General features: G+C 67.2%; 41 protein-coding genes and 2 riboswitches (2 of these 43 running past the window's edge). Of the genes, 33 read left to right on the forward strand and 8 right to left on the reverse strand.

What is annotated here, in order from left to right; all coding sequences use genetic code 11:
• The 16 genes from IEX43_RS04550 to IEX43_RS04625 all read left to right on the forward strand — a co-directional run.
• Positions 1–406, forward strand: the 3' portion of a protein-coding gene (locus tag IEX43_RS04550) for a PH domain-containing protein (protein ID WP_188809272.1). It extends 194 nt beyond the left edge of the window; the window shows 406 of its 600 coding nt (coding positions 195–600); the start codon falls outside the window, past its left edge; its stop codon occupies positions 404–406.
• Positions 396–1,520, forward strand: coding sequence for an adenylate/guanylate cyclase domain-containing protein (locus IEX43_RS04555; RefSeq protein WP_188809273.1), 1,125 nt, complete (start codon positions 396–398; stop codon positions 1,518–1,520). Before IEX43_RS04550 ends, IEX43_RS04555 begins: the two co-directional genes overlap by 11 nt.
• 318 nt (positions 1,521–1,838) lie before the next feature.
• A complete protein-coding gene (locus IEX43_RS04560; protein ID WP_188809274.1) occupies positions 1,839–7,952 on the forward strand; it encodes an Ig-like domain-containing protein in 6,114 nt (2,037 codons plus the stop codon).
• A gap of 87 nt (positions 7,953–8,039) precedes the next feature.
• Positions 8,040–9,011: an AAA family ATPase gene (locus IEX43_RS04565; RefSeq protein WP_188809275.1), complete on the forward strand. Its 972-nt coding sequence runs from the start codon at positions 8,040–8,042 to the stop codon at positions 9,009–9,011.
• Between the two features lie 45 nt (positions 9,012–9,056).
• On the forward strand, positions 9,057–10,388 hold the full coding sequence (locus IEX43_RS04570; RefSeq protein ID WP_188809276.1) for a DUF58 domain-containing protein: 1,332 nt from the start codon (positions 9,057–9,059) through the stop codon (positions 10,386–10,388).
• Entirely contained in the window at positions 10,385–13,033 is a 2,649-nt protein-coding gene (locus IEX43_RS04575; protein WP_229666312.1) for a transglutaminase family protein, read from the forward strand. The genes IEX43_RS04570 and IEX43_RS04575 overlap by 4 nt, the downstream gene beginning before the upstream one ends.
• Before the next feature lie 314 nt (positions 13,034–13,347).
• Entirely contained in the window at positions 13,348–14,631 is a 1,284-nt protein-coding gene (locus tag IEX43_RS04580) for an RDD family protein (protein ID WP_188809277.1), read from the forward strand.
• Complete coding sequence (locus tag IEX43_RS04585; protein WP_229666313.1) at positions 14,628–15,548, forward strand: PP2C family protein-serine/threonine phosphatase; 921 nt, start codon at positions 14,628–14,630, stop codon at positions 15,546–15,548. The genes IEX43_RS04580 and IEX43_RS04585 overlap by 4 nt, the downstream gene beginning before the upstream one ends.
• Positions 15,535–17,457, forward strand: a complete 1,923-nt coding sequence (locus IEX43_RS04590) for an FHA domain-containing protein (RefSeq protein ID WP_188809278.1) — start codon at positions 15,535–15,537, stop codon at positions 17,455–17,457. Before IEX43_RS04585 ends, IEX43_RS04590 begins: the two co-directional genes overlap by 14 nt.
• The gene (locus IEX43_RS04595) at positions 17,454–19,202 is read left to right on the forward strand and encodes a serine/threonine-protein kinase (RefSeq protein ID WP_188809279.1); all 1,749 of its coding nucleotides are present in this window, start codon (positions 17,454–17,456) and stop codon (positions 19,200–19,202) included. The genes IEX43_RS04590 and IEX43_RS04595 overlap by 4 nt, the downstream gene beginning before the upstream one ends.
• Before the next feature lie 140 nt (positions 19,203–19,342).
• Positions 19,343–20,047, forward strand: coding sequence for a hypothetical protein (locus IEX43_RS04600; protein ID WP_188730188.1), 705 nt, complete (start codon positions 19,343–19,345; stop codon positions 20,045–20,047).
• Positions 20,044–24,489 carry an FtsK/SpoIIIE domain-containing protein gene (locus IEX43_RS04605; RefSeq protein WP_188809280.1) on the forward strand — a complete coding sequence of 1,482 codons (4,446 nt, stop codon included), beginning with the start codon at positions 20,044–20,046 and terminating at the stop codon, positions 24,487–24,489. Before IEX43_RS04600 ends, IEX43_RS04605 begins: the two co-directional genes overlap by 4 nt.
• Positions 24,490–24,668: 179 nt before the next feature.
• A complete protein-coding gene (gene ligA, locus IEX43_RS04610; protein ID WP_188809439.1) occupies positions 24,669–26,978 on the forward strand; it encodes an NAD-dependent DNA ligase LigA in 2,310 nt (769 codons plus the stop codon).
• Positions 26,975–27,784, forward strand: a complete 810-nt coding sequence (locus tag IEX43_RS04615) for an inositol monophosphatase family protein (protein WP_188809281.1) — start codon at positions 26,975–26,977, stop codon at positions 27,782–27,784. Before ligA ends, IEX43_RS04615 begins: the two co-directional genes overlap by 4 nt.
• 64 nt (positions 27,785–27,848) lie before the next feature.
• Entirely contained in the window at positions 27,849–28,352 is a 504-nt protein-coding gene (locus IEX43_RS04620; protein WP_188809282.1) for a GNAT family N-acetyltransferase, read from the forward strand.
• A 47-nt stretch (positions 28,353–28,399) separates the two neighbouring features.
• Complete coding sequence (locus IEX43_RS04625) at positions 28,400–28,783, forward strand: RidA family protein (RefSeq protein WP_188809283.1); 384 nt, start codon at positions 28,400–28,402, stop codon at positions 28,781–28,783.
• 19 nt (positions 28,784–28,802) lie between these two features.
• Here the strand turns inward: IEX43_RS04625 and IEX43_RS04630 are convergent, their stop codons facing one another.
• Positions 28,803–29,468, reverse strand: coding sequence for a response regulator (locus tag IEX43_RS04630; protein ID WP_188809284.1), 666 nt, complete (start codon positions 29,466–29,468; stop codon positions 28,803–28,805).
• Entirely contained in the window at positions 29,461–31,188 is a 1,728-nt protein-coding gene (locus tag IEX43_RS04635; RefSeq protein ID WP_188809285.1) for a sensor histidine kinase, read from the reverse strand. The genes IEX43_RS04630 and IEX43_RS04635 overlap by 8 nt, the downstream gene beginning before the upstream one ends.
• 169 nt (positions 31,189–31,357) lie before the next feature.
• Here IEX43_RS04635 and IEX43_RS04640 point away from each other — a divergent pair, with 169 nt between their 5' ends.
• The 5 genes from IEX43_RS04640 (at position 31,358) to IEX43_RS04660 (ending at position 37,230) form a co-directional block, all read left to right on the forward strand.
• Complete coding sequence (locus IEX43_RS04640) at positions 31,358–32,878, forward strand: CitMHS family transporter (protein WP_344672591.1); 1,521 nt, start codon at positions 31,358–31,360, stop codon at positions 32,876–32,878.
• Positions 32,879–33,024: 146 nt separating this feature from the next.
• Positions 33,025–33,321 carry an Asp-tRNA(Asn)/Glu-tRNA(Gln) amidotransferase subunit GatC gene (gene gatC, locus IEX43_RS04645; protein ID WP_059319419.1) on the forward strand — a complete coding sequence of 99 codons (297 nt, stop codon included), beginning with the start codon at positions 33,025–33,027 and terminating at the stop codon, positions 33,319–33,321.
• A gap of 3 nt (positions 33,322–33,324) precedes the next feature.
• On the forward strand, positions 33,325–34,899 hold the full coding sequence (gene gatA / locus IEX43_RS04650; RefSeq protein ID WP_188809287.1) for an Asp-tRNA(Asn)/Glu-tRNA(Gln) amidotransferase subunit GatA: 1,575 nt from the start codon (positions 33,325–33,327) through the stop codon (positions 34,897–34,899).
• Complete coding sequence (gatB, locus tag IEX43_RS04655; protein WP_188730168.1) at positions 34,899–36,407, forward strand: Asp-tRNA(Asn)/Glu-tRNA(Gln) amidotransferase subunit GatB; 1,509 nt, start codon at positions 34,899–34,901, stop codon at positions 36,405–36,407. Before gatA ends, gatB begins: the two co-directional genes overlap by 1 nt.
• A 199-nt stretch (positions 36,408–36,606) precedes the next feature.
• Complete coding sequence (locus tag IEX43_RS04660; RefSeq protein WP_188809288.1) at positions 36,607–37,230, forward strand: DUF5666 domain-containing protein; 624 nt, start codon at positions 36,607–36,609, stop codon at positions 37,228–37,230.
• 57 nt (positions 37,231–37,287) lie between these two features.
• Here the strand turns inward: IEX43_RS04660 and IEX43_RS04665 are convergent, their stop codons facing one another.
• Positions 37,288–38,199, reverse strand: coding sequence for a LysR family transcriptional regulator (locus IEX43_RS04665; RefSeq protein ID WP_188809289.1), 912 nt, complete (start codon positions 38,197–38,199; stop codon positions 37,288–37,290).
• A 127-nt stretch (positions 38,200–38,326) separates the two neighbouring features.
• Here IEX43_RS04665 and tdh point away from each other — a divergent pair, with 127 nt between their 5' ends.
• The 6 genes from tdh to IEX43_RS04695 all read left to right on the forward strand — a co-directional run bounded on the left by tdh (position 38,327) and on the right by IEX43_RS04695 (position 44,797).
• A complete protein-coding gene (gene tdh / locus IEX43_RS04670; protein ID WP_188809290.1) occupies positions 38,327–39,373 on the forward strand; it encodes an L-threonine 3-dehydrogenase in 1,047 nt (348 codons plus the stop codon).
• Between the two features lie 8 nt (positions 39,374–39,381).
• The gene (locus IEX43_RS04675) at positions 39,382–40,587 is read left to right on the forward strand and encodes a glycine C-acetyltransferase (RefSeq protein ID WP_188809291.1); all 1,206 of its coding nucleotides are present in this window, start codon (positions 39,382–39,384) and stop codon (positions 40,585–40,587) included.
• A gap of 31 nt (positions 40,588–40,618) precedes the next feature.
• Complete coding sequence (locus IEX43_RS04680; RefSeq protein ID WP_188809292.1) at positions 40,619–41,737, forward strand: NAD(P)/FAD-dependent oxidoreductase; 1,119 nt, start codon at positions 40,619–40,621, stop codon at positions 41,735–41,737.
• An 11-nt stretch (positions 41,738–41,748) separates the two neighbouring features.
• Positions 41,749–42,960: an imidazolonepropionase gene (gene hutI, locus IEX43_RS04685; RefSeq protein ID WP_188809293.1), complete on the forward strand. Its 1,212-nt coding sequence runs from the start codon at positions 41,749–41,751 to the stop codon at positions 42,958–42,960.
• 95 nt (positions 42,961–43,055) lie between these two features.
• A complete protein-coding gene (locus tag IEX43_RS04690) occupies positions 43,056–43,844 on the forward strand; it encodes a DeoR/GlpR family DNA-binding transcription regulator (RefSeq protein WP_188809294.1) in 789 nt (262 codons plus the stop codon).
• Between the two features lie 173 nt (positions 43,845–44,017).
• Positions 44,018–44,797 (forward strand): CPBP family intramembrane glutamic endopeptidase, encoded by a 780-nt coding sequence (locus IEX43_RS04695; RefSeq protein WP_188809295.1) that lies wholly within the window; start codon positions 44,018–44,020, stop codon positions 44,795–44,797.
• A 57-nt stretch (positions 44,798–44,854) separates the two neighbouring features.
• Here IEX43_RS04695 and IEX43_RS04700 read toward each other — a convergent pair whose 3' ends face one another.
• Entirely contained in the window at positions 44,855–46,543 is a 1,689-nt protein-coding gene (locus tag IEX43_RS04700) for an HNH endonuclease signature motif containing protein (protein ID WP_188809296.1), read from the reverse strand.
• 215 nt (positions 46,544–46,758) lie between these two features.
• A complete protein-coding gene (locus IEX43_RS04705; protein WP_188809297.1) occupies positions 46,759–47,397 on the reverse strand; it encodes a VOC family protein in 639 nt (212 codons plus the stop codon).
• Positions 47,398–47,560: 163 nt separating this feature from the next.
• Positions 47,561–47,677, forward strand: a riboswitch (SAM riboswitch).
• A 42-nt stretch (positions 47,678–47,719) separates the two neighbouring features.
• Between IEX43_RS04705 and IEX43_RS04710 the strand changes: the two genes are divergently transcribed.
• From IEX43_RS04710 to IEX43_RS04725, 4 genes are all read left to right on the forward strand, one after another.
• A complete protein-coding gene (locus IEX43_RS04710) occupies positions 47,720–49,045 on the forward strand; it encodes a bifunctional o-acetylhomoserine/o-acetylserine sulfhydrylase (protein ID WP_188809298.1) in 1,326 nt (441 codons plus the stop codon).
• Between the two features lie 98 nt (positions 49,046–49,143).
• A riboswitch (SAM riboswitch) is annotated at positions 49,144–49,259 on the forward strand.
• 12 nt (positions 49,260–49,271) lie between these two features.
• Complete coding sequence (gene metX / locus IEX43_RS04715) at positions 49,272–50,387, forward strand: homoserine O-acetyltransferase MetX (RefSeq protein WP_188809299.1); 1,116 nt, start codon at positions 49,272–49,274, stop codon at positions 50,385–50,387.
• Between the two features lie 181 nt (positions 50,388–50,568).
• On the forward strand, positions 50,569–51,951 hold the full coding sequence (locus IEX43_RS04720; RefSeq protein WP_174179573.1) for an MFS transporter: 1,383 nt from the start codon (positions 50,569–50,571) through the stop codon (positions 51,949–51,951).
• 114 nt (positions 51,952–52,065) lie between these two features.
• Positions 52,066–53,184, forward strand: coding sequence for an alcohol dehydrogenase catalytic domain-containing protein (locus tag IEX43_RS04725; RefSeq protein WP_188809300.1), 1,119 nt, complete (start codon positions 52,066–52,068; stop codon positions 53,182–53,184).
• 56 nt (positions 53,185–53,240) lie between these two features.
• On the opposite strand, the gene IEX43_RS04730 is transcribed toward IEX43_RS04725, so the two are convergent.
• Positions 53,241–54,140, reverse strand: coding sequence for a LysR family transcriptional regulator (locus IEX43_RS04730; protein ID WP_188809301.1), 900 nt, complete (start codon positions 54,138–54,140; stop codon positions 53,241–53,243).
• 134 nt (positions 54,141–54,274) lie between these two features.
• Between IEX43_RS04730 and mmsB the strand changes: the two genes are divergently transcribed.
• Positions 54,275–55,177 carry a 3-hydroxyisobutyrate dehydrogenase gene (gene mmsB / locus IEX43_RS04735; protein ID WP_188809302.1) on the forward strand — a complete coding sequence of 301 codons (903 nt, stop codon included), beginning with the start codon at positions 54,275–54,277 and terminating at the stop codon, positions 55,175–55,177.
• Positions 55,178–55,238: 61 nt separating this feature from the next.
• Entirely contained in the window at positions 55,239–56,723 is a 1,485-nt protein-coding gene (locus IEX43_RS04740; protein ID WP_188809303.1) for a CoA-acylating methylmalonate-semialdehyde dehydrogenase, read from the forward strand.
• 39 nt (positions 56,724–56,762) lie between these two features.
• Here IEX43_RS04740 and IEX43_RS04745 read toward each other — a convergent pair whose 3' ends face one another.
• Positions 56,763–57,296 carry an SHOCT domain-containing protein gene (locus IEX43_RS04745; RefSeq protein WP_188809304.1) on the reverse strand — a complete coding sequence of 178 codons (534 nt, stop codon included), beginning with the start codon at positions 57,294–57,296 and terminating at the stop codon, positions 56,763–56,765.
• Positions 57,297–57,354: 58 nt separating this feature from the next.
• Positions 57,355–57,671, reverse strand: partial view of an SGNH/GDSL hydrolase family protein gene (locus IEX43_RS04750; protein ID WP_377102432.1) — the 3' portion only. It continues 553 nt past the right edge of the window; only the last 317 of its 870 coding nucleotides appear in the window; its start codon lies beyond the right edge, outside the window — the gene reads right to left on this strand; the stop codon is at positions 57,355–57,357.

Consider the following 57,671-nt stretch of genomic DNA (forward strand, 5'->3'; position numbering starts at 1 on the left):
CGGATGCATCCTGGCCGCGGCCGGCGTCTGGCTGGGTTACTGCCTGCCCCGGCTGCTGCGGTGGCAGGGCACCCGGTATACGCTCACCAGCCGGAGGCTCATTTCCAGGTCCGGCCTGGTGCGGCGGCAGGACCAGCAAGTAAACCTTGCATCGGTGCGCCACCTGACTGTCCACGAGTCGGTACTTCAGCGCCTGTTGCGCTCGGGGAATATATCCTTGGAAACCGGGTACCAGGGCGTAGTGACTTTCCGGGATGTGCCGGAGGTTGCCAGGTTCCGGGATTTCATCCTTGACGCCCTCGAGGAAATGCCCGACGAACGCGACGGCCAGTCCGGCGGGGCGTTGGATTACCCTGCCGGAGCATTGCCATGGGAACTGAGAGAAGGTGGACGGGATGAACGATGAGGACCAGCAGGAACGCGTGGACTCCATCAAGCCACCGCCCGCGACGGACGCCCACCCCGCCACGGGCACCATGTCAGCTGAACGGCTTGCCATGAAAGCGCTGGAAGCCCGGCTGCTCGGCGGAGAACGCAAGCTCCGCCGTCGTGAAGTCGCCGCCGGCGCAGGGCTGTCCCTGCTGTCCGCCCGCAAGCTGTGGCGCGCCCTGGGCTTTCCCAACTTCGGCGACGAGGACGTCGCCTTCACCGAGCGTGACCAGGCCGCCCTGTCCACCGTGGTGGACCTGGTGCGCTCCGGCAAGCTGACGGAGGAGGCCGCGATCTCCGTCACCCGCTCCATCGGGCAGATGACGGACCGGATGGTGGTGTGGCAGATCGAAGCCCTGGTGGAGGACATGGTCCACGAGCAAGGGGTCACGGACGCCGTGGCGCGCAAGCGGCTCGTCAACGAACTGCCCGCGCTGGTGGACGCCCTCGAAGAAGTACTGGTGTACTCCTGGCGGCGCCAGCTCAACGCCGGAGTGCAGCGGCTCGCCGTCCGGGCCGAGGCCGGGCTCCAGGCCAGCGAGGAAGGCCGGGAAGGCGACGAGGACGACGCGCCGCTGCCGCTGGCACGCGCCGTCGGCTTCGCGGACCTGGTCTCCTACACCAGCCTGTCCCGGCGCATGAACGAAAAAACCCTCGCCCGGCTGGTCCAGCGCTTCGAGAACAAGTGCGCCGAAATCATCTCCGTAGGCGGCGGCCGGCTGGTGAAAACAGTGGGGGACGAAGTCCTGTACATCGCAGAAACCCCCGCTGCCGGCGCTGAGATCTCCCTCGCCCTGGCCCAGGCCTTCACGGAGGACGAAATCCTTCCCGAAGCGCGGGTGGCCATGGTGTGGGGAAGGATCCTGTCCAGGCTTGGGGACATCTACGGTCCCACGGTGAACCTGGCGGCCCGGCTTACCACCCTGGCCGACCCCGGGACTGTGCTGGTGGACTCGATGACGGCCTCGGCCCTGGAGCATGACGAACGCTTCGTGCTGGAGCCACAGCCGCCCGAAAACGTCCGCGGCTTCGGCGAGATCCGCCCGGTGCGTTTGGGGCGCGGGCTTGGCAAGGGGCTTGTGCTGGACTAGGACGCCTGATTCCTCAGGTGGAATGACCAGCCCAAAATAGTTTCTCCAGTTGTTGGTCAATCACGATATAGTCGGTGCGGCGGCAAAGGACGGAGCCCTGCCGTGGGCAGGGCTCCCCATCGCGGCCACATGCGGCCGTGGGTATGCTTGCCACCGGGCAAGTTACCTTGCCGGCACTCGGCGCCAAGCGTGGCCGGGTGTCCTTATTTTTGTCAGGTCTCAGCTGCTTCCTGCCAGGAGCAGCACAACATCAAGGTCCGGGCGAGTCCCGGCCGGGCAGCTGCCTGCGGCAGCGGTAATTTCAGGGGATATCAAGCTGTGACAAGTCTGCTGGGGAAACTTGGACTGAATCGGCGCCACAAAAAAATGGTGACGGGCACTGCTTTCAGTGCCGCTGTTGCTGTTGTGGTGACGGGGGCAATTCTGTATCCGGGGTTCAAAACCACCGAGGTGGAATTGAACGACGGCGGCGTGTGGGTGGTGTCCAAGTCCAAGAACGCAGTGGGCCGGTTGAATTATCCCTCCCGGGTCCTTGACGGGGCGGTGACGCCGGCGTCCACGACGTTTGACATCCTGCAGGACGCGGGGGATGTGTTCGTTGATGATGAGACCGGGTCAACGTTGAACCAGGTGTCGCCGGCGAACATGCGGCTGGGCGGGGACAAGCAGCTGCCTGGGTCCGCGGATGTGAGTTTCGGGTCCGAGGTGATCTCGGTGACGGACGCGGCGTCGGGCAAGGTGTGGGCGGTGTCTCCGTCCACGGTTAACGGTTTTGACGAGGAAGCATCCGAGCCCGTCATGGTGGGCTCGGAGGGCATTGTCTCGGCGGTGGGGGAGGATGACCGGATCTATTCGGCGGATCCCAAATCCGGCGGGGTGACGGTCACCGGTGTTGACGCAAACGGGGAAGTAACGTCCTCGGAGTCGGAGACCTGGGCTGATCTTAAAGGTGCAGGGGACCTCCAGATCACGGTGGTGGGGGACAAACCGGTGCTTCTCGATGCGGCGGCGGGGAGGTTGTTCCTGCCCGGGGGAAAGCGGCTGCAGGTGGAGAACGCGCGGGATGCGAAGTTGCAGCAGGGCGGGCCGGACAGTGATTTCGTGGCGGTTTCAACGCCCAAGGCGCTGCTGAAGCAGCCGCTGGACGGGTCCACGGCGAAGACCGTGACGTTCGACGGCGAGGGTGTGCCGGCTGCCCCCGTCCAGTTGGGCGGGTGTGTGCATGCGGCGTGGTCGGGGGCGAACAAGTATGTTCGGGACTGCGTAAACGATGGTGACGATAAGAACGTGGACGTGCCCAAGGCGAGCGCATCGCCGTCGTACGTGTTCCGGGTGAACCGTGACCTGGTGGTCCTGAACGACGTGAACTCCGGCAACGTGTGGCTGGTCAACCAGAACATGCAACTGGTCAACAACTGGGACGACGTCGTCCCGCCCAAGAACGAGTCCGACGAGCAGGACCAGGAGTCCGCAGACAACAACACCATCAACGTCCTCCCGGACCGCACCAAACCCAACCGTCCGCCGGAAACCAAGCCCGACGCCGTCGGCGTGCGCCCCGGCCGCACCACCATCCTCAGCGTCCTGGACAACGATTCGGACCCCGATGGCGACGTGCTCACCGCAGCCGTAGGGGACTCCGGACCCCAGGCCGGAAGCCTCCAAAATATCTACGGCGGCACCGCCTTCCAGATCTCCGTTCCCGCCGACGCGAAACCCGGCACCGAAACGTTCAGCTACAGCGCCTCCGACGGCCGAGGCCTCTCCGCCGGCGGGCAGGTCACGCTCAGCGTGGTTGGGCCCGACGAGAACAAACCTCCGCAGTTCAAGCGCGGCGACAACACCACCACCATGCTGGTGGAACAGGGCAAGACAGTCAGCCAGAACATCCTCACGGACTGGATCGATCCCGACGGCGACGATCTGGTGCTCCTCGACGCCAAGGCGGACAACGACCAGGACCAGGTGAAGGTCCGCCGTGACGGCCTGCTCACCTTCCAGGACTCCGGCGCGACTGCCGGCAAGAAGACCGTGGAAGTCACCATCTGGGACGGCCGGGACACCGTCACCGGGAAAGTCGTGGTCAACGTCCAGCCGCCGGGAGCCCTTGCACCGGTGGTCAACGCCGACCACGTCACTGCCGTGGTGGGCCAGGACCTTGTCATCTCTCCGCTGAAGAACGACGTGGACCCCAACGGCGGAGCCCTCCGTTTGGCACAGGTGGAGGCCAACGGCCCCGCCGAGCTGGGTCCCGTGACCGACGGCGGCACCTTCACGTTCCGCAGCACCACCCCCGGCCCGGTCTACCTGACGTACATCGCCAGCAACGGCCCGCAAAGCAGCCAGGGGCTCATCCGCGTTGACGTGGAATCCGGGGACGAGGCCGGTGACCCCGTCGCCGTCCACGACGTGGCGCTCATGCCAACCGGCGGCAGCGTGCTGCTGGACCCGCTGGCCAATGACTCCGACCCCTCCGGCGGTGTCCTGGTGCTGCAGTCCGTTAAATTGCCCGAAAACTCGACCGCGTCCGTCAGCGTGATCAACCATGGTGTCCTGCGCATCACCGACATCCTGGGCACCAAGGACCCGATCCTCTTCGAATACACCATGTCCAACGGGAAGAAATCGGCCACGGGCAGCGTCTCCGTGGTCCCCGTGCCGGCGCCCGCCGTCGTGGAAGCACCCCAGCCCAAACCGGACGAGGTCAACGTCCGTGTCAACGACGTCGTCACCATCCCTGTCCTCGAGAACGACACCCACCCGCAGGGCCAGGAACTCACGGTGGATCCTGTCCTGCCGCAGGGCGTGGATCCCGTGGACGGAAAGAGCTTCGTCTCAGAGAACACCCTGAGGTTCATAGCCGGCCCGCAGCCCAAGACGGTCCGCGCCATCTATAACGCCGTGGACCCTCAGGGCCAGAAGAGCGCCGCCGCGGTGACCATTCACATCCTTCCGCTGGAAGGTGCCGAAAACTCGCGCCCGCAGCCGCGCAACCTGACCGCCCGTGTGGTGGCCGCCGGCACGGTGCGCATTCCCGTCCCGCTGGACGGCATCGATCCGGACGGCGATTCGGTCCAGCTGACCGGCATCGACAGTACGCCGTCGATGGGAACGGCTTCCGTGGGCAGCAACTTCATCGACTTCACGGCTGCCGGTGACGGCGCCGGAACCGATACGTTCCGCTATAAGGTGGTGGACCGGCAGGGCGCCGTGAACACTGGCACCGTCACCGTGGGCATTGCGCCGCGCGGGGAGGTCAACCAGAAACCCACTCCCGTGGATGATGAGGTGAGGGTCCGCCCGGGCCGCCAGATCGCCGTCGACGCCACCGGCAACGACACCGACCCCGACGGCGACCTCATCCGCATCCTCAGCGATGGCATCGAAGCCGACGCAGCGCTGCAGGCCACGGTGAGCAAAACCAGCGGCCGGATTATCCTGCTGGCGCCGGAAGAGGCCGGGACCGTCAACGTCCGCTACACCATCGCCGACGACCGGGACGCCACCGCACAGGCCACCATCCGCGTGGTGGTGGACAACGAGGTGCCCCTCAAGGCGCCCGTCGCCCGTGATGACCGGGTCACCTCCGCCCAGACCATGGGGAAGACCGCCGTGGATGTCCCCGTCCTGAAGAACGACGAGGACCCCGACGGAGTCGGGGAAAACCTCAAGGTCAGCACCGAGGCCACCACCGCCCGGCCGGGCGCAGACGGCACCATGATTGTCGACCTGACGGAACAGCCGCAGCTCATCCCGTACAACGTGGAGGATGTTGACGGCCAGCAGTCGACGGCGGTGATTTGGGTGCCCGGCCTTGGCCAGCAGGTGCCCACCCTGGCCAAGGACGAAGTCATCGAGGTCGTCGCCGGCCAGTCCGTGGACGTTGACCTCGACGAGTGGGTCAAGGTGCGTGAAGGCCGCTCGCCGCGGCTCACCCAGACCGACCGCATCAAGCTCATCGGCGCCGACGGCGGCAACCCCGTCATCGGCGACGGCACGGGCCTGAAGTACACGGCAGGAACCGACTACGTGGGTCCCGGCTCGCTCACCTTTGAGGTCACGGACGGGACCGGCCCGGACGACCCCGAAGGCCTCAAGTCCACCCTCAGCATCCGCACCAAGGTCCTGCCCGACCCCAACAAGAACAATCCGCCGGAGCTGCTGGGCGCAAACGTTGACGTGCCCAAGGGCGACTCCGCCAGCACCGACCTGGGCAAGCTGACCTCGGACCCGGACGCGGACGACGTCGAAAAGATGAAGTACGAACTGGTGGGCGGGGCGCCTGCCGGGTTCAACGCCAGCATCGACGGCAGGACCCTCAAGGTCTCTGCGGCCGACTCAAGCGGCTCAGGAACCACCTCGGCCGTCCAGGTCAAGGCGAAGGATCCCCGCGGGCTCGAAGCCACCGCCACGTACCAGCTGAAGGTGACCGCCTCCAACCGGCCGAAGCCGGTGGCCAACGACGACGTGCAGGACAACGTTGCCGCGGGCAAGCCCGTGACGGTCAATGTGCTGGCCAACGACGCCAACCCATTCCCGGAAACCGCGCTGAAGATCATTGCGGCCGCTGCGGAAACCGGCAGCGGCAACGTGGACGTCAATGGCGATTCCATCACCGTCACGCCTGCGCCGGGCTTCACCGGCACCATGGTGGTGTCCTACACCGTGGCGGACAAAACGGAGGATCCCTCCCGCCAGGCAACAGCCCGCGTCCGCCTCACCGTCAAGGACAAGCCCCAGGCGCCCACCACCCCGCAGGCGCAGAGCGTAGGGGACCAGACGGCGCTCCTGAACTGGACGGCGCCCGCGGACCGCGGCTCGCCCATCACCAAGTACACCGTGTACGGCGAAGGCGGATTCCAGCAGGACTGCCCGGCCAACACCTGCACGCTCAACGGGCTGGTCAACAACACCAAGTACCACTTCCAGGTCTCGGCCACCAACGAGTTTGGCGAGTCGGACCGGTCACCGGCCTCCGCCGAGGTGCGTCCTGACGTGAAGCCCGACACCCCGCTGGCGCCGGCGATGAAGTTCGGCGACAAGGAACTGTCCATCAACTGGTCCGCCCCTGCAAGCAAGGGCTCGCCGGTGAAGTCCTATGACCTGGAGATTTCACCCCCTCCCGCCGGGCAGAACGCCCAGATCCAGAACCTGACAGCGGTCAGTTATGTCTGGAAGGGACTGCAGAACGGCGTCTCCTACAAGGTCCGGGTCCTGGCGCGCAATGATGCAAAGGAACCGTCCGAATGGAGCCCGTACTCGGCGGCCGAAGTGCCTGCCGGCGTCCCTGCCACCCCTGCTGCACCATCTGCGGCGCAGGCGGGTTCCGTGGGTTCGCAAAGCCAGCTGAAGGTGAGCTGGACGGCGCCGAACAACAACGGCGACGCCATCTCGGCCTACACCCTGACCACCCTCCAGGGCGGTGCCGTGGTGGCCAGCCAGCAGGTCACCGGTACATCGCAGAACGTGACCGTGGACAACTCCGAAACGAACTACACCTTTACCGTGTCCGCCACGAACAAGGCGGGCACCAGCGGTACGAGTGCCCAGTCGGCCGCCATTCGGGCTTCCGGGAAGCCCGGGCAGGTCAGCGGCGGTACCGTCGCCGACACCGGGAACAGCGGTCAGCTCCAGGTCACGTTCACGCCGCTCACCGAGGCCCAGCGCAACGGCTCCACCGCCAGTGAGATTGCCTACTCCTACCGCGCATCAACCGGGCAGTCCGGGCCGATCAACGCGCCTGGCGGCAACATCAACGGCCTGCCCAACGGACAGAACATCACCATCAACATCATTGCCACGTCCACCAGGAACAACATCTCGGGTGATGCACAGGCGATTGGCGCCGGCAACCCCTACGGACCTGCGAACGCGCCCAATATCGACGGCGGCACGTCCGCCAAGGGCGACGGCGACGTCCACTGGACCTGGAACAACCCCAACACTAACGGCCGGCCCCTGAGCCATTACGAGGTCAGCTACGAGGGAGGCGGCTGGATCAACGTAGGCAAGGCCACGAAGTACGACCGGTCCGCGGGCGGCTGGGACCAACCCCGCCAGCTTCGCGTGCGTGCCGTGACAGCCGTCAACGGTGCAATTGGCGGACCTGTGACGTCCAGGTCCGGTGCCGACCCGACTCCGCCGCCGCCCAGTTCCTGGAGTGTCACCGCTCCCGTCCGGACATGCACGGAGCCGCGGTACGGTACGGACAGCTACAGGAACACGAACCCCGACCAATGCATCAGCCCCGGCATCTGGTTCAATTCGGGACGGGTTGCCCAGGCAGATTTCTACGTGGTCTGGTACAAGACTTCGAACAACCCCAGCGGAATCTGGTACCACCTCTCCACGGGGGAAGCGGCCGGCAACTATGCCCGGTGCGACACCGTCTCGCTCGGCTGTAACCCGCCGGACAGAATGCCCCGCAAGTAGATAGACCTCGTCGGGGTCCACCGCCAGGAGCGGTGGATCCGGCAGCCCGTCCAAGAGACACAGAACTGAGAAGGAAGAAGCCACACCATGACCATGACCCCCGAGCAGGCCGCCTGGTTTGCAGACACCTTCGAGAAGCTCGTTGCCAACGTGGGACAGGCCGTGCTGGGCAAAGAACACGTCATCCGGCTCACCTTCACGGCCATGCTGGCCGAAGGGCACGTGCTGTTCGAGGACGCCCCCGGCACCGGCAAGACCTCCCTGGCCAGGGCCCTGGCCGCCACCGTGCAGGGCTCCAACAACCGCATCCAGTTCACCCCCGATCTGCTCCCTTCGGACGTCACCGGCGTGACCATCTACGACCAGAAGACGCAGAAGTTCGAGTTCCACAAGGGCCCGATCTTCAACAACATCGTCCTCGCGGACGAAATCAACCGTGCCTCGCCGAAGACCCAGTCGGCCCTGCTGGAAGTCATGGAGGAATCCCGGGTCACGGTGGACGGCGTCACCTACGAAGCCGGACGGCCGTTCATGGTCATGGCCACGCAGAACCCCATCGAGCAGGCCGGTACCTACCGCCTGCCCGAGGCGCAGCTGGACCGCTTCCTGATCAAAACCTCCATCGGCTATCCGGACCACGCCTCCACGGTCCGGCTGCTGGGTGGCTCCAACCTCAAGGACCGGTCGCAGGAACTCTCCGCCGTCATCACCACCCAGGCCGTGGCAGACATGGCAGACCTGGCAGCCACGGTGCACGTGGACACCGCCGTGCTGGAATACATCTCCAGGCTCTGCGAGGAGACCCGCAACGCCCCTGAAACCCGGCTGGGCGTCTCGGTGCGCGGCGCCCTGGCTATGGTCCGGGCGGCCAAGGTCTGGGCAGCCGGGCAGGGCCGCAACTTCGTCCTCCCGGACGACATCAAGGAACTGGCTCCCGTGGTGTGGACCCACCGCTTTGTCATGGATCCCGAAGCGGAGTTCTCCGGAGCAACCGCCGAGGCAGTGCTGACGCGGATCCTGGCAGACATTGCAGCTCCCCAGCAGCGCACCAACGCCTGACGCCCCGACCCCCACCACTTTCCACGCAACAACGAAGGCACACATATGTCCAGCGGCACCCCGTTGACCCGGCTCACGGAGCGTCTGAAGCAACCCTTCGCCAGGAACGGCAGTCCCGGCGCCCTGCACCCCTCAGCCGTCTGGGCCGAGGCCAGGAACACCGCAGCCATGGCATCGGCCCCCGCCTGGCGTGCCGTCCGGACCGTGTGGCTGACGTATGCCTGGCCCGTGCTGTCAGTGGTCAGCGTCCTGGGCTGGTCCGTCCTCGCGGCCGCCATCCTGCTCTGGGCAACAGGGCAGGCGTTCGGCTGGCAGGAGGCCAAGGCAGCTGCCATCGCGGCGTTCGTGATGTTCGTGATTGCGGTGGCGTTCGTCCTGGGCCGGTCGTCCTACGGCGTGGTCCTTGACCTGGCCCGGACCCGGGTGGCGGTGGGGGACAGCGCCGTTGGCAGCATCGCGGTGTCCAACACTTCTGCCCGGCCGCTGTTGCCCGCAGCCCTGGAATTGCCGGTGGGCAGCGCCACCGCCGTGTTCCACCTGCCGCGGATGAAGCCGCAGCAGGTCCACGAGGACCTCTTCACTATTCCCACCGCGCGCCGTGCCGTGATCGTCGTCGGCCCCGTCAGGTCGGTCCGGGCAGACCCCCTGCACCTTTTGCGCCGCCAGGTCCTCTGGACCGAACCGGAGGACCTGTTCGTCCACCCGCGCACAGTGGCACTTGCCGGGTCGGCGGCCGGATTCATCCGGGACCTCGAAGGCATGCCCACCACGGACCTCTCCAGCGCGGACGTATCCTTCCACGCGCTGCGCGACTACGTGCCGGGGGATGACCGGCGCCACATCCACTGGAAAACAACGGCACGGACCAACAAGCTCATGGTGCGCCAGTTCGAGGAAACCCGCCGCGCCCACCTGGCCATCTCGCTGTCCATCAACACTGACGAATACGCGTCGGAAACCGAGTTCGAGATGGCCATCTCTGCCGCCGCCTCCATCGGCAGGCAGGCCATCCGCGAGCAGCGCGAGCTGGACGTCCTCACCCAAAAAGGCCCGCTGCGCTGTGAAACAGGGCGGAACCTGCTGGACGACATGACCCGGATCGTCGGCGCTCCCATGCGCCGGACCGCCGTCGACCTCGCCAGGACCCTGGCGGACACCGTCCCCAACGCCTCCGTGGTGTTTTTTGTGGTGGGCAGCAACGTGACCGCCACGCAGCTGCGTTCCGCCGCAGCCTCCGTGCCGCCGGGTGTCCGCAGCCTCGCCGTCCGGGTCGAGGCCGGCGCCTCGCCCACGCGGGCAAACATCGCAGACCTCACCGTGCTGACACTCGGAGACCTGACTGACCTGGCCATTGTGCTGAGAAAGGCCGCAGCATGACCTCCACAGATGGCCTGCGCCCGCGCAACACGCGCCCCCGCGCCAAACAAACCCGCACCAAACAAACCCGCGCGGCGCAGCCGCGCACCATCCGCACCGCACCCCGGGACCAGGCGGACTCCGCCTTTGACAACGGCCAGCCGTTCTGGCACTTTGTGCTCGACGCCGGCGCACTGACGGTGCTGCTGGGGCTGGGCCTGCTCGGGTTCGGGCTCAGCTTCGGCGGCGACCCCTACTACCTGCTGTCCGGCTTCGGCGGAATTTTCCTGGGGCTGGCCCTGGGTGCCCTGAACGCGCACCTGCGCCTGGGGCTGCTCATCACCACGGCACTGGCCCTGGGCGCCTACCTGGTCTTCGGTACCCTGCTGGCAGTTCCAGACTCCGCGATCGCCGGCTTCGTCCCCACCCTGGACTCGCTCCGCACCCTCCTGCTGGGGATCGTGTTCGCCTGGAAGGACATGCTGACGGTCGGCGTCCCCGTGGGTACCGCGGGCGGTGTACTGATCGTTCCGTTCCTGAGCTCCATGATCACCGCGCTGGTGGCCGCCATCCTGACCTGGCGGCTTCGAAGCCCCTACTTCCCGCTCCTGCCGGTACTGGTCCTGTTCGTCACCGGCATCGCCTTCAGCACCAACGCCGCCTTCCTCACCGTGGAACGCGGCATCGGCCTCACCGTGCTGGGCATCGCCTGGGCCACCTTCCGCAGGGACGCGCTCCGGAAGAACTCCACCCGGAAGGTCTCCGTCAACAACCCGCAGACGGATACCGCCACCGCGCAGCGTGCCAGGCTCCGCCGGCTGGGAATGGCGGCTGGCGTCATCGCCGTCAGCGTGGCCGTCACCGCGCTCGCCGCCCCCCTGGTCACGGCGGGCAACGACCGGAAAGTCCTCCGGAACGTCGTGGTCCCGCCATTCGATCCCAAGGACTACATCACACCCCTCGCCAGCTTCCGGACCTTCGTCAAGGACAAGAAGGACGACACCCTGTTCGTGGTCCAGGGCCTGCCCCGCGATGGCCGCGTCCGGCTGGGTGCCCTGGATGCGTTCAACGGCACCAACTACACGATGGACCCGAACGGCTCCGGCAACTTCAGCAAGGTGGGGGACACCGAATCGATCAACACCCTCGCCGATACCTCGGGCGCCGTTCCCACCAACGATTACGCCATCAACATCACCGTTGAGGACTACCAGGGCTTCTTCGTCCCCGGCGGCCGCAAGACCACCGGGCTGAGCTTCGACGACTCAGCCTCATCCGCGGCGTCCGGCCTGTACTTCAACTCCGGCACCGACACCGCCGTCACCACCAACGGGCTGTCCCGCGGCGACTCCTACCGGGTGCAGGTCTCGGACCCCGTGAAACTGGAACACGGGCAACTGGCGCAGTACGACTTCGCAAAGCTGTCCCTTCCCGACGCCGTGGAAGTGCCACCGGTGGTGGGATCACAGGCCAACGACCTTTCCTCCGACGCGCCCACGCCCATCGACCGGGTCCGCCAGATTGAGGCCCACTTCCAGAAGACCGGGGCCTTCAGCAACGGACTGGTCAGCGAGGGGCAGCTGCCCAGCGTCTCCGGCCACGGATCCGCCCGGATCAGGAACCTCCTCACGGCCAAGCAGATGCTCGGCGACGACGAGCAGTACGCCGTGGCCATGTCCCTGATGCTGCGCCACCTCGGCATCCCGTCCCGCGTGGTGATGGGCTTCTACCCTGAACCCACCAGCCCCGAGAACGGCGCGGGCGAGGTCAGGATCACCGGCAAGGACGTCCACGCGTGGGTTGAAGTGGCGTTTGAACGCGTGGGCTGGGTGAGCTTCGATCCCACGCCGCCCAAGGACAACATCCCCATCCCGCCGGACCCGGAAAACAAGTCCAAGCCCAAACCGCAGGTGCTGCAGCCGCCGCCCCCGCCGCAGGAGCCGGCGGACCTCCCCCCGGACTCGTCACCCGACGCGCTGGATGCGGATGAGAAGAAGAACAACCCCTGGCTCTTTTGGGGCGCCCTGCTGGGCGCCCTGGGCATCGCCCTGATCCCGCTGGCCGTCCTTGCGCTGCCGCTGCTGCTGATTGCCCTGCTGAAATCCCGGCGGCGGAAGTCGCGGTTTAGCGAAGGCCACCCTGCGCAGCGGGTGGGCGGCGGCTGGAGCGAGGTGGTCAGCCTGGCCACCGACATGGGCGCCGCCGTTGACTCCCGGGCCACCCGCCGCGAAAGCGCGGCAGTCCTGGCCGAAGCGTTCCCCGCCGCGGGCAGCACCACCACACTGCTGGCAAGGCGGGCGGACGCGTCCATCTTCGGGGCGGGCCAGCCGAGTGAGGACGAGGTGCGCGAGTACTGGACCATCGTGGACAGTTCGCTGCAGGAGATGACCTCGACAGCCGGCTTCTGGCGCCGGCAGCAGGCGAGGTTCTCGCCGCGGTCGCTCCTGGCCGACGCGCGCAACGCCCTTGCCCTGCGGGGCCCGCTGGCACTGCCGTCCCTCAAGGCACTCGACCCGGCGTCCCGCCGTCGTACGGGGCTGGCGGCCACAGGTCAGAGTGGGACGGCGCCGCAGCGAAATGCGCCGCAGGGGAATGCGCAGCACGGGACTGCGGAGCAGGACCGCACGACGCCGGAACCTCCTCAGCAGGGACCTGCAGCACCGTGACGGCGGACCTTCAGGCCTGCCCCCGCTGCCGGCAGTCCATCCGCGCGGGGGCGGCCTTCTGCACGTCCTGCGGAGCGCCCCTGCCCAACCGGGCGGCGCGCAGCATCCGCTCCCTGCAGTCCGGCGGCACCCCGGGCAGTGAACCGCTGCCCGGGGCTCCGGCTGCCCACGGAACGGGTATTCCCGGTACTATCCCGGTAGTACAAAGATCCCCGGCTGCCCAGGCCGCGGATCCACTCAACGCAGGCACCGGGCGGGGGAGCGCCGGCGGTTTCACCGCGCAGTCGGGGGCCGTCCCAGGGGGAGGAACGGGAATGGGAGTGAACCTTCAGCTTGCCCCGGCCACGGCCGGCAAGCGGCTTGGCGCTGCCGTCATTGACTGGCTGCCGCCGCTGGCCGTCCTGGTGGTGACGTTCGCCATCGGCTTTGCCGGAATCACGCGCAGCCGCAGCGGCCAGTTCATCACCTATGACACGGCGTCGCTGGTGCTGTCCGGCGGTATCGGCCTGGCGCTGACAGCTGTGTACCTCTTCACGGTCATGGGGATCGAAGCCAGGACCGGCAAGACCCCCGGGAACCTGCTCATGGGCATCCGCAGCGCGGACAACGACGGCTATGCCCCGGGCGCCGGCACTGTGTTCCTCCGCGGACTTATCACCGGTGCCGGGATCATCCTGGCGCTGCTGGCGGCCGTCCTGGTGGTGGTCTTCCGGTGGTTTGAGCCCGCCCTGTTCATCCTTTCGCCGCTGGTATTTGCGGGCGCTGCCTGGGCCTTGCTGGTGGTGGTATCCAACCACTGGGACAAGAACAGCGGCCTGCGCGGCTGGCACGACAAAGCAGCCAAGGCCCTGGTTTTCGATGTGAAGGCTGGCCGGAACCCCATCACCACCGGCGGCATCCAGGGCCCTTACAGCTTCGCGCCGCTGGACCTTCCCCCGGTCCAGCAGGTGCTCTCCCCGGTGGCAGGAGCCCAGGCAGCCCCGGCGCAGCCAGGCCCCGTGGCGGCGTCCGCGCCTGCCGCGCCTGCTGCGCCTGCCCCGACGCCGTCCGCCCCGACGCCGCCGTCGGAGACCATGCCCTACGCCGCGCCGGCGTCCTTCGCGCCGCCGGCAGCTGCTGCGCCTGCCGGCCAACCTGTTTCCGGTGGTGTTTCTGTGCCCGCTGCCCCGCCCCTTCCCGCCTTGGGTGGGCAGGGCACGCAGCACCACGTGGACGACGACGTTGAACGCACCCAGGTGCGGCCGGGCGCAGGCGGTCCGGCACCTATCGCTGTACTGCGGATCCGGCTGGACGACGGCCGCGACTTCCAGTTGGACCGGAGTGTCCTGGTGGGCCGCAACCCCGTGGGCCAGGCGGGCGAACAGCATGCCCAGCTCCTCGCCGTCGACGATCCCGGCCGCTCCATCTCCAAGACCCACCTCCACCTGCTGACCGATGGCGCGGGGATCTGGGTGACGGACCGGAACTCAACGAACGGCAGCGCCGTGACCACCCCCAACGGCGCCAGGACGCCCCTCGCGCCGGGGGTCCCCACTTTTGTTATCCCGGGATCCAGTGTCCACTTCGGAGACCGGACCTTTTACCTAGGACAGGCATGAACCAACAGCCCGCCAGCGTTCCCTCCACCTTCCAGCCGGGCCTCAGCCTGAGCTACGGCTACGGGACAGACCGGGGACTCCGCCGGGAGTTGAACGAGGATTCCTACATCGCCTCCGATCCCGTGTTTGCCGTGGCAGACGGGATGGGAGGCCATGAGGCAGGCGAAGTGGCCAGCGGCATGTGCGTCCGCGCCCTCGCTGCCATCCCGCAGCTGGCCACAGGTGAACGGACCGTCACCGCAGCCGTATTGCAGCAGTACCTGGTCCAGGCGGACACCTCCATCCGCGAGGCCACCGGGGCGCGCGCCGGAACCACCCTGGCCGGTGCCGTGGTGGTGGAACAGATGGGCATGCCCTACTGGCTGGTGATGAACATCGGCGATTCCCGCACGTACCGCCTCAGCCAGGGACGGTTTGTCCAGATCAGCGTGGACCACTCCGAGGTGCAGGAACTCGTGGACGCGGGGGAGATCACCGCGGAACAGGCCACCGTCCACCCGCGCCGCCACGTGGTGACCCGCGCGCTTGGCACGGGAGACGAGACCGAGGCCGACTACTGGCTGCTCCCCGTGGAGGAAGGCGACCGGGTCCTGGTCTGCTCGGACGGCCTCACGGGCGAGCTGACGGACGAGCACATCCTCCGCATCCTCAGCACGGTGGGTGACCCCCAGGAAGCCGCCGATGCCCTGATCCAGGCCGCGCTCCGGAGCGGGGGGAGCGACAACATCACGGTGATCGTGGTGGATGCCAGGAATGTCCTGAACGACGCCGGTGCCGCCACCACCGCACCGCGGCGCGACCCTGATGTGGTGGATGAAGACACGCTGCCCCGGTCGCAGGCGGCACAGGCTGCGCCCCAACACGGCGGCGAAGCAGCCGCCCACCAGGACGGGGAGCCTTCCGATGACCGGCACTAGCTATGTTCCGGGCACCTGGCTGGGAATCGTCCGTGGGAGCACGGCCGTCATCCTGGGCCCGGATTCTCCGCCGGCGCTGCCGGGTGCGGTGTGGGAACTGCTGGGCACCAATCCCGAAGTCCACGAAGTACTCCACGCGGTGACCAGCAGCTCGGGAGGCTCGCTGGCGCAGATACCGTCCTTCGGCATCCTCGAGGCCACCGGTCCCTTGCGGGTCTTCCTCCGCGGCGACCTCGACCTCGCAGTGGAGCTGCCCGACGGGCGCGTTGAGCTCGACGGCCGCGACGTCACCACCTGGAACGAGCGCCGGTTCGCCCTCCCGGGGTCATGCCGGCTGGCCATTCCGGCTTCCGGCCCGGCAGGGCAGCAGGAACTGCCGCTGGGGGAGGGTGTTGTCCTGCTGCACTCCCTGGCGCTTGTGCTGGCCCCGCGCCAGCCGGAACTTGGACCTTCCGGAGCCGCTCCGGCCTCGGTTGTGGTGGACTCCGCAGGCATCGCTGACGTCCGGGACGCCGCGCCCGGTGCTGACAGCTCCGCGGAGATGACCATCGTCCCGGACCGCGAGGCCGCAATGGAGACCGTTGCGCCGGAACACGGTGCCTCGGCCGAGACCGTTGCCGGCGTGCTCGACGACGACCTGCTGGCCGACGACGGCGACCAGGAGGACCAGGACGGCGACCGGGAGCAGGAAGACGGCAACGCGCACGTTGCCGTGACAGGTTCCGGTCCGGACTCCGGCGCGGATTCCGGCCCTGACGATGCTCCATCTGTCGGCTCCGCGCCGGCAGAAATACTTCCCTCGGGGGTACGTCCGGCACAAGTCCATCCGGCAGAACCCGCTCCCGGTGAGCCCGTACTTCCCGCCGGGCCGGCAGCCCCCGCCAGCGACCACACCAGCTCCTACGACCACCTCTGGGAGAGGACCGTCGTTCGGAGCATCGAGGACGCGGCGGTACGGGACGACGCCGACGCGGAAATCGACGGAACTCCAGAAGCAGGCCCGGAGGTGGAGGAACAGGCAGAACCCCCAGTCCCCGGGCAGACTGACGGACAGGAACGTCCCGCACCGGCCCCGACGCCCGCGGCAGGGCCGCCGGCAGCCCCTCCCGCACCTCCTGCTTCTCACGAACCCACTCTTTCCCCCGTATCTCCCGCTCCTGCCGGGGGGCTCATCGACTCCGTTCCGTGGAAGAAGGGTGGGGACACCGCCCCGCAGATACATGTCCCGCAGGCCGGCGCTGGTCCACGGCCCGCCATGGCCGCGCCGGCATCAGCCGGTGTCCTGCCGTCCACGGCTCCCGGTGGTGCTGCGCCGGCCGCTGCCGCGCAGCAGCCCCATGCTGGCAGCGCCGCCGTCGACACTGACCACGACGGCCAGACGGTCATGAAGAGCAGCATCGCGCCCTCAGCCGGACAGCCCGCCACACCGGTTGCGGAGGATCCGGCGGCCGGACCCACAGTCCTGGCCAGGGTCTGCCGCCAGGGCCACGCCAACCCTCCCACCCGGGCGCAGTGCGCCGCGTGCGGGGCCGGGCTGATCCCGGACGCCGTCCAGGTGCCGCGCCCCCGGCTGGGCCGGGTGCGCGTGTCCACCGGGGAACTCCTGGACCTCGACCAGTCACTGATCATCGGACGGCAGCCGTCCGTGTCCCGGGTCCAGGGCGGCGTCATGCCCAGGCTGGTCCAGGTTCCAAGCCCCGAAGGTGACATCTCGCGGTCCCATGTGGAGGTCCGGCTGGAGGGCTGGCACGTCATGCTGTGCGACCTCAAGGCCACGAACGGTACAGTCCTGGTGCGTGAAGGCCAGTCTCCCCGCCGCCTGGCACAGAACGAGATGGCCATCCTGCTGGACGGTGACATCGCTGAACTGGGCGACAACATCTCGCTGCGCTTTGAGGAGATTCCTTGAGTTCCAAACGGCCCGTCGCGCCGCCTCCCCGCATCCAGGGGTTCACCTATATCAGCCTGCTGGGTTCCGGCGGTTTTTCCGACGTCTACCTGTACGAACAGGACAGGCCGCGCCGTAAGGTTGCAGTCAAGGTGCTGCTCTCGGACCTGAAAACGGAAGGTGCCCGCCGCAGGTTCGAATCCGAGGCGAACCTGATGGCCCAGCTGTCCTCGCATCCGTACATCGTCACCATCTTCGAAGCGGAAGTGACCGACGACGGCCACTCCTACCTGGCGATGGAGTACTGCTCCAGGCCCAGCCTGGACGTCCGGTACCGCCGGCAGCGGTTCAGCGTGGATGAAGTCCTGGCCGTCGGCATCCAGGTGGCCTCCGCCGTCGAAACCGCCCACCGTGCCGGCATCGCCCACCGCGACATCAAGCCTGCCAACATCCTGGTCACGGACTACAACCGTCCCGCCCTCACCGACTTTGGCATCTCCGGCACGCTCGCCGGGGACGCCGACGACGACTCAGGAATGTCCATTCCCTGGTCCCCGCCCGAGCAGTTCACCGACGGCGCGGTGGACGGGGTCATGGTGGATGTGTGGGCCCTCGGTGCCACGCTCTACACCCTGCTGGCCGGCCGGTCGCCCTTTGTGATGCCCGGGGCGGACAACTCGCAGCGGGAGCTCATCAGCCGGATCAGCAACACGCCGGTGCCGCGCCTGGGCCGCGCGGACGTCCCCGAGTCCCTGGAGCTGGCGCTCTCCACGGCCATGGCAAAGTCGCCGCAGTCGCGGTACTCCTCAGCGCACGCCTTCGCCCTGGCCCTGCAGCGCATCCAGGCGGAACTCAACCTCTCCGTCACACCCTTTGAAGTGCTGGAGGAGCCGCACCACGAGGACAGCCAGCCGGACGACGGCGTCGAGGAGACGCGGGTCCGGAGCATCGCGGCGATCGATCCGGAACGGACCGGCAGCGCCCCTACCTTCCCGGCACGCACCTGGCCACAGGCCGGCGGCAGCCAAAGCGGTGGAGGCCAAGGCGCTGGCAACCAACACAGTAACGGCCAGGGCCCCGCAGCGGAGGCCCCGCCGTCGCGCTTTACCCCGACCGCCTCCGCGGGCTCCCCACCGGCACCAGCCCCGGCCCCGCAGCAGCAGGAGTGGGCGAACGCCACAGTCCTGCGCGGTTCCGGCGGCAGCGCCGGTGCAGCCCAGGACGAGGGCACGCTGCCTGGAAGCCGCCTTGGCTCGGGCGCTGACGCCGCGGACACCACCGTCCACCGGCCGGCAAGGGTGGAGGAGCCGGCTGCTGCGGCTCCGGCTGCGGACCACGGCAGGCGCAACCTTTGGCTGGCAATCTCGGGCGGCACCCTGCTGGCCCTCACTGCGGTGGTGGGCCTGGTGGTGGCCAACGCCTCGCCCGAAAAGCCCGCGGCGGTGGAGACCCAGCAGGCCAGCAGGCCGCCGGCCGATGCACTGGATAACGGAACCGTGCCGGACGTGGAAGGCCTCACCGGGACAGCGGCAGGGGACGGCAACGCCTCTTTCACCTGGGTGAACCCGCAGCCCAAAGAGGGAGACACATACAAATGGCGGGTCTACACCATAGGTGGCGGCGGCGACTACCAGTCCATCGACCAGCCGCCCGTCAAGGTGACGGCGAACCCGTCGGGGGAAACCTGCATCCAGGTCATGATCGTGCGCTCCGACGGCGCGTTCTCCCCGATGGAGGAAAGCTCCATTGCCTGCACCGGCCCATGAGCCGATGCCCATCCCAGCAGCACAGCAACAGCAGCACAGCGACGCAACGCGCTGTGGCCGAACGACCAGGTTGTCGAGCGGCAGCTTGTCCAACAAGAAGTTAGCCCGGTGAAATTTTGCCCAACGAGGAGGCACAGAAAATGGGGGATCTAGCAATAGATTTCTGTGGTGAGTGGTACGAGCCATCGGACGAGGACGTCTTCAACATCGGCCGCGAAGGCGACCTGGAAGTCGATGACAACCCGTACCTGCACCGGCAGTTCCTGCAGGTGGCCCGTTACGACGGGATCTGGTGGCTCAGCAACGTGGGCAGCATGCTCTCGGCGACGGTGGCGGATGCCTCCGGCGGAATGCAGGCCTGGCTGTCACCGGGCGCCCGGATCCCGCTGGTCTTCAGCCACACGAACATCATTTTCACCGCCGGGCCCACCACCTACGAGTTCGCGGTGCACCTGAAGACACCGTCCTTCCGGCAGGAGTCGCGCGAGGGCGACAGCAACGGTGACACCACCATCGGCCCGGTGGTGTTTACGGACTCCCAGAAGGCACTCATCGTGGCGCTCGCCGAACCCATGCTCCGGCGGGAGGGAACCGGCTTCAGCGCCATTCCCTCCTCGGCCGCGGCCGCTAAGACCCTGGGCTGGGCCCTGACCCGCTTCAACCGGAAGCTGGACAATGTCTGCGACAAACTCGACCGCGTGGGGGTGGTGGGCCTGCGCGGGGGCGGCGGCAAACTGGCCACCAACCGGCGCGCCCGGCTGGTGGAGCACGCCGTGACGTCGCACCTGGTGACGCCTGAGGACCTGTACCTGCTGGAGAAGATGAGGGGCGTGGACGAAGGATGAGGATCCGCCTGACCCTTCGCAGGGATCCTGCAGAAACCAAGGACCTGGCCGTCACGGTGGATGGCCTGGCCACAGTGGCCGATACCGCTGCCGTGCTCTGGGCCGCGGACCCGGGCCGCAAGGGCACGCCGGCCCCGGACAACCTCTCCCTGCGGATCGAGGAAGCCTTCGTGGGCGCGGGCCTGAGCGGAAACACGCTTACCCGGACCGACAACCTCCTGGAGTCCGGCCTGCGCCCCGGCTCCGTGGTGTCACTGGCACAGGTCAGCGCGCAGTTCGACGTGCCCGGTGCCGGCCGCGGTCCCGCAGCGGCCACCCTCCGGGTCCTCTCGGGGCCCGACGCCGGCCGCGAGTTTTCGCTGCCCACCGGCACCAGCTACATCGGCCGGGACCGGGACGTGGACATCCGCCTTTCGGACCCCCTGACGTCCAAGCGGCACGCCCGGATCACGGTGGGCGACGGCGTGGAAATCGTGGACACCAACTCCGCCAACGGGCTCTTGATGGACGGACTTCCGGTCACCCGGGCCACCCTCAATTCCTCGGACACGGTCACCCTGGGCGACACCACCGTGACCGTGGTGCCGCTGGGGCATAACCACGCGGCAGCCCCGACGTCGCCCCTGGTCAGCTTCAACCGGTCACCCCGGGTGGTTCCCCGCTTCGAGGAGCCAAAGCGCGTGGTCCCGTCAGGGCCCAAACGGCCCGAGGACAATCCGTTCCCGTACATCATGATGATCACCCCGCTGCTGATGGGAGCCGTGATCTTCGCCGTGACCGGCAACCCGCTCTCGGTGCTGTTCATGCTGATGATGCCGCTGTTCGTCGTGGGCCATTACGTGGACCAGAAAATGCGGACCAGGCGCCAGCAGAAGGAACAGCTCAAGCAGTTCCGCGCCTCCATGGCCGACTTCCGCCACGACGTCACCGAACTGCAGCAGGTGGAACGCGCCGTCCGCCTGCAGGAGGCACCGTCCGTCAGCGACACCGTTGACGCTATCTACAAACTGGGGCCGCTGCTGTGGACCCACCGTCCGGAACACCGCTGGTTCCTGGGCCTTCGGTTCGGCCTGGGCACGGCGCCTTCCCGGGTCCTTCTTGAGGAACCGCAGAACAACGACACCGAAGTCCAGTACGCCCGGGAGATCCAGGACTGCCTGAAGCAGTTCCGCGACATTGAGGGCGTTCCCGTTGTCTCTCAGCTGCGGAGCTCCGGATCCCTGGGCATTGCCGGCGCCCGCGGCCTGGTGGATGACGTGGCCCGCGGCATGGTGCTGCAGCTCGTGGGGCTCCACTCGCCCGCGGAGGTGGTCCTCACGGCCATCACGTCAGCCCAGTCCCGGGAACGTTGGAACTGGCTGCAGTGGCTTCCCCACGTGGGCTCGGGGCACAGCCCCCTCGCCGGCGACCACCTTGCGGCCGGCTCAGCCGGCGGGGCATCGCTGCTGGCCCGGCTTGAGGACCTCCTTGACGCCCGGGAGGCGGCGGCCAAACGCACCGGCGCCGACCTCCGGCCGGAACTGGACCCCGCCAAGCAGGAGGTGCCGGAACCGGTGCTTCCGGCCGTGCTGGTCATCGTGGAGGACGACGCCCCGGTGGACCGCGGCCGGCTCACCCGGCTTGCGGAGCGCGGCCCCGACTCCGGCGTCCACGTGATCTGGGTGGCCACCGACATCCAGTCGCTTCCCGCAGCCTGCCGCGACTTTATGGTGGTGGACGGCGGCCATGGCACCACCACCGGGCAGGTCCGCCTGGGCAGGCACACGTACCCCGTCAGCTGCGAAAGCGTTGACGCGGAGCTGGCCGCCCAGCTGGCCCGGATGCTGGCGCCCGTCATGGATGTGGGCAAACCCGTGAACGACGACTCCGACCTCCCGCGGGCCGTCTCCTATGCCACCCTGATCGGCAAGGACTTCCTGGACAACCCCCAGTCCGTCGCCGAACGCTGGACGGAAAACAACTCAGTGCACGTGAGCGCCGTGGCCAACCGCAAGGACAACGGCACCCTGCGTGCCCTGGTGGGCTCCAAAGGCATCGAACCGCTGTACCTGGACCTGAAGAACGAGGGGCCGCACGCCCTGGTGGGAGGCACCACGGGTGCCGGCAAGTCAGAGTTCCTGCAGTCCTGGGTGATGGGAATGGCCGCCGCCTACAGCCCGGACCGGGTCAGCTTCCTGTTCGTGGACTACAAGGGCGGCGCCGCGTTCGCCGACTGCATCAACCTGCCCCATACCGTGGGCCTGGTGACCGACCTTTCGCCGCACCTTGTCCGGCGTGCCCTGACCTCGCTGCGTGCCGAACTCCACTACCGCGAGCACCTGCTGAACCGGAAGAAGGCCAAGGACCTGCTGGCCCTGCAGCGCGAGGCCGACCCCGACGCGCCGCCCTACCTGGTGATCGTCGTCGACGAGTTTGCCGCGCTGGCCAGCGAGGTTCCTGAATTCGTTGACGGTGTTGTGGACGTTGCAGCCCGCGGACGGTCCCTGGGGCTGCACCTCATCCTGGCCACCCAGCGCCCGGCGGGCGTCATCAAGGACAGCCTGCGTGCCAACACCAACCTGCGGGTGGCCCTGCGGATGGCTGATGAGGACGACGCCACGGACATCCTGGGCGTGCCGGACGCCGCGTACTTTGATCCATCCATCCCCGGCCGCGGCGCCGCGAAGACGGGACCCGGCCGGATCCAGGGCTTCCAGACCGGCTACGCCGGCGGCTGGACCACGGAGAAACCACAGCGGCCGCAGATCGACGTTGTTGAGATGGCCTTCGGTTCGGGGCCCAGCTGGGAAGCGCCGGCTCCGGAGAAACCCGAAGCGGCAGAGCCCACCGGCCCCAACGACATCGCACGGATGACCGCCACGATCGTGCGCGCAGCCGACAGGCTGTCCATCACCGCCCCGCGCAAACCCTGGCTGGACGAACTGGCCAAGACGTACGACTTTTCCAGGCTGCCCAACCCCCGCACGGACGAACAGCTCCTCCTCGGCGTTGCCGACGACCCCGCCCGCCAGTCGCAGCCCACCGTGTTCTACGAACCGGACAAGGACGGGAACATGGCCATCTACGGCACTGGCGGGTCTGGAAAGTCCGCCGCGCTGCGCGGCATCGCCATTGCCGCGGCCATCACTCCGCGCGGCGGGCCGGTGCATGTTTACGGCATCGACTGCGGCTCCTCCGGGCTGAGGATGCTGGAAGAGCTTCCCCACGTGGGCGGCATCATCAACGGCGACGACGTGGAACGCGTCGGGCGCCTGCTGCGCCTGCTGAGGGACATCGCGGAGCAGCGCTCCGCCCGGTACGCGGAGGTCCGCGCCGCCACCATCGTGGAGTACCGCAAGCTGGCCAACAGGCCAGACGAAAAGCGCATCTTCGTGCTGGTGGACGGCATGTCCGCGTTCCGTGAGGCCTACGAACACAGCAGGCTGTCCGCCCTGTGGGACATCTTCCTCCAGCTGGCCACGGACGGCCGCGCCGTCGGCATCCATCTGGTGGTCACCGGTGACAGGCCGAACGCCGTGCCCGCGTCGCTGCTCGCTTCTATCCAGCGCCGCCTGGTCCTGCGGCTGTCCTCCGAGGACGACTACATTTCCCTGGACGTGCCCCGGGACGTCCTCAACGCCGCCTCACCTCCCGGACGCGGACTCCTGGACGGGCTCGAAGTCCAGCTGGCAGTCCTCGGCGGGAACTCCAACCTGGCGCTGCAGGCCCGCGAGGTCCACAAGCTCAGTGAAGCCATGCAGCGCCAGGGGCTGGATGCCGCCCCCGTCATCGAGAGGCTTCCGGAACAGGTGGACCTGGAGGTCCTGCCTGCCGGCAGCCAGGGCCTGCCGGTCATTGGCGTCGACGACGAAACGCTGCAGCCCGCCGAGCTCCTGGCCAGGGGACCGCTGCTCCTGGCCGGCCCTCCGGGCGCGGGGCGTACGGTGGCCCTGGTGACGCTCGCGTACGCGCTGCGCAGATCCAGCCCGGACACAGAGCTGATCTACGTCGGATCGCGGCGCTCCGCCGTCGCGTCCCTGCCCATCTGGAGCCGTTCCATCGTGGGCGCGGACGACCTCGCCGAGGTGGTGGAGGACCTGGTGGAACACTCCTCCGGGAACCCCGGGGCCGTGGGCATTTTCATCGAGGGCCTCACAGAGTTCACCGACACCATGGCGGAATCGGGAGTGGCCCAACTGGTGACGGCATCCATCAAGGCGGACCAGTGGGTGGTGGGGGAATCCGAAACCTCCACCTGGTCCTCTGCCTGGTCCCTTGCCCAGCCGTTCAAATCCGGCCGGCGCGGGCTGTTGCTGAACCCCGGCGACATCGAAGGCGAGAGCCTGCTGAACACCTCGCTGGGCCGTGTCAGCCCGGACTTCATCCCGGGCCGCGGCTACGTGGTGGGCCGCGGCAAGGCCCGGAAAATCCAGGTGGCGCTGCCCCCGGAAAACAGGGTCTGACGCATCGCGCGCATGGAGGGCCGGACGCCCTGACCATCAGGGCCGGTGTCCTGCTGGTGGGAACCGCGGGGCTGGCTTTCTCCTGGTGGGGCAGGAGCCGGTTCCGGGCACACTGACGGACGGTGAGGCAAGATAGGTCTGTGACTACAGGACCTGGCCCCGCAGAAAAGACCGCCTCGATGTCTCCGCACCGGACCCCCGGTGCCGGAACAGCCACAGGCGGGACACCAAAGGAACCTGAGGCCGTCCCCACCGAATCCGTCCGTGAGGAATACGAGAACCTGGTGGACCTGGTCAGGAAGTACCGGTTCGCGTATTACCAGGAAGATGCGCCGCTGGTTTCCGATGCCGAATTCGATGACCTCTTCCGGCGCCTGGAGGAGATCGAGGCGCTCCACCCCGAACTGGTGGCGAACGACTCGCCAACCCAGGAGGTGGGCGGGGAAGTCTCCGCCGCGTTCGCCGCCGTGGAGCACCTGCAGCGGATGTACAGCCTCGAGGATGTTTTTTCCCTCGAGGAACTGGAGGCCTGGCTCGCCAAGGCCGAGGCCGGCATCGGCAAGCTCGGCGACGGCACCCCTGCCGCGGCCTGGCTGACGGAGCTCAAGATCGACGGCCTGGCCGTCAACCTCCTGTACCGCGACGGGAAGCTGGTCCGCGCGGCCACCCGGGGGGACGGCACCACCGGTGAGGACATCACGCACAACGTCCTCACCATCAAGGAGATCCCGCAGCAGCTCCAGGGCGGGGACTTTCCGGCCGAGATGGAAATCCGCGGGGAAGTCTTTATCCCGTCGAAGGCTTTCGCCGAATTCAATGAAGCACTGATTGAAGCCGGCAAGGCGCCCCTGGCCAACCCCCGCAACGCTGCAGCCGGCTCGCTCCGCCAGAAAGACCCCGCCGAAACAGCAAAGCGCCCGCTCAAGATGTTCGTCCACGGCATCGGCGCCCGAGAAGGTCTGCAGGCGCGCAGCCAGTCCGGGACCTACGCCCTGTTGAAGGAATGGGGCCTCCCTGTCAGCCCCTACTCAGAGGTGCTCAAAAGCGTCGGAGAAGTCCTGGACTTCATTAAGCGCTACGGGGACCAGCGCCACAAGCTGCTGCATGAGATCGACGGCATCGTCATCAAGGTGGACGACTTCGCCACCCAGCGGGCACTTGGCTACACCACCAGGGTCCCGCGCTGGGCAGTGGCCTACAAATATCCGCCCGAGGAAGTGCACACCAAGCTGCTCGACATCCTGGTGAACGTGGGCCGCACCGGCCGCGTGACGCCCTTCGGCATGATGGAACCGGTCAAGGTTGCAGGCTCAACGGTGGAAATGGCCACCCTGCACAACCAGGACGTGGTCAAGGCCAAGGGCGTGAAGATCGGCGACATCGTGGTCCTGCGCAAGGCGGGCGACGTCATTCCCGAGATCGTGGGCCCGGTCCTTGCCCTCCGCGACCAGCAGGACCCGCCGGTGCGGGATTTCGTGATGCCCACCGAATGCCCCTCCTGCGGTACACCGCTGGCTCCGGCCAAAGAGGGCGACGTGGACATCCGCTGCCCTAATGCGAAGTCCTGCCCGTCCCAGCTGCGCGAGCGCGTGTTCCACCTGGCCGGCCGGGGAGCCTTCGACATCGAGGCCCTCGGCTGGGAGGCCGCCATTGCGCTGACCCAGCCGGCCGAGCCGGAAGTTCCGCCGGTCACCTCCGAAGCCGCGCTGTTCGACCTCACCCGCGAGGACCTGGCCGACGTCCGCATCCGGCGGGAGAAGCGGTCCAAGGGCGTGCCGACGGGCGAATACGAGCTGGTGCCCTACTTCTACAGCAAGGGCACGGCCAAGTCACCGTCCAAGCCCACGGCCACCACGGAAAAACTCTTCAAGGAACTGGAGAAGGCCAAGGCCCAGCCGCTCTGGCGGGTGCTGGTTGCGCTGTCCATCCGGCACGTGGGCCCGCGGGCATCCCGTGCGCTGGCAACCGCCTTCGGCACCATGGACGCCATCCGCCAGGCGTCGGAGGAGGACCTGGCGCACGTTGACGGGGTGGGCCCCACCATCGCTGCGGCCCTGAAGGAATGGTTCGCGGAGGACTGGCACCAGGAGATCGTGGACCGCTGGGCGGCCGCGGGGGTCCGGATGGCGGACGAACGCGACGACTCCATGCCCCGCACGCTGGAAGGACTGACGGTGGTGGTCACCGGCTCGCTGCCGAACTTCAGCCGGGATGAGGCCAAGGAAGCCATCCTGGTCCGGGGCGGGAAGGCGGCCGGTTCCGTCTCCAAGAACACCAGCTACCTGGTGGCCGGCGAAAGCGCCGGCACCAAGCTGGACAAGGCTGAGCAGCTGGGTGTCCCCGTGCTGGACGAGGACGGTTTCCGCCAGCTCCTGGCCGGCGGGCCGGCAGCATTGGAGGGCGGGGCTGAACTGGAGGGCGGGGCTGAAGGAGAGGGGCCTGAGTCTGCGGCCCCGGCAGAACACACTGACGCGGAGGTAACGGCATGACGAGTCCTACAGACCTGCTGGAGGTGGCCAAGGCTGCAGCGGCAGCGGGAGCCGCGGTGCTGGCCGGCCGCAACGCAGAGGCCCTCCAGGCCAGCAACAAGGGCGACGCCGGCGACTGGGTCACGGCGTTCGACGTCGCGGCCGAGCACGCCGTCCGGGACGTCATCACAGCGGCCCGCCCGGGGGACGCCATCACCGGCGAGGAACACGGCACCACCAGGCCGGCCGAACCCACCGGCTACCGCTGGTCCATCGACCCGCTGGACGGCACCACCAACTTCATCCGCAACATCGTCTACTACGCCACCTCCGTGGCAGTGGCCGATGCCGACGGCGCCTGGCTGGCCGGCGTCGTCAACGCCCCTGCGCTGGGCCGCGTCTACTACGCCGCACGCGGCCAGGGCGCCTGGCTGGAGGAAGCAGGGAGGGTGACCCGGCTGGAGGGTCCCGTCCCGGGCCGGAAGGGCCAGATCCTGGCCACCGGGTTCAGCTACGATCCCGGGGTCCGGGCTGAGCAGGCCGCTTTCCTGGCCGGACTGATGGACGGCTTCGCCGATGTCCGGCGCCTGGGATCCGCCGCCTTGGACCTGTGCCTCGTGGCCGACGGGACCCACGATGCGTACGGTGAGCGCGGCCTCAACGAGCACGATTTCTCGGCGGGTGCGCTCATCGCCGAAGAGGCCGGCTGCTGGGTCCGGCGGCCGCGCCTGGCCAGCCCGCTGGAGGGCGGGCCCACGGACGCCGACCGCCTGGAGGCCTGGACCTGCGCCGGCGGCCTGGAGCTTTCGGGCAAATTCCCGCTCTGATAGTTCGCTCACGAAAAGCACCGGTTTGCCAGGTGTTACCGGCCAGTACCACTACCATTGACGGGTGCAGCCGCAGATAACAGTCCGTCCCGCCGTCGCAGCAGATTACGACGCCGTTGCCCGCATTACACGTGATTCCTACCTCGCCGCGGGCTACTTCGAGGACGCCGACCACCCCTACATGCGCAAAGTCCAGGACGTTGCGCTGCGGGCCGGGCACGCCACCATCTGGGTGGCCGAACGGGACGGCAACGTGGTTGGTTCGGTGACACTGGCCCGGGCAGGGGAGCCGTACGCGGACATCGCCCTTGAGGACGAGCTCGAGTTCCGCATGCTGGTGGTGGACCCGGCAGTCCAGCGCAGCGGCGCAGGCAGGGCCATGGTGGACGCCATCCTGGAGTATGCCAGGCAGCTGGACGGCATCAAGGCTGTTGCCCTCACCACCGGACAAACCTGGGAAAGCGCCCACGGCCTCTACCGCAAGACGGGCTTCCGCCGGGCGCCCGAACGTGACTGGCTGGTCCCCGGAACTGACATAAAACTGCTGGTTTACCGCCTCGACGTGTAGCAGCCCTACAGTGGTGCCGAACCCCATCCAGTAGTGAAAGGCCCACCATGCGCAAAACCTTCGGCACCGGCTCCGTCTGGGAACAGGCCCTCGGCTACTCACGGGCAGTCCAGGTGGACAACACCCTCTACATCTCCGCCACCGCGGCCAGCGGCGAGGACGGAATCGTCGGGGACGATTTCTACGCTCAAACCCAGTACATCCTGCAGAAACTCGGCAAAGTCCTCGCTGACGCCGGCTTCGGTTTCGAGGACGTCGTCCAGTCCAAGCTCTACCTCACGGACATCAGCAGGTGGGAAGACGCAGGCCGGGCCCACGGCGAGGTCTTCGGCGACATCCGCCCCACCCTGTCACTGGTGCACGTCCTGCCGTTCCTGGACCCCAAGATGCTCGTGGAGATCGAGCTCGTGGCACAGAAGGGCGCAAACTAGCAGATCTGCCCTGGGCCTTCTAGGGAGTGGCGGGGAGACCGTAGCGGTGCTCCGGCCTCCCCGTCGTTCCGTACCGCAGCTGGATGTCCACGGCGCCATCGTCAGCCAGGGAGGACAGGTACCGCTGCGCGGTGGCGCGGGAAACCCCCACCCGCCCGGCCACTTCGGCGGCCGAGTACTGCTCGCCGGGTACCAGGGATTCCAGCACTGCCGCCTCGGTGGCCGAGCGGGGTTTTGACGACGGCGTGACGTCGCCGGGGATCAGGGCGCGCTTGGCGCGCTCCACCGCCTCCTGGTCCAGTGCCCCGGGCTGCGCCAGCAGGCGGCGGTACCGGGCGTACGAGCGCAGCTGCTGGGAGAGGGCTTCCGACGTAAAAGGCTTCAGGAGGTAGCCCAGCGCGCCGCGGCGGAAGGCCACCCGGACGGAAATGGCATCGGAGGCTGCTGTCAGCATGATGGTGTCCACGTCCAGCTGCTGGAGCAGGTCCAGCCCGGACGCGTCCGGCAGGTAGACGTCCAGCAGCACCAGGTCCGGCCTGAGGCTGTGGATGGACTGCAGCGCCAGCGACGCGGTGCCCACCGGTGCCAGCGCCATGAATCCCGCCACGGAATCCACGTAGGCGGCGTGGAGCTTCGCCACGTGGAAGTCGTCGTCCACGATCAGCACCCGAAAATCTTCAGGCATGGGTATCCTTTCCGGCTGTCCCTGTGCTTGTCCTGCCCGCCGTCCCTGAAGTGGTCCCCGGCAGGGTGGCCATGAATACTGCGCCTGGTCCGCCCGGACTGCCCGGCTCCAGGACTTTGACGTCCCCGCCGCGCCGCCGGGCCAGCTGGCGCGCCAGGGCCAGCCCAAACCCCTGGCCGCCGCTGCCGTTCCGGGCAAGCGGTCCGGACGCCGTGCTGAAGCCTTCCGCGAAGATCGATTCCGGGTCCGTTCCCTCCACCAGCCCGTCACCCGAGTCGGCGACGACGATGTGCAGCGTGCCGCCGTCGTCATCCGGCTCGTCCAGCACCTCCAGCTCCACCCAGCGGTCCGTGGCGGAGCCTGCCACCGCGGCGTTGACCGCGTTGTCGATCAGGTTGCCGAGCACGGTGGTGACGTCCTGGGCCTCCGCCACTTGGCCCCGGACCAGGGTCTCAGGGCCGATCCGCAGCGCTACGCCGCGCTCGTCCGCCTCCACGCCCTTCGCACCCACGAAGGCCTGCAGGTACGGGTCCTGGAGGAGCTCGGCCTGGTCGACCGGGAATTTCAGCGGACCGGTGGCTGCCAGCTGTGCCAGGTACTCCCGGGCCTGCTGGTGCTGGCCGATGCTCATGAACCCGGCAATGGTGTGGAGCTGGTTGGCGAACTCGTGGCGCTGGGCCCGCAGCGCCGTGGACATGGTCCCCACGGCATCCAGCTGCCGGGTGAGCTGCTGGAGTTCCGTGCGGTCGCGGAGCATCAACACCCAGCCAAGGTCCTCCCGCCTGTGCAGGGCCTTGCGGGCGTTGGCCACCAGCACGCGCCCGCCGGCCACCAGCTCAACCGCGCCGGGGCTGTTGGAGCCGGCACGGGTGAGGGACTTCAGCTGGTATGGCACCGGAGCGTCCTCCCAGCGGCTGCCGGCCAGGTCCGGCAGTTCCAGCAGCCGTTGGGCGGCCGCGTTGAACACTGTGATCCGCCCGTCGGCGGAGACGCCGACCACGCCGTCGTCCACGCCCTGGAGGACCGCCACCTGGTCGTGGACCAGCGTGCTGATCTCCTCGGGTTCAAGCCCCAGGGTGAGCCGCTGCAGGCGGCGGCGCAGCAGGAACGAACCCAGCACGCCCGCCAGCAGCGCCCCGGCTGCGGTGAGGGCGACGGGGCCGATATCCCGCGCCACGCTCTGGCCCACCGTTTCCATGGAATAGCCCACGCTCACCTCGCCCACCACGGTGGTGCTGTCCGGCGCGTAGACGGGAACCTTCGCCCCGGCGGACGGCCCCAGCGTTCCCGTGTTCCGGGTGGTGACCTCCCGGCCGGCGAGGGCCTCGGACGGGTCGGTGCTGACCTTTTCACCCAGGCGCTCCGGGTCCGGGTGGGCCAGGCGCAGGCCGGTCTCGTCCGTGATCACCACGAACAGGGCGCCCGTGCGGACCCGGGCCGCTTCGGCCGCTTCCATCAGGGGGCCCGCCGCGAGCTCGGCGGGCGGGGGAGTGCCGGGCTGCTGGCTGATCGCCAGCACGTCCGCCCGCACTGAGGCGTCCGAGGCCACCGTCCGCGCCAGCGTCAGGGCTTGGTTCTCCGCCTCGCTGCCAACCCTGTCGTAGGTGAGCCAGGCGTGCACGGCGGCGCTGAACAGGACAACCAGCAGCACCACGGACAACTGGAGCAAGAGGGTCTGGGTGGAGAACCGCAGCGGCCGGCGGGGCACGGAACGCTGCATGATCCTCCTTGACGGTTTGCGCGGCGGGGCCTGCGGCAGGCACTTTCAGCAAAATGAGCGGGTGAGCACAATGAGCAAAATGCTCCCAATAAGCAGTATGCCAATCAATTGAGCCAAAGGCACGGCCGTGACGGCCGCCACCCTACAGTCTGTAGCACGCGTCACACCGCTGTGCCGCTGTTCACATAGTAAGGAGCCGGCCGTGCTGGTATTACTTGGATTCGCAATGATCGCGGTATTCATGGTGCTGATCATGACGAAGAAGTTGACGCCAGTGCTGGCGTTGATCATCGTCCCCACTGTTTTTGGCCTCTTCGCCGGTGCCGGCCTGGGCATAGGCGACATGGTCATGGAGTCCATGAAATCCATGACCTCAACGGCGGCCCTGCTGATGTTCGCCATCATCTACTTCGGCCTGATGATCGACGTCGGGCTGTTCGATCCGCTGGTCCGGTTCATCCTCCGCAAGCTCGGCAACGACCCAGCCAAGGTGGTCCTGGGAACCGCCGTCCTCGCAGCCGCCGTATCCCTCGACGGTGACGGCTCCACCACCTTCATCCTGACCACCGCGGCCATGCTGCCCATCTACCTCCGGCTGAAGATGAGCCCCGTGGTCCTCACCTGCGTGGCCGGCCTGGCCAACGGCACCATGAACATCGTGCCGTGGGGCGGCCCCACCGCCCGCGCCGCCAGCGCCCTGAACATCGACGTCAACGACGTCTTCGTCCCGATGATCCCGTCACTCCTGGCTGGCATCGTCGTCGTCTTCGCCTTCGCCTGGCTGCTCGGCTTGCAGGAGCGCAACCGCCTCCGGGCCACCCAGCCGGAAATCTGGGGAACGCCGTCTACGGCAGAGCCCTTCACTGCCGAGGCGTTCGACGGCGGCGCACACCCTTCCGGTGGTGCCAGTGATTCAGGCGCCGGCCGCGGACGCAAGGTGACCAACCCCGGCGGAGCAGCCCCCGCCGTCGGAAGCTCCTCCGTTGCCGTCCTGGAACGCACCGAGGACCTGGTGGACGAACACGACAGCGCCATGGCGGACACCGCCCTGGACCCCAACCGCAGTACCCTGCGTCCCAAGCTGCAGTGGTTCAACCTGGGCCTTACGGTCGCCGTCATGGGCATGCTGATCGCGGACCTCGTGCCGCTGCCGTACGTCTTCATGGTGGGCTCCGCCATCGCCCTGCTGGTCAACTTCCCCAACGTCAAGGACCAGGCCGCGCAGATCGTGGCCCACGCACCGTCTGTTGTCGCCGTCGTCAGCATGGTCATGGCCGCCGCCGTCCTGACCGGCGTCCTTACCGGCACAGGCATGGTGGAAGCGATGTCCGCGTGGCTGGTCCAGATCATCCCCTCCAGCATGGGCCCGCTCATGGCCGTCATCACCGGCGTCCTGAGCATCCCCATGACGTTCTTCATGAGCAACGACGCCTTCTACTTCGGCGTGCTGCCCGTCCTGAGCGAGACGGCCGGCCACTACGGAATCAGCGCCGCCGAGATGGCCCGCGCCTCCATCACAGGCCAGCCGTTCCACATGCAGAGCCCGCTCGTTCCGGCCATCCTGCTGCTGGTTTCGCTGGCCAAGGTTGACCTGGGCGACCACCACAAGAAGGTCCTGTGGCGCAGCGCCGTGGTGTCCCTGGTCATGCTGGGAATTGGCATGCTGACCGGAGCCATAGGAATCGGTTAGTCTATAGCTGCCGTGCTGCCGCCACACGTTGGCGGAACCCGGCATCAAGGTGCCCGTCTGACGCCCGCTGGGGGATGTCAGACGGGCATCATTGTTTCCCCACTAGAATGGATCGGAAATCAATTCGAACTTTGCAGGGGAGATCCATGGCTGCGATCAACCGTGACGACGTCGCGCATCTCGCGCGGCTCGCTCACATTGAGATGAGTGACCAAGAACTGGACAGGATGGCCGGAGAACTCGCCGTCATCGTCGATTCGGTCAAATCCGTCAGTCAGGCCGCCGGGGATGACGTCCCGGCCACCTCACACCCCATTCCGCTGAGCAACGTGTTCCGCGAAGACGTTGTGGGCCACACGTTCACCGCGGAACAGGCGCTCTCCGGTGCGCCGGATTCCGACGATAACCGTTTCAAGGTCCCGGCAATCCTGGATGAGGCATAACCCATGACTGACACCAACACACTCATCCGCCTCTCAGCCGCGGCGCTGGCGGAAAAGCTGGCCGCCGGCGAGGTCACCTCCGTCGAGGTCACCCAGGCGTACCTGGACCGGATCGCTGCCGTTGACGGCGGGGAACGCGGAGTCAACGCGTTCCTGCACGTCAATGCTGAGGAGGCGCTCGCCGTCGCCGCCGAGGTGGACGCCATCCGCGCCGCCGGCGGTGCCGAAGCCGAGGCGCTGCATGTCCTGGCCGGCGTCCCCATCGCCGTCAAGGACCTCATCGTCACCATCGGCCAGCCCACCACCGCGGGCTCCAAAATCCTCGAGGGCTGGCACAGCCCGTACGACGCAACCGTGGTGGAGCGCCTGCGCGCGGCGAAGATGCCCATCCTGGGCAAGACCAACCTTGACGAGTTCGCCATGGGCTCCTCCACCGAACACTCGGCCTACGGACCCACCCGCAACCCGTGGGACCTGGACCGCATTCCCGGCGGATCCGGCGGCGGCTCCGCGGCCGCCGTCGCCGCTTTCGAGGCGCCCCTCGCCCTGGGTACGGACACCGGCGGGTCCATCCGCCAGCCCGGCGCCGTCACCGGCACCGTGGGTGTCAAGCCCACGTACGGCAGCGTGTCCCGGTACGGTGCCATCGCCATGGCGTCCTCGCTGGACCAGATCGGCCCCGTGTCCCGGACCGTGCTGGACTCCGCGCTGCTGCACGAGGTCATCGGCGGACACGATCCCCGCGACTCCACCTCGCTCCCGGACCCGCTTGCCGGCCTCGTGGCCGCAGCAAAAACCGGCAATGTTGAAGGCATGCGGATCGGCATCATCAAGGAGCTGCACGGCGAGGGCTACCAGGCCGGCGTCGAAAACCGCTTCCATGACTCCCTGGAGCTCCTGAAGGAAGCCGGCGCGGAAATCGTTGAGGTCTCCTGCCCCAACTTCCAGTACGCCTTGGGTGCCTACTACCTGATCATGCCCTCCGAGGCCTCCTCCAACCTCGCCAAGTTCGACGGCGTCCGGTACGGCCTGCGCGTCCTCCCCGAAGACGGTCCCATGACCATCGAACGCGTCATGGGTGCTACCCGCGCCGCCGGCTTCGGTGACGAAGTGAAGCGCCGCATCATCCTGGGCACCTACGCGCTGAGCGCGGGCTACTACGACGCCTACTACGGCTCGGCCCAGAAGGTCCGCACCCTGGTGCAGCGCGACTTCGATGCCGCCTTCACCGTGGCGGACGTGCTGATTTCGCCCACCGCCCCCACCACAGCCTTCCGCCTCGGCGAAAAGCTGGACGATCCGCTGGCCATGTACCTCAACGACGTCGCCACCATTCCGGCCAACCTGGCAGGTGTGCCGGGCCTGTCCCTGCCGGGCGGCCTGGCGGACGAAGACGGCCTCCCCGTGGGCATCCAGCTGCTGGCACCGGCCCGCGAGGACGCCCGCCTTTACCGGGTAGGCGCCGTGCTGGAGTCGCTGCTTGAGGCCAAGTGGGGCGGACCGATGCTGGCGCAGGCGCCCGAGCTTGCCGCCGCCGGGCCCGTCGAAACCCTTGTTGGAAGCCAGGAGGCAAAGTAATGAACACAGAGGCAATCCTGAGCTTCGAAGAAGCCATGGAGAAGTACGATCCCGTCCTGGGGTTCGAGGTCCACGTGGAGCTCAACACCAAGACCAAGATGTTCTCCTCCGCGCCCAACGTCTTCGGCGACGAGCCCAACACCAACGTCAACGAGGTGGACCTCGGCATGCCCGGCGTCCTGCCCGTGGTGAACAAAACCGCAGTGGAGTCCTCCATCAAGATCGGCCTGGCGCTCAACTGCAAGATCGCCGAGAGCTGCCGGTTTGCCCGGAAGAACTACTTCTACCCGGACACTCCCAAGAACTTCCAGACCTCCCAGTACGACGAACCCATCGCATACGACGGCTACCTGGACATCGAGCTCTCCGACGGCACGGTGTTCCGGGTGGAGATCGAGCGCGCCCACATGGAGGAGGACGCCGGAAAGCTGACCCACATGGGCGGCGCCACCGGCCGCATCCACGGCGCCGACTTCTCCCTGGTGGACTACAACCGGGCTGGCGTTCCGCTGGTGGAAATCGTCACCAAGCCCATTGAGGGGGCAGGCTCCCGGGCACCCGAACTGGCCAAGGCCTACGTGGCTGCGGTCCGGGAGATCGTGAAGAACCTGGGTGTTTCGGACGCCAAGATGGAACGCGGCAACGTGCGCTGCGACGCCAACGTCTCGCTGCGCCCGCACGGCCGCGAAAGGTTCGGCATCCGGTCCGAAACCAAGAACGTGAACTCGCTGCGCGCCGTCGAACACGCCGTCCGCTATGAGATCCAGCGCCACGCCGCCGTCCTGGACGCCGGCAACCCGGTGGTCCAGGAAACCCGCCACTGGCATGAGGACACCCGCACCACCACGTCGGGCCGGCCCAAGTCCGACGCCGACGACTACCGCTACTTCCCGGAGCCGGACCTGGTTCCCGTGGTGGCGTCGCGCGAGTGGGTTGAGGAACTGCGGGCCACCCTGCCCGAGCCGCCGGCCGCCCGCCGGAAGCGCCTGCAGGCTGACTGGGGCTACTCGGACCTCGAGTTCCGCGATGTGGTGAACGCCGGCGTCATGGACGAGATCGAGGAGACCATTGCGGCCGGGGCCTCGGCCTCCGTGGCCCGCAAGTGGTGGATGGGCGAGATCGTGGGGCGTGCGAAGAACGCCGACGTCGATCCCGGCCAGCTCGGCGTCCAGCCCGCCACCATCGTGGAGCTCGCACGCATGGTGGAAGAGGGCAAGATCAACAACAAGATGGCCACGGAGGTGCTGGACGGCGTCCTGGCCGGCGAAGGCACCCCCGCGGACATCGTGGAGAAGCGCGGCCTGGCCGTGGTCTCCGACGACGGGCCCCTGCTCGAAGCCATCGATGCCGCGCTGGCTGCCCAGCCCGGCGTCGCGGACAAGATCCGCGGCGGCAAGGTCCAGGCCGTCGGCGCCATCGTGGGCGGAGTGATGAAGGCCACCCGCGGCCAGGCCGACGCCGCCCGCGTCCGGGAGCTGATCCTGGAGAAGCTGGGCGTCACCGCGTAGCCCTCCCCCAACTGGGTAGCAGTAAATGTCGTTTTGAGCGCTCATAACGACATCGGCTGCTACCCGGTTTTGTTTAAGTAGTACTCACTTCCGACGTCCCCCAGGCTACTCGTGTGCGGCAGTACAGCCCCGTCCTACACTGAACCACCAGGGCTCCGCTCACGGGGAATGCCCTGCCGTTGCTGTGGGAGGTATGGGTATGTCGGTAAGGAAACCGCTGGGATTCCGCAAGGCTGCGCTCGGTGGAGCGGTGGCACTCGTCCTGACCGGGACCGGGGTGGCGTTCGCGTGGGCCTCGAACGAGACTCCGCCGCCCGCACCGCCGTCGTCCTCGCCGCCGGGAAAGTCGGGCAATGCCCCTGGACAGGACAGTGCCCCCGGCCGGGACAAAGCGCCCGGACACAACAAGCCGGACAAGGCACAGCGCCCGCAGCACCTGCATGGCGAGAGCGTGGCCAAGAAGGCTGACGGGACTTTCCAGACCGAGGTGACCCAGCGCGGCGCCGTGGAGTCCGTCAGTGACACCTCCATCACCGTTCGAAGCGAGGACGGCTACTCGCAGGCCTACACCATCGACGCCAGCACGAGGATTACGCAGGTGGCGTCTCCGCCGGCGGATGGTTCTGAGGCCAAGGACGACGGCGGCAAGCGGCCCAAGCGGGCCGACGGAACCATCGCGGACATCGCCGCAGGCGACGAGGTCCGGATCTCCGGAGTCAAGGACGGCGACGCCGTGACCGCGGAGAGGATTGTTGAAGGTGCCGGCGAGGATCCTGGGCTCGGACTGGGCCGCGGCCACGGACAGGGCAGGGAACCCAAGTAGGTAGCAGCAGATGTCGTTTTCAGCCCTCATAACGACATCAACTGCTACCCAGTTGGGTCAGCCCTGTTCCACCAGCTCCGCCATGATGCCCTGCAGCGCCTCACAGACAATGGTCACGGACCGCCGCTTCAGGTTTTCAGGCCTGGCCAGCAGGTCGATCCGGCGCCGGGTGCTGATTCCCTCGAGCGGGCGCAGCACGATGTCCGGATTCAGTACCGGCCCCGCGGTGTACCTGGGGAGCAAGCCCACCACGCCGCCCGTGGCAACCAGGGCGGCCACTGTGGAGTAATCGTTGATCCGGTGGACGATGTTCGGCTCGCGGCTGGAAAAGGCGGCGACGGCGGACAGCACGTCCGCGGGGGAGTAGCCGGCGTGGCTGGTCACCCAGGCCTCGCCGCCGACGTCGTCCGCTGTGACCGCCCCTTTGGCCGCCAGGGGGTGCCTGGCGGGCAAAGCCACATCCAGGGGCTCGTGGGCAAGCGGGATCACCGTCACCCGTTCGGCAGGCCAACGCGGGCTGTGGTCCATCCGGTGGGCGAGCACCAGGTCATAGCGCGCGGTGAGGGCGGGGAAGTCCTGCTGGGCCACGTCCTCGTCCGAGAGTTCTATCCGCGGCTGTCCAGGGGCGGCGAGTATGCGGGCGAGCGGGGCGAAGACCGCCTGGCCCGCGCTGTGGAATCCGCACAGGCTTACCCTGCCGGCAGCAGAACCGTGGTAGTTCCCGATGGCATCTTTGGCGTCTGCCATGGCGCTGACGACGGCGGCCCCGGCATCGGCCAGCACCTGGCCTGCCTCGGTGAGCACCAGGTTGCGGCCCTCCTTGCGGGTGAGCGGGACCTCGACCTTCCGTTGCAGCAGGGCCAGCTGCTGGGAGACGGCGGAGGGGGTGACCATGAGGGTGTCCGCCACTGCCTTGACGCTTCCGAGGGCGCCCAGTTCGCGCAGGATTTCAAGCTGGTGAATCTCCATCCCAGCAGTCTATGCGTTAGGAAGAGCTACACCGTCGATTGAGTATTTTGCTGTTGTGCTAAAGCTTTTTCCTCGTTGTAATGAGGAAGGCAGGACCTGCCACGACAGACAAAGAGTGAGGAAGCCGATGAAGGCTTTGTACAAGGCCGGACCCCAGGCCGGCTTCGAACTGGTGGACCGCCCCGAGCCGGTGCCTGGCCCTGCTGATGTGAAGATCCGGGTGATGACCACCGGCATCTGCGGCACCGACCTCCACATCCACTCCTGGGATTCCTGGGCGCAGGGGATCATTGAAGCCCCCCTCATCCCTGGCCACGAGTTCTACGGCGAGGTTGTGGAAACCGGCGAGGACGTCCGCGACGTCAAAGTGGGGGACAGAGTGTCCGGAGAGGGCCATGTAGTGTGTGGGATCTGCCGGAACTGCCGCGCCGGCAGGCGGCAGATGTGCATCCATACCGTCAGCGTGGGCGTGCAGCGTGACGGTGCGTTTGCAGAGTACGTGGTGATCCCGGAAACCAACGTCTGGGTCCACCACGATCCCTCGGTCACGCCCGAACTCGGTGCCATCTTCGACCCCTTCGGCAATGCCGTGCACACCGCCCTCAGCTTCCCGCTGGTTGGGGAGGATGTGCTGATCACCGGCGCCGGACCCATCGGGCTGATGGCCATCGCCGTTGCCCGGCACGCCGGGGCCCGCAAGATTGCCATCACCGATGTCTCGCGGCCACGCCTTGACCTCGCCCGCCAGCTGGGGGCAGACCTCGCGATCGATGTTTCCACCACCCGCGTGCGGGATGCCCAGCGCGACCTCGGCATGCGTGAGGGCTTCGACATCGGCATGGAAATGTCCGGCCATCCCGGTGCGCTGCCGGAGATGATCGACAACATGAACCACGGCGGCCGGATCGCCATGCTCGGCCTGCCCAGCCAGGACATCATCATCGACTGGGGCAAGGTGGTCACCCACATGCTCACGCTCAAGGGCATCTACGGCCGCGAAATGTATGAAACCTGGTATGCCATGAGCGCCATGCTCTCGTCCAACCCCGTGCTGCATGCGGGAATTTCCGCCGTCGTCACGGACACGATCCCTGCCGGCCAGTGGGAGAAGGGCTTCGACCTTGCCCGCAGCGGCGCAGGTGGCAAAGTTGTCCTCGACTGGACCCAACTCTAAGGAACGCCATGTACACCTCGATCAAGGACCAGCTGCGCACGGAGCTGGACGATATTCGCAGCGCGGGCCTTTTCAAGACCGAACGCAGCATCAGTTCCCCGCAGTCCAGCCACATCACGGCCGGACAGCTGGGGCAGCCGGGCGCGGACGTGCTGAACTTCTGCGCCAACAACTACCTTGGCCTGGCGGACCACCCGGACATCATCGACGCGGCCAAGGCGGCCATGGACGAGCGAGGCTTCGGCATGGCCAGCGTGCGGTTCATCTGCGGCACCCAGGACCTGCACCTGGAACTCGAATCCAGGGTTTCCCGCTTTCTGGGCACCGAGGACACCATCCTGTTCTCCAGCTGCTTTGACGCCAACGGCGGGGTCTTCGAATCGCTCTTCGGGCCGGAGGATGCCATCATTTCCGATGCCCTGAACCATGCCTCGATCATCGACGGGATCCGGCTCTGCAAGGCGCAGCGGTACCGGTACGCCAACCAGGACATGGCGGACCTCGAGGCGAAGCTTGTGGAGGCGAAGGACGCCCGCCGCAGGATCGTGGTCACCGATGGCGTCTTCTCCATGGACGGGTACCTTGCGCCGCTGGAGGCCATCTGCGACCTCGCTGAGAAGCACGACGCACTGGTCATGGTGGACGACTCCCACGCCGTCGGCTTCATGGGTGCGACGGGTGCGGGCACGCCCGAACACGCCGGTGTGTCGCACCGGGTGGACATCTACACCGGAACGTTCGGGAAGGCGCTCGGCGGAGCGTCCGGCGGCTACGTGTCCGGCCGGGCCGAGGTGGTGGCCATGCTCCGCCAGAAGGCCCGCCCCTACCTGTTCTCCAACTCGGTAGCTCCAGCCATTGTTGCGGCCACCATCAAGGCCCTGGACCTGGTGGAGAACTCGGCGGACCTGCGGCGCACGCTCTTCGAGAACGCCGTCCTGTTCCGGCGCCGGATGACGGAGGAAGGCTTCGATCTCCTGCCCGGGGAACACGCTATTGTGCCGGTGATGTTCGGCGACGCCGTGCTGGCCGCAAAGGTGGCCGACAGGATGCTGCAGCACGGCGTCTTTGTCACGGCCTTCAGCTTCCCGGTGGTTCCGCGGGGTGCCGCGCGGATCCGGGTGCAGCTATCGGCTGCGCACTCGGCGGACGACGTCGAAGCGTGCGTGCGTGCCTTCCTCGCCAGCCGCGCCGAGGTAGCAGGCCAGGAGGGGTAGCGCCGGGAGTCAAGTCTGCGAGGATAGGGAAATGGCAGCTCATTATGATGTCCTGATTGTCGGCGGCGGCATTGCCGGACTGTCCCTGGCGTCCGCGCTGGCGGGCAAATGCAGCGTGGCATTGGTGGAGGCGGAACAGGAACTGGCGTACCACACGTCATCCCGCTCGGCCCGCCAGTTCATTCCGAGCTACGGCCCGCCCGTGGTCCAGGAACTGACCGTCCGGACGCTTGAGCTGCTTGCCGCTCGCGATGCTGAGCTGTCCGAGCCCATCCTGACGCCCCGCAGCTTCATGCTGATCGGTGCAGAGGAAGACGTGGCCGCGGAAGCCAGCGGACTCATGCGGTCCATTACCCCCGCTGAGGCGCTGGAGCTTTGCCCGGCGCTGGTCCCCGGTACCTTCCAGGCCGCGGGACTGGATGAAGGGTCCTTCGGCTGCAACGCGCCGCTGCTGCTGGCAGACCACAGGCAGCGCGCTGAGACTGCCGGGGTGGACATCATTACCGGCGCGAAGGTGCACACCGCGCAACGGCTGGGTTCCGGATGGCAGGTGGGAGCCGGCACAGAGGGTTTCCAGGCGGGTGTCGTGGTCAACGCTGCCGGAGCCTGGGCGGACGAACTTGCCGTGATCAGCGGCGTGGAAAAGCTGGGACTCCAGCCGTACCGCCGGACGGCGGCGATTGCCGCCGTCGACCATCCCCTGCCTGAACACAGCCCCATGGTGGCGGCGGCGGACAATTCGTTCTATTTCCGGCGGGACGGGGACGACGTGCTCATTTCGCCCTCCGAGTCGGAGCCCAGCGGACCGGAGGATGCCCGGCCGCGGCCCGGTGATATTGAGCGGCTGGTGGACAGGTTGAACCAGGTAACCACGCTCGGGATCACTGAAGTCCGCAGGGCATGGACGGGGCTGCGGACTGAAGCGGCCGACGGCGTTCCGGTCGCGGGGTTCGACGCGGAGGCCCCGGGCTTCTATTGGCTCGCCGGGCAGGGCGGCTACGGGTTCCAGACGTCCTCGGCCATGGCTGAGCTCGCGGCAGCCCAGATTTTGGCGGGCCAGGCCGGTGCTGCCGCCGCGAGCGGGACAGCGGGTCCGGAATCCCGGACAGCGCAGGCGCTGGCGGCCACCCGCTGGTCCGTGCGGCGCTGAAGAATGGCTGTATGAGCACCCTGATTACCAATATCGCCGAGTTGATGACGCAGGACCTGGAACACCGGGTCCTGAAGGACGCGGCGGTGGTGGTGGAGGGCGAGCGGATTTCATGGATCGGCGCTGCTGCCGATGCTCCGGCTGCCGATGACGCCGTGGACCTGGGCGGCCGCGCCGTGCTGCCTGGCTGGGTGGACTCCCATACCCACCTGCTGTTCGCAGGGGACCGGACCGCCGAGTTCGAGGCGCGGATGGCGGGGGAGTCCTACGCGGCCGGAGGCATCGCGGTCACCATGAACGCGACCCGTGCCACATCGGATTTTGACCTTACCCGCCTGGCGCTTGGCCGTGTTGACGAAGCCGTCTCGCAGGGAACCACCTACCTTGAGACGAAAACCGGCTACGGCCTGGACGTTGAACACGAAACCCGGAGCGCACGGATTGCCTCCACCGTGGCGGACCAGGTCACTTTCCTGGGGGCGCACCTGGTTCCCGTGGGGCAGGACCCGGAGGAATACACCGAACTGGTTTGCGGTCCCATGCTGGCGGCTGTCCGTCCCTTTGTGCAGTGGGCAGACGTCTTCTGTGAGGAAGGAGCCTTCACTGCCGAACAGTCCCGGCGGGTCCTGCTGGCCTGCCGCGACGCCGGCCTGGGGCTCCGCGTCCACGGAAACCAGCTTGGTGAAGGGCCGGGCGTGCAGCTCGCGGTGGAGCTCGATGCCGCCAGCGTGGACCACGTTAATTACCTCGCCGCCGGGGATCTTGATGCCCTGGTTGGGACCTGGACCGGCTGGGACGCCAGCTCAGGTACCGGCAGACGCGGCACGGTTGCGACCTGCCTGCCGGCCTGCGACCTTTCCACCCGGCAGCCGCTGGCCCCTGCCCGGGCGCTCTTGGATGCCGGCGTCCAGGTGGCGCTCGCGTCCAACTGCAACCCGGGAACGTCCTACACGAGCTCCATGGCGTTTTGTGTTGCCACGGCGGTGCTGCAGATGCGCCTCAGCGTCCATGAAGCAGTCCGGGCAGCCACGTACGGGGGAGCCCTCGCGTTGCACAAGGACACAGGGAACGACGCCGACGGCGAACGGGCGGTGGGGTCCATCGCGGTCGGCCACCGGGCCGATTTGCATGTCCTTAGTGCGCCGTCCGCCACCCACCTCGCCTACCGGCCGGGGATGCCCTTGACATACGCTGTGTGGCGGGCAGGAAAGCAGGCGCGGTAGTTTCCGGCTTCATATGACGTTAGATGATCGTTTTAGGTCTGTTATGATCAGAAAACGTCATCTGAGGTGGTGGCTTGAGTACTTGGAGGCCCAGCATGACCCGCACTGACAGACTGACGGCAATCCTGGACCTCCTTGCACGGACCGGCCAGGTGGAGGTCGAGGAGATCGTCAGCACCTTGAACGTTTCCCCAGCCACCGCCCGGCGCGATCTGGACAGCCTGGCCAAACGCCGACTGCTCACCAGGACCCGCGGCGGCGCCACCACCGGAGCCCTTGCCTACGATCTTCCCGGCCGGTACAACCGCGATGACCACGCTGAGGCCAAGGAGCAGATTGCCCAGGCTGCCTCTGCGCTGATAGCGCCCGGTGCAGTCATCGGGTTGTGCGGCGGGACCACCAGCACCGCGCTGGCACAAATCCTGGCCACGCGCGAAGACCTCAACGCGCCGTCCAACCAGCCCACCCTGACAGTGGTCACGAACGCGATCAACATCGCTTCGCAGCTGGCGGTCCGGCCCAGCATCAAAGTCATGGTCACGGGCGGGATCCTCAATCCACGCTCCTACGAGCTGGTGGGTCCCTACACGGACATCATCATGCAGAAGGTGGTGCTGGACATCGCCTTCATCGGCGTGAACGGCATTGATCCCGAAGTGGGGCCAACCAATACGGGTGAGGGTGAGGCCTCCGTCAATGCCCTCCTCGCCAGCAGGGCACGGGTTTCCTACGTCCTGGCGGACTCGTCCAAGGTCGGAGTGCGCGCTTTTGCCACCATGGACGGATACAACTTCACCCGGCTGATCACGGATTCCGGGATCTCGGCGAAGGACAAGGCCGCCTTTGAAGCCAACGGCACAGAAGTGATCGTCGCCGCCGGCTAAGCGGCGCTGGTTGGGCGGCGCTGGCTCGTCGCTAGGGGGTGAGAGGCACTGGCTGGCTGCACCGGCTTGGCGGCACTGGCCCGGCGGATCCATTGGAGGTAGTCCGGCCGGTAGCGGCGTGACACTGGAAGAACAATCAGCGCGGATCCAGAAACTGAAGGCAAGATGGGAGCATGCTGGTTCCCTCCCGCCGTCGCCTGCGGTTCGAAGTGTGGATTGTCCTGGGTCTGTCCCTGGGCCAGTCTGCTGTGTACTCCGTGGTGCAGCTCCTGGACAAGATGACTCGTGCACCGCTGGCGGAAGGTACCTCCACACTTAACCGCTCGCAGAGCACCCGCGAATATTTCGACCTGACGTACCAGCTGCTGGACATTCTGTTCGCGCTGGTTCCGGTGCTGCTGGTGCTCTACTTCCTCACCGACCAGCGGCAGGCCTCGTCCGGCCATGGCAGCAACCCGGGTTCAGCCTTCCAAAAGCTGGGCTTTAACTTCGCCCGCCCCGGCCGGGATCTGCTCCAGGGGCTGGGTCTGGCAGCCCTGATCGGCGTTCCTTCCCTGGGCCTGTACGCTGCAGGCCGGGCCCTGGGGATTACGACGGCCATCATTCCCAGCGCACTGGACGCGTACTGGTGGACGGTGCCGGTGCTGATCCTCTCCGCGATGCGCCATGCCGTGGTGGAGGAGGTCATCGTGGTGGGTTACCTGATGAACCGCTTCGGAAAGTTCGGCTGGAGCATTCCGCTTTCAATCATGGCAAGCTCGCTGCTTCGCGGCACCTACCACCTGTATCAGGGCTTCGGCCCCTTCATCGGCAACGTGGTGATGGGCATCGTCTTCGCGTGGCTGTACACCCGCACGCGGCGTGTGATGCCGCTTGTCATAGCCCACGCGCTGCTCGACATCGTGGCCTTCGTGGGCTTCAGCCTGTTCGGCAAGGCAGTCGGGCTGGGCTAAGCCTTCGCGGCAACCTCAGGCACTTTTGTCAGCACGACGGCGGACAGGAGGTGGCAGCTAAGTCAGTGCCGGGTCGCAGTCCGTTACTGCGTCCCAGTCAGTTACGGGGTCCCAGTCATTCAGGGGGTCTTGGGGCCGGACGGCTGGCAGGGCGTAGAAGTCGTCCCAGAGGGGGTCGTCCGCTGGTAGGTCGTCCAGGTCTATGAGGTTGTCATCTTCAGGTTCCTCCGGTGGAGGTTCCGGGTGCAGGAGGTCTGCGGCAGGGAAGTCCTGGGCGGCGGGCATCGGCGGGTGGGGCAGCAAGCCGCGGACTTGCCCGTCGTGGTGTTCCCCCGGGTTCAGCCCCGCCGGGAGGGCCAACATGACAGTTTCCGGCCTGTGGGGTGGTTCCCAGTCCTGGTGTTCGCTTTTGTAGTGCCGGCCGGTGGGTGAGGTCCAGCCGGGTGGTTCGTTCTTGGTGGCCGGTGTTGGTGTCCAGCCGGTGGTGTGCCGGAGTTTGTGGTGTTTTGGGCAGGGTTGTCCGAGGTTGCTGATTCCGGTTGTCCCGCCGTGCTGCCAGGCGAGGAGGTGGTCTGCCTCGTTATCCAGGGAGTTGTTGCTGCAGCCGGGGAAGGGGCATGTGCCGTCCCGCATCCGCAGCCAGTTCCGCATGGCTTTGGTGACCCGGTAGCTGGTCCGGCCGATTTCCAGCGGCGCCCCGTCCCTGGGATCAACGAGCACACGGTGGAAGGAGTCAGCTCCGTTCGCGACAAGTTTCCGGGCCATGGACGGCGGGATGGGCCCGAACCCGTCCAGCATGGCGGGCTCGTCGGTCACTCCCATGAAGGCCAATACGGGCACGGTGACGAGCACCTGCGCCCGGATCGTCGACGACGGGGTGGGATCCGTTCCTGCGCCTGCCACGGCGCTGTTGCCTGCATTGGAGTTTGTACTGGTGCCGCTGGTGAGGAGCGCTTCGGCGAACTGGTCGGCCCGGATCTGGGTGAGGGTGCGGGGCTCGTTGGGTCCTTGTGCGGCCCGGGCGAGGGCGTTGAGGCGGTTCCATCCTGCCATGGCCTGGTGGGCGGGGAGGCAGGCCGAGAGCCAGGCCATGCCGTCCTGGTCCGGCCGGTATTCCACCCGCCGGTCCGCCAGACCCTTGGCGTGGCGTTTCTCGATCGATTCGGGGTGGTGGCGTTCCCGCCAGGTGCGTGCTTTGTGCTTGAACCGGTGCGCGGGCATCTCCCCGATCGTGGCCGCGGTGGCGGGCCTGGGGGTGTCGGGGTCCAGGAAATGGCCCTCAAGGGCGGCGGCGCCGGCGGCATCGAGGGTGGCTGCCTCGTCCGCCATGCCCCGGGCGTGCTGCCACGAGAGCGTGCCGGCCTGCAGGGCGGAAAGTGTCAGGGGCAAGGTGGTGGTCAGGGCGTGGGAGACGGACAGGAACGCGCTGGCGGCCCGCGGCCCGATGGCCAGCACGCACCCGATCTCCGCGGCGATGGCCATTTCCTGCGCGCGGGCCGGCGTCCCGGGAGGGGCCAGGGTATGGGCGGTGTCGGCGTATTTCATGGCAGCGCGAGACTTCAGGCCTGCGAGCCCGGCTTCTGCCTCCTTGGCGCCGGCGAGGATGTCCAGGTTTCCATCGGCCAGCCCGGCCAACGGATCGGCAGCCGAGAACGGCTCCGAACCGCACCCGTCCACCTCGGCGTTGAGCAATGCAAGGGCGGCCCTGATGTCCGCAAACGCCTTCGCCACCGCTTCGCTGCCCATAAACCCATCATCGGGGGAGGGTCTGACATTGACGCCGGAAGAGGCCGGGCATGCGGGAAACACGGCAAACTGGAACTGCTGGGAGACGAATTCGGCCGCCATCGGCGGGTGACGCCGTTGTCACCTGCTGATGGCGGCCGAAGCTTACGCGGGCAGTCTCAAGTACCGGCCCGGGTTGATACCCGGCGGGGGCGAACCCATGCCGGGAGGGGGCATCAGATAATGACTGCCCCGTTGGCGGTCTCGAAAGTCACCGAAAGGATCCCGGGGGTTCCGTGCGGTGCCACCCATTCCACGGCTACATCTTCCAGCGGCTTCTCCACGGGTTCACCCAGCCACTCGGTTACCCGGGCGGCAGAGCCGGCTATGGTGAGGCAACTCATCTTGACGTTGCTCTCATAAGCGTTGGAGGGGTGCAGGGAAGGATCGCCCTCCCACTTGAGCATGTACGGGACCTGGGGGTCCGCGATCAGGCCGAGGATGCCGATCTGTTTCCAAACCAGTTCGCGGCCGTCAGGGAACTTACGGTTGCCGTTGACTGAGGAGCGGCCCAGGCGTTCCTCAAAGGGGGCCAGGTCATCTACCTCGACGCACCAGCCCATCCAGCCGCCGCCGGCTGCAGACCGTGCACGCACTGCCTGGCCGAAGGGCGCCTTGTCCGAAGCCGGGTGGTCCAGGACCTCAACGACCTCAAGGTACTTGTGCCCCGCGAGCGGGATGATCATATTCCGGGTTCCGAACCGCGGGTGTACTCCACCCTTCACTGCCTCAACGCCGAGGGCAGAGGAAATACGTTCGGTGGTGGCAGCCAGGCCATCGTGTTCACAGGCGTAAGAGACGTGATCCATGCGCATGGCAACATCTTGGCACTTTGTGATCGGGCTCTCAGCTAAGGGTAGCCTTACTGGGATTTCCCCTGCGGAAAGTGATTGCGCGGACTCCCGCAGGGGTCATGCGCGGGACCATGTTCGTCACAATGCTGTGCCGCTTTGTGCAGGTGTTCCTACACTGGGCTCAGGTTATGAGTGCCAGCGCCAAGCCCCGGCTTGCTGGCCGGCAACCCTCCTTCCGCGGTGGGGTGCCCCGGGTGAGGACCTGGCTGTCCGGTAAATGGCCGGATGGCAAGCGCGGCCCGCGGTGCTTCGTGCATGCCGGGCCCAGTCAAAGGAGCCTTAGTTGTCCAACGGATGGTCATTCGAAACCCGTCAGATCCATGCAGGACAGGAGCCGGACAGTGCCACAGGCGCCCGGGCACTTCCTATCTACCAGACCACGTCCTTCGTTTTTCCCAGCGCCGAGAGCGCCGCCAACCGGTTCGCCCTTGCTGAACTGGCACCCATCTATACCCGCATCGGCAACCCCACCCAGGAGGCCGTGGAACAGCGGATCGCCAGCCTTGAAGGCGGGCTGGGGGCACTGCTGCTGAGTTCGGGCCAGGCCGCCGAGACCTTCGCCATCCTGAACATTGCGGAGGCCGGCGACCATATCGTTGCCAGCCCCAGCCTTTACGGCGGAACATACAACCTCTTTGCCCACACCCTGAAGAAGTTCGGCATTTCGGTGACCTTCGTGGCGGACCCGGACAACCTGGAGCAGTGGCGCACTGCAGTGCAGCCCAACACCAAGCTGTTCTTCGGCGAGGTGGTTTCCAACCCCCGGCAGGACGTCCTGGACATCGAAGGCATCTCCCAGGTGGCACACGAGGCCGGTGTGCCCCTGATCGTGGACAACACCCTGTCCACCCCGTACCTGATCCGCCCGCTGGAATGGGGAGCGGACATCGTTGTCCATTCGGCAACCAAGTACCTGGGCGGCCACGGCTCCGCGATTGCCGGCGTGATCGTGGACTCAGGAAACTTCGACTTCGGCAAGGACCCGGCGAAGTTCCCGGGCTTCAACACCCCGGACCTCACCTACAACGGGCTGGTGTACGCCAGGGACCTGGGCAAGGACGGTGCCCTTGGCGCCAACCTGTCCTACATCCTCAAGGCCCGCGTCCAGTTGCTCCGGGACCTGGGCTCCGCCGTCTCCCCGTTCAACGCATTCCTGATCGCACAGGGCCTGGAAACGCTGAGCCTGCGCGTGGAACGGCACGTTGCCAACGCCACGGAAGTGGCGCGCTGGCTGGAGGGAAGGGACGACGTCGAATCCGTCGCCTATGCGGGGTTGCCCTCCAGCCCGTGGTACGAGCGGGGCCGCAAGTATGGCCCCAAGGGCACGGGCGCGATTGTGTCCTTCAACCTGGCCGGCGGAGCCGAGGCCGGCAAGCGCTTCGTGGACGCGCTGGAGCTGCACTCCCATGTGGCGAACATCGGTGACGTCCGCTCCCTTGTCATCCACCCGGCGTCGACCACCCACAGTCAGCTTTCCCCGGAGCAGCAGGCTGTTGCCGGCGTAACCCCCGGCCTGGTCCGGCTGTCGGTGGGAATCGAACACATCGATGACATCCTGGCGGACCTGGAAGCCGGATTCCGGGCAGCGAAGGATGCCACCGGAGCCTAGCCAGGCACCCGAAGAACCCACCACGGCGGCAGGCCGGGGAAGTCACAACCAGTCACACTCTTGGCGGCAGGCGGGGGCTGTTTCGTACACTCGAACCAGGTCATGAGTGCCAGTGACAGCCCCGGCTTGCTGGCCGGCAACCCTCCTTCCGCGGTGGGGTGCCCCGGGTGAAGACCTGGCCTGCCGGTCATTCGACGGCGGGCAAGCGCGTAGAAGAGGTCTTGCCATGACGGTTACCGTCACCCGTACCACCGTCCCCGAACACGGAATTGTCCGCTATGCCTCCATTGGGGGACTGGACCTTGAAGCCGGCGGCTGCCTGCCGGACGTCACGCTGGCCTACGAAACCTGGGGCACCCTTAACGCGGACGCCAGCAATGCAGTCCTGATCGAACACGCCCTGACCGGCAGCACCCACGTGACCCGTGGCGATACCGACGAACCGGGCTGGTGGGAGCAGCTGGCCGGGCCGGGTGCGCCCGTGGACACGGACCGTTTCTTTGTGGTGTCCATCAACATTGTGGGCGGCTGCTACGGGTCCACCGGGCCGTCGTCCCCGGCACCTGACGGGGCCCCCTGGGGATCCCGGTTTCCCCTGGTCACGCTGCGGGACAGCACTGTGGCGGAGGCCCGGCTGGCTGACCAGCTGGGGATCAGGAGCTGGTTTGCGGTGCTCGGCGGTTCCATGGGCGGAGCCCGCGCACTTGAGTGGGCCATCACCTTCCCGGAGCGGGTGCAGCGCTGCGCTGTGATTTCCGTGGGAGCCGCCAGCACGGCGGAGCAGATTGCGTTCGCACAGGCGCAGACCCTGGCGATCCGCCAGGATGCCAATTTCAATGGCGGCGACTACTACGGCGGCCCGTTCCCCGAGGACGGCCTGGCCCTGGCCCGGCGGATCGCGCACATCACCTACCGCTCCGCGGCGGAACTGGAAGGCAGGTTCGGCCGCGAACCGCAGGCTCCGGAGTCGCCCCTGCAGGGTGGTGTCCTGGCCGCCCGCGGACGCTACCAGGTGGAAAGCTACCTGGACCACCAGGGAAACAAACTGGTCCGGCGGTTCGATGCCAACAGCTACATCGCCATCACCGAGGCCCTGATGAGCCACGACATCTGCCGGGGCCGGGGGCCGCTTCCCGAGACCCTGGCGCGGTCGGGTGCGCGCTTCTTTGTGGCAGCCGTGGATTCTGACCGGCTCTACTTCCCGGCCCAGTCCCGGGAACTTGCCGCCGCCCTGCCGGGAGAAGTGGACGTCCACGTCATTGAAGCTCCGATAGGCCATGACGGCTTCCTGACCGAAATAGGCCAGCTGGGCCGCCAGCTCAGGGCGCACCTTTCGGCTTAAGGCTGCCCCTCACAGGCAGGTAAATGTGCATTTATGCAGATAGCCTCTGCATGATTCGCCGTTGAGCTTGGCGTTCAGGCGGACCATACTCGTTGGGACCCGGCGGTTCGTGGCCAAAATCACACGTATCCGCCTCAGACTGTCCCAGTGGTGTCGAAGAAGACGCCGAAGGAGTTCATCAATGAGTACGGAAAAGTCCGCCGCGCGGCGGCCCGAGGAAACCGACGTCAAGTCCTCAGGCCTGAAGAAGGTCGTCACGGCCTCCATGGCCGGCACCGTGGTTGAGTGGTACGAGTTCTTCCTCTACGCCTCCGCCGCCACTCTCGTGTTCGGCAAGCTGTTCTTCCCCAACTCCGGAACCGAGCTGGACGGCATTATCGCAGCCTTCGTCACCTATGCGGTCGGCTTCGTTGCCCGCCCCATCGGCGGCATCGTCTTCGGCCACTTCGGCGACAAGTTCGGCCGCAAGCAGCTGCTGCAGCTGAGCATCATCCTGGTGGGTGTTGCCACCTTCCTCATGGGCTGCCTGCCGACCTTTGCGCAGATTGGCTACTGGGCGCCGGCGCTGCTGGTGTTCCTGCGCTTCGTCCAGGGCTTCGCGGTGGGCGGCGAATGGGGCGGCGCTGTGCTCCTCGTCGCCGAGCACAGCCCGAACAAGTCCCGCGGCTTCTGGTCAAGCTGGCCGCAGTCCGCTGTCCCCATGGGCAACCTGCTCGCCACCGCCGTGCTGTTCACCCTGTCCTCCACCCTCTCCCCGGAAGCCTTCCTCGGCTGGGGCTGGCGCGTAGCCTTCTGGCTCTCCGCAGTGATCGTCATCATCGGCTACTACATCCGTACCAAGGTCCAGGACGCGCCGATCTTCCTGGAGGCCCGCAAGGAAGTCACTGTCGAGAACAAGGGCTACGGTGTTGCCGAAGTCTTCCGCCGGTACCCGCGCGGTGTGTTCACCGCCATGGGCCTGCGCTTTGCGGAGAACATCCTTTACTACCTCGTAGTCACGTTCTCCATCACCTACCTGAAGGTGGTTGTGCAGACGGACACCTCCCGCATCCTGCTCCTCCTGCTGGTGGCACACTTCATCCACTTCTGCGCAGTACCCCTGGTGGGCAAGATGTCCGATTCCCTGGGACGCCGCCCGGTATACATGGCCGGTGCAATCCTCGCCGGAACCTGGGGCTTCTTCGCCTTCCCCATGATGGACACCGGCAATGACATGGTTATCCTGGCGGCCATCACCATCGGCCTGCTGTTCCACGCCCTCATGTACGCCGGCCAGCCGTCCATCATGGCCGAAATGTTCCCCACCCGCATGCGGTACTCGGGCGTTTCCCTCGGCTACCAGGTGACCTCCATCGTGGCCGGCTCGCTGGCGCCCATCATCGCCAGCTCGCTGCTGGGCAGCTTCGGCTCGTCCGTTCCGGTGGCGTTCTACCTCCTGGGCGCCTGCGTGGTGACTGCGATCTCGGTGTTCTTCCTCAAGGAAACCCGCGGCATCTCGCTGCATGACGTTGATGCCGCCGACGCCCAGGGCACCGCCGACCTTCTGGCCGCAGCCAAGAAATAGCCGTCAGGAAAGCAGTCCCCACGGCACAGCATCACGGACACGGCAGCTGCCCGGACCTGCACGCAGCGCAGGGCCGGGCAGCTGCCTGTTGACAACCATAAAGTCAGGAACACCATGCGAGCAGCAGTCCTCTATTCCACAGTCCCTCCCGGCACCAGCTATGCTGAATCGCAGCCGCTGGTGGTCCAGGAGCTCAGCCGTCCCGAACCCCGCGCCGGCGAGCTGGGTGTCACCATCACTTACTCCAGCCTGTGCCACTCAGACCTGTCAGTCGTGGACGGATCCCGCGTCCGGCCGCTTCCCATGGCACTGGGGCACGAGGCCGTAGGGCGGGTGGCGGCGGTGGGTGAGGGCGTCACCGACGTTGCGGTGGGGGACCACGTTGTCCTCGTTTTCGTCCCCAGTTGCGGTTCCTGCCGTGCCTGCCTGGCGGGGCGGCCCGCGCTCTGCCACCGGGCAGCGGAGGTCAACGGCTCCGGGGACCTTCTGCACGGCGAGGCGCTGCTGCGCACGCCTGCGGGGGAGCGGATCAACCACCACCTGGGGGTTTCGGCGTTCGCGGATTACGCGGTGGTGGCCCGCGAATCAGTGGTGGTGATCGACGACGACGTCCCCGACACAGTCGCGGCGATGTTCGGTTGCGCCGTGCTCACCGGAATGGGTGCCGTCCTCAACACGGCCGACATCCGGGAGGGCCAGTCCATCGCCGTTTTCGGTCTCGGTGCCGTGGGGCTTTCGGCCGTTATGGCTGCCGCGCTCGCCGGTGCCTCCGCGGTCATTGCCATTGATCCGAACACGGCCAAGCACGGACTTGCCCTGAAGTGTGGGGCAACCGCGGTGGGGACTCCGGAGGACGCCGGCCGCCTGATCGCGGAAGCCGCCGGTGACGGTGTGGACATCGCGGTCGAGGCCGTGGGCTCGGCAAGGGTGATTGCGTCCTGCCTCGGGCATGTGACAAGGGGCGGCGCCGTGGTTTCCGTCGGCCTGCCGCACCCCACCGCAGAGCTGACGGTGCCTGCGCTGCAGTTTGCCGGCGCGGGCAAGCGGCTGCTGGGCTCCTACATGGGCGACGCCGTCCCGGATCGGGACATTCCCCTCTACCTGGGGTACTGGCGCGAGGGTAGGCTCCCCGTAGAACTGCTGCACACGGACACCAGGCCCCTCGCGGAGATCAACGAAGGCCTTGATGCCCTCGCAGCCGGGCAGGTGGTGAGGCGGCTCTTCCAGGCGTGAAACTGGCCCGCCGGCCACCACCCGGTTTGTCAACAGCGCAGTGTCCCAACAGCAGCTCAGGCGGCCAGCAGATCCTGGCGCTCCGCCACCTCATGCTGGAGCGCGCCGATCACGGCCTGCACCCGGGCGGACCGCAGCGACTCCGGGCGGGCCACGGCCCAGATGGGGACCTGGCGCTGGAACGCTTCGGGGAGTACCGGAACGAACTCCGGGTTGCGCGCCACCATGAAGTTCGGCAGCAGCCCGATCCCGGCGCCCCGGCGGACCGCCTCGACTTGGGCAAAAATGCTCGTCGCTTGGAAGCTGGACTTCGGCATCGGCAGCTGCGAGGACCGGTGCCCCAGTTCGGCCACCTGGAGCGCCGACTCAACGTAAGAGACGAAGCCGTGCTGCCCCACGCCGTCGGGCGTTCCCGGCAGGCCGTGCTCCGCCGCGTAGGCGGGGCTGGCGTAAAGCCGGAGGAAGTAGTTGGTCAGGAAGATGGCCTGGGCGTTGCTCACGTCGGTGCGGCCCACCACCACCTCAAGGTCCACGCCGGAGCGGTTCTGGCTGACCCTGCGCGTGGCGCTCAACATTTCCACGTTCAGCAGTGGATGCCGCTGTTGCAGGCGGACCAGCGCGGGCGTGACGAATTCGGCGCCGAAACCGTCCGAGGTGCTGATGCGCACCATGCCGGAGAGAGCGTCCCGGTCCTGGCTTGTGGCAGCGGCCAGTGAACCCAGTGTTTCCTCGATCCTTTCCGCCGCGGCGACGGCCGAAGCTCCGAGCTCCGTCAGTTCCCACCCATGCGGGCTGCGCTCCAGGGTGCGGCCGCCCAGCTGCCTGTCGAGGGCCAGGATCCGGCGCGAAATGGTGGTGTGCGTCGTGCCCAGCGTTTCGGCGACGGCGTTGAAGCGCCCCAGCCGGGCCACTGTCAGCAGGATCAGCAGGTCGTCCGGACTCGGCAGCTGCGCCATGCCTGCCTCCCATCTATGTGCATCAGTGCACATGCCATCTGTGATTTTTTCCCTTGATTGCACTATAGCGGGGTGTGATGGTGGACACAGACTTTACGGCCGCCGGCCGGAGGCACAGCAAAGGAGCTTAAGCCATGGCAGTAATTGGTTGGATTGGTTTGGGGAACATGGGCGGGTCCATGTCGGCGAACCTGGCAAAGGCAGGGCATGACGTGAGGGGGTTCGACCTCAACCCGGCAGCCCTGGCCGCGGCAAAGGCCGGTGGGGTAAAGCCCGCGGGGAGCATCGCCGAGGCGGTCGCGGGCGCGGACGCCGTGTTCACCATGCTTCCGAAAGGCGAGCACGCCAAGGCTGTCTACCTGGGCGGCGACGGGGTGCTGGCGCACGCCGATACCCGCACCCTCCTCATAGATTCCTCCACCATCGATATCGCAGCCGCGAAGGAACTGCACGACGCCGCCGCTGCCGCCGGCTTCCGCTTCGTCGACGCCCCGGTGTCGGGCGGGATGAGCGGCGCCAAGGCAGGAACGCTGACGTTCATGGTGGGCGGCGAGGCGGATGCCGTGGCCGACGCCAGCCGCTTCATCGAGCCGATGGCCGCCAACATCATCCCCACCGGGGGTGCCACTACGGGACAGGCGGCCAAGATCTGCAACAACCTGATGCTCCTGATCAACCTGGCGTCCACGGCCGAGGGTGCCGTGCTGGCGGACAGGCTGGGCCTGGACAAGAAAGTCTTCTGGGACATCGCCTCGGTTTCCTCCGGAGACAGCTGGGCCCTGCGCACCTGGTACCCCGTACCCGGTGTCGTTCCCACTGCCGCATCCAACAACGGCTTCGCACCCACGTTCACCGCCGAACTGGCGAACAAGGACATCGGACTGGCCATCAGCGCCGCGGAGGACACGGGAACGCCGCTAGAAATCGGCCGGCATGTGCAGCAGCTGTACCAGCGCCTTATCGACGCCGGTGACGCCGGCAAGGACTGCTCCATGATCATCAAGCTTGCCGACGGCTCGCTCGATGCAGCGAAGTAGCTGTTTTCGCGAACCCGCCGTCCACACCACAGCCATCTGAACGCCTTAGAAAGAGACCTCCGTGCACACCATTCCGCATTACATCAACGGCAGCCGCGTCACCGATGCCGAGCGCTTCGGCCCCGTCTTCAATCCCGCCACCGGCGAGCAGGAAAAGCAGGTGGCGCTGGCCTCCGCGGACAGGGTGGAGGAAGCCATCGCCGCGGCCAAAGCCGCGCTGCCGGCCTGGCGGGCCGCGAGCCTTGCCAAGCGGACCAACATCTTTTTCCGTGTCCGCGAAATCCTCAACGAGCGCAAGCCCGAGCTCGCCGCCATCCTGACCAGCGAGCACGGAAAAGTGCTCTCGGATGCCGAAGGGGAGATCTCCCGCGGCCTTGAGAACATCGAGTTCGCCACCGGCCTGTCCCACATGCTCAAGGGAGAACGCTCCGAGCAGGTGTCCAGCGGTGTGGATGTCCACTCCGTCCGGCAGCCTGTGGGCGTGGTGGCCTGCATTACGCCGTTCAACTTTCCGGCCATGGTGCCGCTCTGGATGATCGGCAGCGCCCTGGCATGCGGCAACACGGTGCTTTTGAAACCCAGCGAGAAGGATCCGTCCTCGGCCGTGTTCATCGCGGAGGCCTTCGCGGAGGCGGGCCTGCCTGCCGGCGTGCTGAACGTGGTCCAGGGCGACAAGGAGGCGGTGGACGTCCTGCTCGAGCACCCGGACGTCAAAGCCGTCAGCTTCGTGGGCTCAACGCCCATCGCGCAGTCGATCTACAAGCGCGCAGCGGACCATGGCAAGCGGGTCCAGGCCCTGGGCGGCGCCAAGAACCACATGGTGGTCCTGCCTGACGCTGACCTGGACATGGCGGCGGACGCGGCCATTTCGGCTGCCTACGGCTCCGCGGGTGAGCGCTGCATGGCGGTCAGCGTGCTCGTCGCCGTCGGCAATATCGCCGACGACCTCGTCGGGGCCATCAAAACCCGGATGGCCACCCTGAAGATCGGTCCGGGCACCGATCCTGCTTCGCAGATGGGCCCGCTGATCACTGCAGAACACCGCGACAAAGTGGCGTCCTATGTGGCGGGCGCGGAAAACGAGGGCGCCACGGTGGTTGTTGACGGGCGCTCGCAGCAGTTCGATTCAAACGGGTTCTTCATCGGCGTCAGCCTGGTGGACCACGTGAAGCCGGGAATGAAGGTGTACGACGACGAAATCTTCGGCCCCGTCCTGTCCGTGGTCCGCGTGGACACGTACAGTGACGCAGTCCGCCTGGTCAACGACAACGAGTTCGGCAACGGGGTTGCCATCTTCACCCGCGACGGCGGCGCCGCGCGGCAATTCGAGTTCGACGTCGAGGCGGGCATGGTGGGCGTCAACGTTCCCATCCCGGTGCCGGTGGGCACTTTTTCCTTCGGCGGCTGGAAGAACTCGCTGTTCGGGGACACGCACATGTACGGGCCGGAGAGCATCCGGTTCTACACGCGCGGCAAGGTAGTGACCACCCGGTGGCCGGACCCGGCGACCTCAGTCATCGACCTGGGCTTCCCCCAGGTGGACTAAGCCAGCAGGTCGACTGAAGAGACGGACGCCCGCTGTGCCCTAGCCGTCCATGATCTCGCTGCGGCGGGCCATGTACTCCTCAACGGACAGTTCACCGTTGCTGTACTGCTGGTCCAGTTCCGCGAGCTTGCGCGCCCGGAACCCCTGCGGGGCCGACGGCGGCGGGGGAGTGGCGGGGGCAGCGGGCTGCTGCGGGGCTTCTTCGCGCTGGTTCTGCCCGTACGGCTGCTGCCCGTAAGGCTGCTGCCCGTACGGCGGAAACTGCTGGTCCGCGGGCGGGACCGGCGGGATGGGCTGGATCGGGGGCAAAGGCTGGCTGGGCGGGAGCGGCGCCGGCTGCCCGATCTGGCGGAAGCCTCCCGCGAGGTAGTCCTGCTGGGTGAAGCCGTCCCGGGGCTGCTTGCTCTGCGGGCCGCTGGAACCGGGGAACTGCCCGGAACCCGGGAACTGGTCCGGATACCGTCCCGAGAAGGTTTGCTGCTGGTCCCGGCGGGCCACAGACTTCCGGTACATCCGCATGGCCATCGGAATCACGAATGACAGGATGATGATCCAGAAAAACAGGTTGCTCACGGTGCTAAGCCTCTCGTGTGTGTCCCTCCAGCTTAACCCCGGCGCGTTAATACCGGGCTTAGTTCCGGATGCCGGCTGCCGACCCCAGCGGACCCTCGCCTGATCCCAGCGGAACGCCCGGACCAAAGACGGGACCCGGCGTCGGCCGTTTTGCCGTAATGCCGTCACCGGACGACTGGTTGCGCAGCCGGCGCAGCACCCACGGCACAAAGTACTGGCGGGCCCACACCAGATCGCCGGAACGGGCCTCCCGCCAGCTCCGGGGCGGGAACGGCTTGGGCTGGAGGGGCTGCAGGGTGTGCTCCACATTCAGCGAATCCAGCACCATGGCGGCAATGGTGTGGTGGCCCAGGGGCGAGAAGTGAAGCCGGTCCT

It is taken from the genome of Pseudarthrobacter polychromogenes (assembly GCF_014644495.1).
Taxonomy (GTDB): domain Bacteria; phylum Actinomycetota; class Actinomycetes; order Actinomycetales; family Micrococcaceae; genus Arthrobacter; species Arthrobacter polychromogenes.

Bases quoted from the DNA above. Each gene is read 5' to 3' on its own strand.
- IEX43_RS04570 (WP_188809276.1), top strand. From the start codon at position 9,057: ATGTCCAGCGGCACCCCGTTGACCCGGCTCACGGAGCGTCTGAAGCAA.
- IEX43_RS04730 (WP_188809301.1), bottom strand. From the start codon at position 54,140: ATGGCGCAGCTGCCGAGTCCGGACGACCTGCTGATCCTGCTGACAGTG.
- IEX43_RS04720 (WP_174179573.1), top strand. From the start codon at position 50,569: ATGAGTACGGAAAAGTCCGCCGCGCGGCGGCCCGAGGAAACCGACGTC.
- IEX43_RS04625 (WP_188809283.1), top strand. From the start codon at position 28,400: ATGCGCAAAACCTTCGGCACCGGCTCCGTCTGGGAACAGGCCCTCGGC.
- IEX43_RS04680 (WP_188809292.1), top strand. From the start codon at position 40,619: ATGGCAGCTCATTATGATGTCCTGATTGTCGGCGGCGGCATTGCCGGA.
- IEX43_RS04700 (WP_188809296.1), bottom strand. From the start codon at position 46,543: ATGGGCAGCGAAGCGGTGGCGAAGGCGTTTGCGGACATCAGGGCCGCC.
- IEX43_RS04575 (WP_229666312.1), top strand. From the start codon at position 10,385: ATGACCTCCACAGATGGCCTGCGCCCGCGCAACACGCGCCCCCGCGCC.
- ligA (WP_188809439.1), top strand. From the start codon at position 24,669: ATGTCTCCGCACCGGACCCCCGGTGCCGGAACAGCCACAGGCGGGACA.
- IEX43_RS04665 (WP_188809289.1), bottom strand. From the start codon at position 38,199: ATGGAGATTCACCAGCTTGAAATCCTGCGCGAACTGGGCGCCCTCGGA.
- hutI (WP_188809293.1), top strand. From the start codon at position 41,749: ATGAGCACCCTGATTACCAATATCGCCGAGTTGATGACGCAGGACCTG.
- IEX43_RS04555 (WP_188809273.1), top strand. From the start codon at position 396: ATGAACGATGAGGACCAGCAGGAACGCGTGGACTCCATCAAGCCACCG.
- mmsB (WP_188809302.1), top strand. From the start codon at position 54,275: ATGGCAGTAATTGGTTGGATTGGTTTGGGGAACATGGGCGGGTCCATG.
- IEX43_RS04705 (WP_188809297.1), bottom strand. From the start codon at position 47,397: ATGCGCATGGATCACGTCTCTTACGCCTGTGAACACGATGGCCTGGCT.
- gatA (WP_188809287.1), top strand. From the start codon at position 33,325: ATGACTGACACCAACACACTCATCCGCCTCTCAGCCGCGGCGCTGGCG.
- gatC (WP_059319419.1), top strand. From the start codon at position 33,025: ATGGCTGCGATCAACCGTGACGACGTCGCGCATCTCGCGCGGCTCGCT.
- IEX43_RS04690 (WP_188809294.1), top strand. From the start codon at position 43,056: ATGACCCGCACTGACAGACTGACGGCAATCCTGGACCTCCTTGCACGG.
- IEX43_RS04585 (WP_229666313.1), top strand. From the start codon at position 14,628: ATGAACCAACAGCCCGCCAGCGTTCCCTCCACCTTCCAGCCGGGCCTC.
- IEX43_RS04630 (WP_188809284.1), bottom strand. From the start codon at position 29,468: ATGCCTGAAGATTTTCGGGTGCTGATCGTGGACGACGACTTCCACGTG.
- IEX43_RS04695 (WP_188809295.1), top strand. From the start codon at position 44,018: ATGCTGGTTCCCTCCCGCCGTCGCCTGCGGTTCGAAGTGTGGATTGTC.
- IEX43_RS04675 (WP_188809291.1), top strand. From the start codon at position 39,382: ATGTACACCTCGATCAAGGACCAGCTGCGCACGGAGCTGGACGATATT.
- metX (WP_188809299.1), top strand. From the start codon at position 49,272: ATGACGGTTACCGTCACCCGTACCACCGTCCCCGAACACGGAATTGTC.
- IEX43_RS04660 (WP_188809288.1), top strand. From the start codon at position 36,607: ATGTCGGTAAGGAAACCGCTGGGATTCCGCAAGGCTGCGCTCGGTGGA.
- IEX43_RS04600 (WP_188730188.1), top strand. From the start codon at position 19,343: ATGGGGGATCTAGCAATAGATTTCTGTGGTGAGTGGTACGAGCCATCG.
- tdh (WP_188809290.1), top strand. From the start codon at position 38,327: ATGAAGGCTTTGTACAAGGCCGGACCCCAGGCCGGCTTCGAACTGGTG.
- IEX43_RS04565 (WP_188809275.1), top strand. From the start codon at position 8,040: ATGACCATGACCCCCGAGCAGGCCGCCTGGTTTGCAGACACCTTCGAG.
- IEX43_RS04580 (WP_188809277.1), top strand. From the start codon at position 13,348: ATGGGAGTGAACCTTCAGCTTGCCCCGGCCACGGCCGGCAAGCGGCTT.
- IEX43_RS04615 (WP_188809281.1), top strand. From the start codon at position 26,975: ATGACGAGTCCTACAGACCTGCTGGAGGTGGCCAAGGCTGCAGCGGCA.
- IEX43_RS04590 (WP_188809278.1), top strand. From the start codon at position 15,535: ATGACCGGCACTAGCTATGTTCCGGGCACCTGGCTGGGAATCGTCCGT.
- IEX43_RS04725 (WP_188809300.1), top strand. From the start codon at position 52,066: ATGCGAGCAGCAGTCCTCTATTCCACAGTCCCTCCCGGCACCAGCTAT.
- IEX43_RS04605 (WP_188809280.1), top strand. From the start codon at position 20,044: ATGAGGATCCGCCTGACCCTTCGCAGGGATCCTGCAGAAACCAAGGAC.
- IEX43_RS04635 (WP_188809285.1), bottom strand. From the start codon at position 31,188: ATGCAGCGTTCCGTGCCCCGCCGGCCGCTGCGGTTCTCCACCCAGACC.
- gatB (WP_188730168.1), top strand. From the start codon at position 34,899: ATGAACACAGAGGCAATCCTGAGCTTCGAAGAAGCCATGGAGAAGTAC.